Genomic DNA, 53,295 nt, shown 5'->3' with positions numbered 1-53,295 from the left:
TCGACCGGCGCAGACGCGAGGTCGACGGTGTCGAGGGCGGCGTGGGTGGTGCCGGAGGCGGGGAGTGCCTCGATCCGGTCCGGCTCCTCGACGTCGAACATGTGTTCGAGTCTACCACAACTGAGAGACGGTTGATAGGCCGGATTCCCTTACGCAGCAACGGTTTCCGTGAATCAACGGTCACCGCAGACAGACCGGGAAGCGAGGCAGCCACAGAGCTGCCTCACCCCGTAGACGCCGCGTACTTGGGTCGGGCGGTGGGTGTCAAGATCCCGCCAGACCACCGCACCCACCCAAGGCCAGACGCGGGTTCTTGACACCCACCGCCCGACCCCAACACTCAAAAGAGGGGTGAGGCAGCGTCCCACGAGACAAGGACAGCGGCCCAGAGACGAGCCAATGACCCAAAACCAGAACCTAGGCGTATCCTCAAAGGAGTTGCCCAGGACCCCGGTGACGCCGACCTCGTCGGCGGAGAGCCCGGAGGGTCCGCGATGGCACGTCACCACCGCCCCAGCCGAAGTCCGTCGAACGAGTCGGCGGTCTCCCAGGACCCCACCGGGGCCCTGGACACGGTCGTCCGCCGAGGTTCGAGGGACGCGCCGCTCCTCAGGGGTGAGCGGCGCAACCCTCGGCGTGACGTATCGGGGAACCGACAGGGCCGGTGGTGACGCGACCGGCCCTGTCGGCCCGCGACTACGCTGACCGCCATGTCACCCGGCAACCGCCCAGGGCCGCGGCCGACGACGTCGACCGAGGGACCGCACCGCCAACTCGACCAGCAGGCGCCACCGGAGCTGTGGGGTCGCCTCGTCGCCGCGTCGCTCGCGCTCCCGCACGTGGTCGAGGGGCGCAGCCAGGTCTCGCCCGTCTCCTCCCGCGCGCTGCTGTTCGACGACCTGACCGATGTCGTGGCGACCGAGACCTCGCTCGCGGTCGACCCACCGCTCGAGCCGGTCCACCTGCACGGGGTCACCGACACCAGCCTCCACCTGTGCCTGCCACGCGGGCGCGCGGCGCAGGTGTGCGAGCAGGGCTGGGGCGAGCCGCACGGGTACGCCGACCACGACACCGAGATCATGGTCTACGGGCCCCGCGACGACGCCGAGCTCGCGGTCGTCATCGGCCTGGTCAGGGAGAGCCTCGACTTCGCCCGCGCCGCGGCTCATGATTGACAACACCGACATGCGGTACCTGCGCCGCTGCGTGGATCTCGCCACCGAGGCTTTGGAGGCGGGCGACGAGCCGTTCGGCTCGGTGCTCGTGGGTGCCGACGGCGCCGTCCTCGCCGAGGATCACAACCGGGTCGCAGGCGGCGACCATACCCGGCATCCGGAGTTCGCCCTCGCCCGCTGGGCAGCGGAGCACCTCACGCCGGACGAACGCGCGGCCGCGACCGTGTACACCTCGGGCGAGCACTGCCCGATGTGCTCCGCGGCGCACGGCTGGGTCGGGCTCGGCCGGATCGTCTACGCCGCCTCGTCCGAGCAGCTCGCGTCATGGCTCGCCGAGCTCGGCGTCCCGCCGCCGCCGGTGCGTGCGCTCGCGATCCGCGACGTGGTCCCAGGCGCCGTCGTCGACGGTCCCGCGCCGGAGCTCACCGACGAGGTACGTGCCCTGCACGCCCGCCTGCACTCCGGCTAGGACTCGTAGCGCAGCAGGCGGACGGGGCCGAACAGGCCGGTACGTACCTGGCCGGCGACGATCGCGCGGGTCGGCGACGCGTCGTCGAGGTAGCCGGCGAGGGTGCCGCGGACGACGACCTCGATCTCGTTGTCGCCGTCGCGCAGCGCGTCGGTCACGTCGGCCGTCCAGGGCCCCCAGACGAGCCGGCCGCAGAGCGTGCCGTTGACGGAGACGTCGGCGCAGCCGCGTACCTCACCCAGGTCGAGCAGTGTCCGCCGCCCGTCCGGTGCGGGCAGCCGCACGGTGGTGCGGTACCGCACCTCGCCGCCGAGTGCACGCAGGCCCAGGTCGGCCCAGCTCGCCAGCGGCACCTCGGTCTCCGCGACGGTGACCTCGACGGCGCCGTCGAGCAGCGCACCGCCGCTGCGCCCGTCGGTCGCGCGCAGTCGCAGCAGCACCGGCGTTCCGGGCGCCAGCGGTCCGGCCGGCGTGACCTGCCCGCCGACCACCTCGTACGACCGCCCGCCCACCGTCGCCGTCACCTCGAGCGCGGTCGGCACGCGCAGCGCCGTCGTGCCCGCCGGCGCGGCCAGCCGAAGCCACTCGAACCGCTCCGCGACGTCGACGCCGGGAACGACGGGCACGACGACGTCGCCGGGCGCGGCCGCAGGCTCCAGCCACGCTGCGCCGGGCAGCGGATGCGGTCGTGGCCAGGCGCAGACGAACCGCGGGTCGTGCGGATGCCGTCGCCGCAGCCGCAGCGGTACGTCCGCACCGTCCGTCGTCGCCCGCCAGCCCGGTCCGCTCACCAGCCCGAGCCCGCCGCGCTCCCGCGGCAGCGAGTCGACGAGGGCGGCGGTGGGGTCGGCGGCGACCGTGGTGACCCGCACCGTCAGGACGTTGTCGCCCACCCGCAGCACCTCGCCGAGGTCGTACGGCTGGACGCGCACCTCGCGGAAGCCGGGATACGGGCTGAAGTCGCCCTGCCGCCCGACCTCGACGCCATTGACGAGCAGCGCGCACGGGCCGTCACTCGCCAACTGCACGCGCGGGTGGGCGGGGACCGCGTCGAGCGTCAGCACGTACGTCAGCTCGGCGACCCGGCCCACGGGTCCCGCGTCACCGGCGACGAGCCACTCTGGCCGCCGGTACGCAGCGGGGTCGGCGACGACGGCGAACGACGCGCGGACGGGCCCTGACTCCTCGGCGCGCAGCACGATCTCCAGCGCGGCGGTCGTGCCGGCCGCCTCGGCGGGCAGCGGACTGAACGACTGGTAGCCGTCGCCGTCGATCGCGAGCGGCACCCCGTCGAGCGACACCTCGCGCGCGGCGTTCGCGCCGACTGCGAGAGACAGGCCGGTGCGGTCGGGCAGCGGCAGGTGCGTGCGGACGGCGACCCGCGCGCCCGCCGGGACGTCGCGCCAGTCGAGGAACTCCTCGGGGACCCGGCCCTTGGGGCCGAGCGTCTCCTCGTGCACCGGGTCGTCGCGGATGCCCCGCGACAGTGACCAGACGGCCGGCTGCCAGGTAGCGGCGGGCTCCTCGGTCCCGTGCCAGGGACCGCGGACCTCGGCGAACGGTCCGTCGCCCGCGACGACGGGCTGCCAATCCTCCTCGACCGGTACGGCGTCGGCGGCACCGACCGCGTGCTCCATGCGCCACACCTCGATCGGGAGCACGCCGTCGCGCGCAACCGCGCCGAGGTCACCCCACCTGTTGTCGAGCGTCGAGGTCGCCAGCGCGCGCCACGGCCCGGGGACCTCGACGGCGCCGATCTCGGCGCCGAGCGGCACTCGCGTGGGGGCGGGCAGCTCCTCGGCGAGCACGACGAGCGCGACCGCGCCGTCGTCGAACGCGACCTCGAACGTCCAACCGCCGTCATCCGTTGCGGTCACGTGGATCTCGGTGCGGTGGCCCGTGCCGGGATCCCACCGCTGCGCGCGCGGCCGGCGCAGCCCGTCGACCCGCACCCGGGCGCACCGACCCGCGGGCGGGACGAAGCGGTACCCGATCGTCCGCAACCGCTCCCAGTACACGTCCCAGGGGAAGCCCGCGCTCGACCAGTCGCCCGGCTCGAGCGAGACGACGGGCGCCGCCGTCCCGGTGCGGTCGTCGTGGGCGGTGAGCGCGACGACGTGGGCGTCCGCGTACGACCGCAGCAGGTGCGGCGCGTCCGCGCTGACCCGCACCGGCCCGGCGACCACGGCGTCGACCACCGCGTCCGTGGAGTCGGCAACCGCGACACGTCCGCTCGCGACGGCCGCCGCGAACTGCTGCCCCTGGCTCGGATCGCCGCCGAGGAACACCTCGGGCGTGGTGCCGGCGCACACCACCCGCCCGCCGGCCTCCGCGAACCGCGCCAGGGTGCCGGCCGTCGCCGCGTGCAGGGCGTGGACGTCGGGCAGGACGACGGTCCGGTAGGTCTCCGCGCCGATCCGCAACCCGATTGGCTCGCCGGATCCGCCGACCACCTCGCCGGACGCGACCGTACGGTCGTCGAGCACGTCGTGGTCGACGCCGGCACGTTCGAGCACACCGCGCCGCTCGGCGTACCAGGCACTCACGCCGTTGAGCGCGTGGTACGACTCGGCCGCTGCCGTGGCGGGTGTGAGCGGACCGTCGAGCGTGAGGTACGCCTGCGCGGTCGTCGTCGGCGACAGCAGCACGGTGTCGCACACGTGCGTACCGGCGGTCAGCACCGAGCACAGCCGCGCCACCGCCCTGGCGAACACGTGGTACGACGGCCAGTACGGCTGCCGCCAGCAGGTGGACGGCGGCGCCCACTCCCACCAACCGCCCGACGTGCCGTAGTAGACGGCGTGCGGATCGTAGAGCGTGGCCCCGCGACGCAGGAACGGCGCGAGCCAGTCGTAGGTCTCCTCCAGCGTGCCGCCCCAGCCGGACGAGTGGAACGCCTCGATCCACGTACGCGGGCTGCCGTTCGCGTGGGCCAGCGAGCTGTGCACCTTCGGGTCGCCCCAGTGGTCGCTGCCCGGTGCGCCGTAGCCCGCGTGCGTGCCGAGGTAGTCGCCGTACACCTCGACGCCGCCGACCGGGTCGCCCTCGCGCGCCGGGGAGCGCTGGTCGAATCCGCACAGCAGGCCGCGTTCGGCAAACCAGGCGTCGTGCGGGTCGAAGAACGCGCGCCTGGCCAGCCGGGCACGATGCTCGTGGTAGTCGCGACGGACGGCCGCGGCCTTCGGGTCCGTGCCCTCCCAGAGGGCCCACAGCCACGGGACGAGGTCGTAGCCGTATGCGTCGGCGAACGTCTCGGCGAAGTCGCGGCCCCACGTCGGCATCGCGGGCAGCTCGTCCTGGAAGAAGCCGTGGATGCTGCGGCCGAACCACAGGCCGACGCGACGCTCCAGCTCGCCGTGCACCTGGTCGAGCAGCGCCGCGCACGCCTCGGCGCCGAAGTAGTCGAAGCCACTGACACCGGCGTGCACGAGCGTGACCCGCGCCGGTCCGCCCGTCCACCTGGCCGCACCGTCGACGACGGGCACCTCGACCGGCTCCGACGTCCCCACGGGGACGGCGTACGCAGCGAGCGGGACGTGTCCGGTCGGGGCGCGCACGACGGCGTCGCCGGGAGCGTCGATGCCGGTGCGGTAGAGCGCGAGCCCGGCGAAGTCCCGGCGGTCCGCGATCAACCGGCCCTGCAGGTTCGCCCCGGAGAAGCCGAGCTGGTCGTACATCCACAGCCGGAAGCCGAGCTCCTCGGCGTACGCGCACACGCCGTCCAGGAGCGCGAACCACGCGTCGCTCATGAACGGCGGGTCGTCGGCCATCGAGCCGTAGAGCGGTCCCGTCGGCGCGAGGCAGATCACGACGGCCTGCCTGACCTCCTGCGCGACGAGCTGCTCCAGCTGCCAGCGCAGCCGCTCCTCGGTGAGCGTGTCGCCGCTCCACCACCACAGGGGCAGCGGGCCGAACTCCGGTGCCGGATTGGTGAAGCGGGCAAGCAGCTCGTCGGTCACGGCGGTCAGACGGTCTCCGCGCTCGGACTCGCGACGCCGGAGCGCTCGCTCTCGATCTGCTCGAGGGACTTGCTCACCGTGTCCGGCATGAAGAAGAACCCGAGGAACCCGCTGACAACGAGGAACAGCGACAGCAGCGCCGCCACCGGATCGATGCCCGTGGTCGCGAGGACGGGCACGAAGAAGCTCCACATGCCGAGCACGAGCCGGGCGGCGCCGAACGTGAGGCCCTGCGCGGTACCCCTGAGCATCGTCGGGAACAGCTCCTGGCTGAACACCTTGTAGAACGCCTCGCCCGCCAGCGCGGCACCGACCGCGAACAGCACGATGTTCAGCACCACGGTGAGCACCGTGAACGGCAGCACGAGGAAGAGGGCGTACGCGACGATCTGCATGATCGCGCCGACACCCCACATCAGCTTGCGGGTGCCGAAGCTCCGGTCGGCGAACCGCATGAAGATCAGGACGGTGCACACCACGCCGATGAGGAACCCGGCGCACGACAGCGCGACGCTGCCCGCCTGGCCGGTGGCGCCGAGGGTCTTGATGATGTACGGGTTGAAGATCCCCGCGGTACCCGCGGCGAGCCCCCAGAACACGTAGATGCCGCCGGTCCACAGCAGGGCGCGGAGGTTCGAGCCGCTGAACAGCGCCTTGAGGCGCCTGCCGGCCTGGCTGGCCGAGTCCCTCGCGCTTCGCCAGCGCAGCGACTCGGACATGCCACGACGGAGCGCCCAGGTGATGACGGCCACCGCGGCGAGATGCAGGAACACGATGCGGATGCCGAGCAGGTTCAGGGGCGAGAGGACGAGCGCGAGCACCAGGACGACCACAGGACCCATGTTCCACGCCACCTGAGTGAATCCGACCAGTTTCCCCCGAGCGCCCGCGGGCGAGAGCTCACCTACCAGGGCCAGCGAGGTCGGGACGTCGGCGCCGACCGCGACGCCGACGACGAAGGTGCCGACGAACAGCATCTCCGGCTCGAAGGAGAAGGCGATGCACAGGATGCCGACCGCGTACACGAGCAGGTCCCACTTGTAGATCCGCTTGCGGCCGAGCTTGTCGCCGAGCCGGCCGCCGATGACCGAACCGATCGCCGCGCCGATGGCGTTGGGCCCGATGGCGGCGAGCACGCCGATGCCGCCGCTGGTCAGCTCGAACCTTTCCTGGAAGAGCGCCAGCCCCGCACCGAGCGCGACGATCGACCCGGCGTCGAGGTACGACGCCATGCCGGCGAGCACCGACCACTTCCACTGCTGCCGCGTGACCGTGCCGCCGTCGTCGCCCTGCACCGGAGTGCTCATGCCCGCCCGCCTCCTCGTCGAGGTTCGGTGGCACGGACGATAGTCATCCCCGCCGCGGATGGGGAAGATCGGAATGAAACGTTTCACGGATCGTGATCGCTTGACGCGGCGACCCGAACTCGGAGTAGCGTTCCGACCTTGATGACGGAGAGAACCTCACGGAGGCGGCGATGGGACGGGTCACCCGGCAGGCGCTGACCGGAGTTGCCGTCGGCGCACTCCTGCTCGGCACGGCATGCGGAGGTGGAGGCGGCGGCGAGGAGGACAAGTCGATCACCTTCTGGACCCCGCACAACACCCCGGCCCGCATGGCGATCCAGAAGGAGATCGCCGCCGACTTCAAGGAGAAGACCGGCATCACGGTCAAGGTCGTCGGCCTCGCCGGCAAGGACCAGAACCAGAGCATCGCGTCGGGCGCCGCGTCCGGCGACCTGCCCGACGTCGTCCTGCACGGCGTCGATCAGACGGTCGCGTGGCAGTCGCAGGGTCTCCTCGACGAGGACGCCGCCGCGGACGTCATGGAGTCCCTCGGCGAGGACACGTTCAACGAGCAGGGCCTGAAGTTCGCGAAGGTCGACGACGCGTACGTCGCGGTCCCGAGCGACAGCTGGGGGCAGATGCTCTTCTACCGCAAGGATCTCTTCGAGAAGGCGGGCATCCCGGTCCCCACGACGCTCGGCGAGGTCGTCGACGCGGCGAACGAGCTGAAGAAGGGTGACACGGCCGGCATCGTCCTCGGCACCAAGCCGGGCGACCCGTTCGTCACCCAGACGCTCGAGTGGGTCGCCCTGGCCAACGGCTGCCAGCTCGCCAAGGAGAACACCAACGAGCCGACCCTCACGTCGAAGAACTGCGTGAACGCGCTCAGGGCCTATCAGGACCTCACCAAAGCGTCGGTGAAGGGCGCCCAGGACGTCGAGTCGACCAGGGCGGCGTACCTCGCCGGCCGCGCGGCGATGATCTCCTGGAGCACCCACCTGCTCGACGAGATCGGCGGACTCGACGACAACTTCCCGCCGACCTGCAAGCAGTGCAAGAAGCAAAAGGACTTCATCGCCAAGAACACCGGCATCATCACCACGCTCGGCGGCCCCGACGTCCCGCAGGGCACGCAGTACGGCCTGCCGTTCAACCTCGGCATCATGCGCAACACCAACACCGACGGCGCCAAGCAGTTCGTCGAGTACCTGCTCGCCGAGGGGTACGCGAAGTCGCTGTCCACCGCCGCCGAGGGTCGCTTCCCGATGCGCAACGGCACCAAGGACGACCCGGAGGCGTACATCGAGCAGTGGAACGAGCTGAAGATCGGCAACACGAAGGTGCAGCGACCGATCGTCGACCTGTACGGGAAGCCCGGCCTCGAGTCGATCGAGAAGGGTGCGACCAACATCGACCGCTGGGGCTTCGGGCACGGCTACGGTGAGCTCGCCGCGTCACTCGCGACGCAGAACGTCCTCGCGCAGGATGCCGAGGAGCTCTTCACCGGCAAGGATCCCGCCGCCGTGGCGAAGACGATGCAGCAGTCGGCCGAGACCGCGGCGAAGGACCTGGAGTGAGCCGACGGCCCCTGACTCTCGCCCGTAGGGAGAGCCGGGACGGCCGCCTGCTCCTCTCGCCCACACTTCTCGTCGTCGCGCTGGTCGTGGTGGTGCCGTTCCTCGGCACGCTGTGGTTCGCGTTCCAGGACCTGCGGCTGATCGACATCCCGAGCCTGTCGGTGCTCGACTTCGAGCCGACGCTCGAGAACTTCGAGCGGATGCTGACCACGAGCGGCTTCTGGACCTCGCTGCGCACGACGGTCCTCTACGCGCTGCTGTGCACGATCACCTCGGTCGGCGCGGGTCTCGTCCTCGCGCTCGCCATGCGGCGACCCTTTCGCGGCAGGGGTCCCATCCGCGCCCTGGTGCTCGTCCCCTACGTCCTGCCCGTCGTCGCGGCGGTCACCACGTGGCAGGCGGTGCTGAACCCCCAGTACGGCCCGGTCAACGCCTTCGGCATGCGCTTCCTCGGTTGGGACGAGCCGATCAACTTCCTCACGACGGGCTCGTACGACGTCGCCGGCCTGCCGGTGCCGCTGGCGTTCCTCAGCATCGTGGCGTTCGAGACGTGGAAGTGCGCGCCGCTCGCGTTCCTGTTCATCACCGCGCGCCTGCAGACGGTCTCGAAGGACCTCGAGGAGGCCGCGCTCATCGACGGCGCGTCGCCGTTGCAGTCGTTCCGCCACGTCGTCCTGCCCGAGCTGCGCGGGGTGCTCGCCCTCCTCGCGGTGCTGCGGTTCATCTGGACGTTCCAGAACTTCAACGACCCCTACCTGCTGACGAGCGGCGCGGGCGGCACCGAGGTGCTCGCGATCCGCGTGTACAACGAGCTGATCAACCGCAGCAACGTCGGCACGGCGTCAGCACTCGGCTTGGTCCTCACGGTGCTCCTCGCCGGGCTCCTCGTCGCGTACGTACGGATGTCGCGGTCGAGGGAGGCTGCCTGATGAGTACGCCCGCAGCGTCACGCGACCTTCGGCACACGGTCGAGCGCAACGTGCTGCGCGTGCTGCGCTGGGTCGTCATCATCGGCGCGATCGTCTTCACCGCCGGTCCGCTGCTGTACACCGTCCTGCTGTCGATCCGACCGCTCAGCTCGATCGTCAACGAGCCGCTCCAGTTCATCCCCTCGCTCTCGGAGATCGACTTCGGCTCGTACGTGCGCGCACTCTCCGGTGAGGCGTCCAACGGCTTTGGGCTCGGCCGTTTCATGGGCAACTCGCTCTTCGTCGCACTCGGCACGACGGTGCTGTCGGTCGCGTTCAGCGCGCTGGGTGCCTACGCGGCCGTACGGCTGCGGTTCCTCGGCAGGGACACCGTCAACGGGTTCTTCCTCGCGATCTACGTGCTGCCGGGCATCGTGCTCGCGGTGCCGCTGTTCGTCATGTTCAGCTACATCGGCCTCAAGGGCACGCTGCCCGGCCTGGTCATCATCTACCTCGCGCAGACGATCCCGCTGTCGCTCTACATGCTGCGCAACTACTTCCAGGCCGTGCCGGTGAGCGTCGAGGAGGCCGCGATGATCGACGGGTGCGGCCGGCTCGGCATGATCCGCCGGGTCGTGCTGCCGATCGCCGTGCCGGGTCTCGCCGCCACCGGGCTGTACGTCTTCATGATCGCGTGGAACGAGTTCCTGTTCGCGTTGCTGTTCCTCGTCCAGGACAGGGACAGGTGGACGGTGTCGCTCGGGCTCGCGCAGTTCAGTGACGTCGGCGTACCCGTCACCGTGCTGATGGCCGGGTCGATCGCGATCACGCTGCCGATCGTCGTGCTGTTCTTCGCCGCCGAACGGATGCTGGTGTCCGGCCTCACCGCGGGTGCGGAGAAGGGATGAGCGGGCAGCGACCGAACATCCTGCTCGTCACCACCGACCAGCAGCGGTACGACACGCTCGCGCCGTACGCTCCGTCGTTCCTGCGCACCCCGCACCTCGATCTGCTGCGGCACCAGGGCGTGCGGTTCGACCGGGCGTACGCGGAGACGCCGATCTGCGTCCCGTCACGCGTCTCGCTGCTCACCGGGCAGAGCCCGTTCCGGCACGGCATGACGGCCAACGGGTCGAGCTCTGCCGTCGCCGGTCGCACCGGCACGCTGCCCGCCCGGCTGCGCGACCTCGGGTACGCGACGTGCGCGGTCGGCAAGATGCACTTCACGCCGGAACGCGCGCGGCACGGGTTCGACGAGGTGCTGCTGCCCGCCGACTACTACCGGGCGATGGCGGAGAGCGGCTCGCCGCTGCAGCCGATGCGCCATGGGCTCGGACAGAACGAGCTGCATCCCGGCGCCTCGACGGTCCCCGAGGCCATGACGCTCACGTCGTGGATCGCGGAGCAGTCGGTGCGCTACATCCGCGACCGGCGCGACCCGACGTGCCCGTTCTTCCTGTGGACGTCGTTCAGCAAGCCACACCCGCCGCTCGACCCGCCGGAGCCGTACGCCTCGATGTACCTGCACGACGAGATGCCGGCGCCGACCTCGGCTGCATGGAGCAGCGGTGACGGCTGCCCCGAGGCGTTCGTCAGGCAGCGGCAGCGCGGTGGCTACGACCTGCTGTCGCCCGAGGTCGTGGCCGCCGCCCGACGCGCGTACTACGGCCTGGTGACACACGTCGACTACGCGTTCGGCCGGGTGCTCGCGGCGCTGCAGGACGTCGACCTGCTGCGCGACACGACGATCCTGTTCACCTCCGACCACGGCGAGTTCCTCGGCGACCACCGGTGCGGTAACAAGGTGATGTTCCACGACGTCTCGGCGCGCGTGCCCCTGCTGTACCGTCCGGCGCGCGGCGACGACACGGTCGGGGCCGGCGGCGTCAGCGACGCGCTCGTCACGCACACCGACGTCGCCGCGACGATCCTCGCCGCCGCCGGCGGCACCGTGCCGGACGACTGGGACGGCACCGACCTCGACGCACTCGCCCGCGGGACGGCCGCGCCCCGCGAGCGGCTGCTCGGCATCGCACACGACCGTGCCCAGGACTCGGACGCTCCGGCCGAGCCGCCGGTCCACCTCGCGCTCGTCCGCGACCGGTGGAAGTATCTCTGGTACCCCGAGGGCCCGAGCGAGCAGCTCTTCGACCTGACCGCCGACCCCGCCGAGTGCGACGACCTGGCCCGGCGCGACCCGCGACGCGGGGCGGAGCTGCGTGCCGAGCTCGTCGAGGAGCTCGAGCGCCGCGGGTCACCGTGGACGGCGGACGGCACCCTCGTCCGCGTGCCGCCGCTCGGCGACACCGAGCGCGAGCGCCGCGCCGCCGGCTGGCCGGGTCTGCACACGGAGACGTACGGCGTGGACGTCCGCCACTGATCCGACGCGCGGCCACCACCACGTGAACGGCACCCTCACCGTGTCCAGGCACGGTGAGGGTGCCCCTCACGGGTGCGCTCGGTGGCTTCGACGCTCCAGCCACCAGGCTGCCACCGTCGCGGCCATCGCCACGGCCAGCCAGGAGCAGATGAGGCCGACGAAGGCGGGCCAGCCGGCGGTGCCGTAGGCGAGGCTGCCGGTCGTGCCGCCGATGCTGCTGCCGACGTAGTACGCGAGCAGGTACACCGCCGACGCCTGGCCGCGCGCCAGTGGCGTCGCGCGGACGCCGACCCAGCCGCTCGCCACTGAGTGGGCGCCGAAGAAGCCGCCGGTGAAGACCACGAGTCCGGCGATCACGAGCGCCAGGTTCTCCGGCAGGCTCAGCGTGATCCCGGCAACCGCCGCGGCGAGTCCGGCGAGCAGGACGACCGGGCGCCCGAGGCGGCCGGTCACCCACCCCGCCGTCGCCGAGGTGACGCTGCCGGCGAGGTACGCGAGGAACACCAGCGTCGCCAGCGCGGGCGCGAGATGGAACGGCGGCCCGACGAGCCGGAACGACAGGACGTTGTAGACCGCGACGAACGAACCCATGCCGAACGCCGCGACGACGTACGGGCCGTAGAGCACCGGGTCGCGGACCGCGTCGCGCATGCCGTGGACGAGCGGACGCCACTGGGCGCCGGTCCGCACCTCGCGCCGCGGCGCCGGCAGCAGCACGACGAACACCGCCGTCGCGAGCGCGGCGAACACGCCGACCGCGAACAGCCCGGCATGCCAGCCCGCGACGTCGCCGACGATCCCCGCGACCAGCCGCCCCACCAGGCCGCCGACCGACGTGCCCGCGACGTAGACGCCCATGCTCGGGCCGACCTCCGCCGGGTCGACCTCGTCGGCGACGTACGCCATCGCCACCGAGGGGACCCCCGCGATCGCCATGCCCTGCACCGCGCGCAGGACGACGAGGCCGGTCAGCGAAGACACCAGCGGCAGGACCAGCCCGATGGCCGTCGCGACGACCATCGACGTCACCATCAGCCGCCGCCTGCCGACCGCCTGGGCCACGGCGGCGAGCGGGATGCCGGCGAGGGCGAGCCCGGCCGTGGTCGCCGAGATGGTGAGGGACGCCTCCGCCGGCGTCAACCGGAAGTGGTCGGCGAGCTGCGGGAGCACTGGCTGCGGCGCGTACATCAGGGCCAGCGTGGCGAGGGCGGCGGCGAGCAGGGAGACACGGATCCGCCGCAGCCTGCCCCGCGAGCTCATCGACTCATGCTAGGAGCTGATCTTGGTGACGGCCGTGACCGGGATCGCACTCGGTTCACATCGCAAGAGGGCTATTGACAATCATTGTCACGATCTTGGACGATTGCGGTGTGTGATCATCATGTCACTGTTCGCGCATACTCGGAGGAACCTATGTCGCTGACCGTCCCTGCCAACCTGATCGACGACGCGCGCCGCGGACGCGTCCTCGACCACGACTTCGTCGACTGCGTGCGCACGTCCCTGCCGTACGCGTACGACATGGTCGACCGCCTCGTGAACGAGCTCGGGGCTGCCGACCGCCCGTTCGTGGACAACCAGGAGGAGCCACCGGACGAGACCGCCCGCGGTCAGGTGCTGCGCGCGATGTCGAGCAACGCCATCCGGGCGGCACTCGAACGGCACTTCAACATCGTGCTCGCGTTCCAGAACTGCCACCGGGTCGCCGTGTTCGCACCGAACGCGCGCAGCAGCCCGGAGTACCGGGAGTTCACGTCCATCGAGAGCCAGGTGCTGAACCAGCGGCCCGAGTTCGTCAACTGCTGATCCGAACCCGCCGGCCGGGGCGTCGTCACGAGCGACCGTCCCGGCCGGCGCTCTCGCGTGCCGGCCAGTCCCGCGTGCCGGGGTGACACGATGGACGCGTGCGAGTCGCGCTGCTCGGGCCGGTCGAGGTCCACGACGACGACGGACGCGCGTACGCCCTCGGCGGCCCGCGTCCCCGCGCGCTGCTCGCCCGCCTCGCCCTCACCCCCGGGGTCGTCGTCCTCTCCGGCACGCTCGCCGCGGACCTGTGGGGTGACGACGCTCCCGGCGCCAACGCCTTGCACACCCTGGTCTCCCGGCTCCGTCGCGCGCTCGCCGCGGTCGGCGACGACACCGCCGGCGCGCTCGAGTCCCACGCCGCCGGCTACGCCCTGCGGGTGGGCATCGACGACGTCGACCTGCTCTCGGTCGAGCACCTCGCCAGGGCCGCCCGCACCCACCTCGCCGACGGGGACGCGACGGCGGCAGGGCGGCTGGCCGGGGACGCACTCGCGCGGTGGCGCGGCGAGCCGCTCGCCGACGTGGGTGACGCACCGTTTGCCGCGAGCGTGGCCGTCCGTGCCGCCGAGCTGCGCCTCGACCTGCACGACACGGCGGTCGACGCCGCGTTCCGCACCGGCACCGCCGTCGACCTCACCGGCCTCGAGGCACGCGCACGGGCGCATCCGTTGCGCGAGCGCCTCCAGGTGCAGCTGATGCGTACGCTCTACGACGCGGGCCGCCAGAGCGACGCGCTCGACGTCTACGCCCGCACGCGCAGGGCGCTCGTCGACGAGCTCGGCGTCGAGCCGTCCGCCGAGCTCGGCGAGACCCATCTCGCGATCCTGCGCCAGGACGACGCCATCCGCCCGCGGGCCCGTGCCACGACGCCGCTCCGCTCCGCGCTGCCGGCCCAGCTCACCAGCTTCGTCGGGCGCGAGCACGAGCTCGACCGCCTCGTGGCCGCGCTCGACACCTCGCGCCTCGTGACGGTGGTCGGGCCGGGCGGCGCGGGGAAGACGAGGCTCGCCACCGAGGCCGCGGCACGCGTCGAGGCCGGACAGCGCGACGGCGTGCACCTCCTCGAGCTCGCTCCCGTCCACGAACCCGCACAGCTCCCCAGCGCGGTCCTCGCCATGCTCGGGATGCGCCAGCAGAACCTCTTCAAGCAGATGGACGCCGAGCGCCCGCAGGTCACGGACGCCATGGAGCGACTGCTTGGCAACCTCGCGACGGCGCACGTCCTGCTCGTCCTCGACAACTGCGAGCACCTGGTCGAGTCGGCCGCCACGTTCGCGGCCGAGGTGCTCGCCGCCTGCCCGGAGGTACGCATCCTCGCGACGAGCAGGGAACCGCTCTCGATCACCGGCGAGACACTGTGCCCGCTCCCACCTCTCGACGTCCCGCCGGACGACTCCTCTCCCGGCGACGCGGTCTCCCACGCCGCCGTGCGGCTGTTCGTCGACCGGGCGCGCGGCGTGCGTCCCGACTTCGTCGTGACCGACGACAACGTCGCGGCCGTCACTACGATCTGCCACCGGCTCGACGGCATGCCGCTCGCCATCGAGCTCGCCGCCGCGCGGATGCGCGCGATGTCGCCGCACCAGCTCGCCGACCGGCTCGGCGACAGGTTCCGGCTGCTGACCGGCGGCAGCCGCACGGCGATGGCGCGCCACCAGACGCTCGGTGCCGTCGTCGACTGGTCGTGGGACACCCTCGACAAGCCCGAACGCCTGCTGCTGCAGCGGCTGGCCGTGTTCGCGGGACCCGTCACCCTCGCCGACGTCGAGGAGGTGTGCGCCGACGAGGACCTGCCCCGCGACGACGTCTTCGACGTGCTCGCCGCCCTCGTCGACAAGTCCCTCGCCGACCCGGTGGGCGACGCCGACGTGCGGTACCGGCTGCTCGAGACCATCCGCGCGTACGCCATGGACCGGTTGACCGACTCCGGCTCCGCCGACCGGTTCAGGGACCGGCACGCGGCGCACGTCCTCGACGTCACCAGGCACGGCGAGCCGCTGCTGCGCGGGCCCGACCAACTCCGCACGGTGGTCCGCCTGGACGGCCTGCGCGAGGACATCGCCGCCGCCCTGCGGTGGAGCATCGAGTCCGACGACACCGCGACGGCGACCGGGCTCGTCGCCGCGGCCGGCTGGTACTGGATGCTGCGCGGCATACACGGCGACCTCAGGTACTGGGCGCCCAGGGCGGACGCGCTCACCGGCGACGCGGACCCCGAGGACCGTGCGATGACCGCACTCCTCGGCTCGACCGCCGCATCCGCCGACGACACCCAGGGCCTCAAGGAAGGCCTGCGCCGAGGGCTGGCAGCGCTCGCCGGATGCGAGAAGCCGTACCGGTTCCCTATGCTCGGCCTGCTCGAGCCGGGTGTCCACCTGCTCGAGAACGACTTCGAGGGCAGTCTGCCCCTGCTGGCCGACATCATCGAGGACGACCCCGACCCGTGGACCCGCACGACCGCCCGCGTGGTCAGGAGTCAGGTCGGCGCGTTCCTCGGCGACGGCGCGATGGTGACCGCAGACCAGGACATCGTCTACGACGAGTACCGCGCGCTCGGCGACCGGTGGGGGACGGCCGTCTCGCTCGCGATGCTCGCCGACCGGCACGCGCGCGCGGGTGAGTACGCGACGGCGCTCGACGCGTACCGTCGCGCGCTCGACGACATGCGCGCGCTCGGTTCGGGCGACGACGTGGCGCAGACGCTGGTCCGGATGGCCGAGCTGCACGCGGTGTCCGGCGACTTCGACGGCGCACGCGCGGCTCTGGCCGATGCCAGGGAGCTGCGCACCAACCTCTGGTGGCCGGCCCAGGACGCCTACGTCGACGCCGGGGAGGCCGACCTCGCGTTCCGCGAGGGCAGGCTCGACGACGCCGCGAGACGGTACGCCGAGGCGATCGCCCGGGTCGAGGCGACGCCCATGCCGTCGGCGTCGCAGATGCGCGTCACGATGCACCTCGGCCGCGCCAGGGTCGAGACGGCCGCCGGGCGGCTCGACGAGGCGGCGGCGGCGTTGCGCACGGCGTACGAGCTGGCCGAGCGGGCCCACGACATGCCGTTGGTCGGCCTCGTCGTGGAGGGCTTCGCGGCCCACGCGCTGGCGGCGGGCGACGCCGAGGGGGCGGCACGGCTTCTCGGCGCCACGCGCGCGGTGTTCGGCACCGTCCCCTCGGCCAACCTCGACCACGCCGCGCTCGTCGGACGCACCCGCGACGCGCTCGGCGACCCGGCGTACGACCGGCTGCACGCCGAGGGCGCGGACCGTGACCGTGCCGGTGCCCTCGAATGGCTGCGCGGCCGGATCACCCCCCGAACGTGATCCGACCGCGCTCGTGCCGGTGTCAGGCCCTGCGCCGGTAGAGCCACACCGCGAGCGGCGCGAAGACGACCACGATGCCGACCGCCCACGCGACGGCGGCGACGGTGGCGCCGGCCGCCGGGTCGCCGGCGAAGAGGCCGCGGGTCGCGGTAATCAGGTGGCTGACGGGGTTGACCTCGACCCAGGCCTGCAGCCAGCCCGGCATCGACGACGGGTCGGCGAACAGGTTGCTGCCGAAGGTGAGCGGCATCATCACGACGATCGCGAGGGCCTGGACGCCGGACGGCTTCCGCACCAGCAGCCCCACGGTCGCCGTCACCCAGCTCAGCGCGAACGTGAACGCGAGGACGAGCAGGCAGCCGGCGAGCACGCCGAGCGGGCCGCCGGTGAAGTCGAACCCCAGCACGAGTCCCGCGACCAGCACCACGAGCACGCTGACGACGTACGTCGCGAGGTCTGCCAGCACCGCGCCGAGCAGCGGCGCCCACCGCGCGATGGGCAGGCTGCGGAACCTGTCGAACACGCCCTTGGTGATGTCGTCGGCGAGCGAGGCGCCGGTGCCCATGCTGGCGAACACCACCGTCTGCACCAGGATGCCCGGGAGCACGAACTGCAGGTACGTGCGCCAGTCGCCGGAGATCGCGCCGCCGAACAGGAACACGAACAGCGCGATGAACAGGATCGGCTGCAGGACGAAGCCGATGAGCTGCTCCGGCGCGTTCTTGACCCGCACCAGGTTGCGCCACCCGATGGTGAGGCCGTGCCGCACTCCGGCGAGCGGCGACACCCGGTGCCGCGTGGGTGTCGGCAGGCTCGGTTCGAGCGTCGTGGCCGTCATGAGCAGTCCTCCAGAGTGAGCATCGCAGCGACAGGGCAGCCGGTCAGCGCTGAGCAAGCCGTCAGTGAGCGAGGAACGGAGCGGCGGAGGACTGCGGGGTACAGAGTCACGCGAGGCTCCCTTCGGGAACGGCCGGTGTCGTGGTGTCCGCGTCCTCGGCGCGATGGCCGGTGAGTGCGAGGAAGACGTCGTCGAGGCTGGGTCTGCCGAGCGTGAGCTCGTCGACGACCAGGCCGGCGGCGTCGAGCCGGCGCACGACGGCGAGCAGCATGCCGGGATCCTCGGTGGGTGCCGCGACGGTCATGCCGTCGGACTCACGCGTCGGCGCCGTCGCCGTCACCTCGGCGACGATCGCCGTGAGCGTCACCAGGTCGGACTCGTCCCTCGCGCGGACGCGGAGCGTCTGTCCGCCGACGCGGCGCTTGAGCTCGGGCGCACTGCCGCTCGCGACGACGACGCCCTTGTCGAAGACGGTGATCTCGTCGGCGAGGCGCTCCGCCTCGTCGAGGTACTGCGTGGTGAGCAGGACGGTGGCACCGCCGGAGACCAGCGCACGGATGACTTCCCACACCTCGCGCCTGGCGTACGGGTCGAGCCCCGTGGTCGGCTCGTCGAGGTAGAGCACCGACGGGTTGCCGACGAGGCTCGCGGCGAGGTCGAGCTTGCGCCGCATGCCACCGGAGTACGTCTTGGCCCGGCGACCCGCCGCGTCGGTGAGCTCGAACCGCTCCAGCAGCTCGCGGGCTCTCGCCTTCGCCGCCGACCGTGACATCTCCAGCAGCCGGCCGATCATCACGAGGTTCTGGGTGCCGGTGAGCTCCTCGTCAACGGACGCGTACTGGCCGGTGAGCCCGATGAGCCGCCGGACGTCGTGCGCCTGCCTGACCACGTCGTAGCCACCGACCGTCGCCCTGCCCTCGTCCGGACGCAGCAACGTGGAGAGGACACGCACCGCCGTCGTCTTGCCGGCGCCGTTCGGGCCGAGCAGGCCGAGCACCCGCCCCTCGGGCACCACGAGGTCGACACCCCCGAGCGCGACCGTCTTCCCGTACCGCTTCACGAGCCCCTCGGCCTCGATCATGTTCGCCATGTGTTCCCTCCGTGAAGGCCTGACAGGACCAGGCTCGCCGAGTGCACTGTCAAAACCCGCACAGGCGACTGACAGCGGAGGTGTCAACTTACATTGACGGCTTCCACTCGTCAACTCACGTTGACACGATGGCGATCATGAGGGAGACGACGAACGAGATCGCGGTCACCGGGTCGTTGTCCTCGCCTCTCGGACACGACCCGATGATCGACTGGCTCAGGCGTGGCGTGGCACGACGTTGAAGACGGTACTCGTGCTGAGGCTCTCACCGGCCGGTATGCAGTCGGCGGCAGGATCCGCCGCGAACCCGTCGCAGTGCCGTTTGGTCAGCGTCCAGTAGATCTCGACAGTGTGCTCGCCGACGCTCAACCGTCGTGCGCTGAAGGGTTCGAGGGTGGTCCACTCCGGCGCTTGGCTGTGGACAGTGACACCGGACGAGCTGTCCGGTGCGACGAAGAGATCCCCGTACGCGCCGAGCTTCGCGTGCGCGAGCAGCTCCCGCCGGTCGACGGTCCTGGCGATCTCTACCTGGCCGGCGCGGCTGACGACGTACCTGGCTTGCGAGACCTTCGAGAGAAAGTCGACCATCGGAGCCGGGTGGTTCGGCCGGTAGCCCTCGGGGTAGACGGTCTCGATGGTCTCCCCGTCGACCTGGGTTCCCGGTGGCAGCTGAGCGATCCAGCCGTGGGCCCGGTAGAAGGTGCGGCCCTGAACGACGGTCACACAGGGCGGATGGTGGCCTTGCAGGTTCAGCCAGATGACGTCCGCACGCCGGATTCCGAAGTAGGCCCGCACGTTCGAGCCGTTGTCACTGGTGCAGACCGCTCCTCTCGGAGATTCGGCGGCCGCGGCACTCGGGAACGCCAGCGACGTCGCGATCAAGGTCGTCACTACGATGAGCCGCATCAGTGACCGAAGCACTGGGCAGTCTCCTCTCCGCGGGGTCAGACACCGAGCCGATGCTAGGTCCTGCCCACGCCGGTGACGATTGATTCGGAATTGACGACATTGGCCACCATCCGCTTCCACCTCCCCGTGGACCCCGTCGAGAGCGTCTGTTTCAGCTACGGGCCGTTGCTCGAGGCGGTGTTCAGCCTCCATGTGCTCGTGGAGCCGCAGCGGCACCCGCTCCATCACCCGTGGATCCGGCAGATGCGACAACTGCCGCCGTCGCTCCGCCGCGAGATCGCGGCCCATGCCGCCGTCCTGGGCGCATCACCGCCGGGCGCGGGCACGGCGCTGCCTGATCCACTCGGTCGGTTTCCGGCTGATACCTCGGCGTCGTTCCACGACGGTCTCGCCGACCTGCGCGCGCTGCCGGCCGAGACGATCACCGCGGAGTTCGCGGAGGCACCGGCCTTCGCCGCCCGGCCGGAGCCCGAGCACACCGACTCCGCACGGCAGATGGCACGCGACGACCCACCTGCCTTCATCGAGCGCCTCTGCCGGCTCCTGGAGGACTACTGGGACGCGGCGTTCGAGAAGGAATGGCTGCGCGTGGAACCGCGGCTCGCGGACTCCGTCAGCGAGGCCGGCCGACTGTTGCTCACCGCCGGCCTCACCGGGTTCGTCGACACGCTCGGACCACGTGTGCGCGGCTACCCAGGCCGCCGGCAGTTCGACCTCGACGTCACCTGTGCGCCGCAGTGGGGATCGGCCGCCGACCTCCAGAACACCGAAGTGATGGTGACGGACACGTTCACCTTCGTGCCGAGCGCGTTCTCCTGGCCGCACATCTGGTACAGCGTCGACGCACCATGGTCGATCGGCATGACCTACGATCCCTCGTTCGTCACCAGGCAGGCGCGACCTCGCATCCCACCGACAGACCTGGTGTCCGTCCTGCGGGCATGCGGCGACGACGTTCGGCTCCGCACGTTGCGCTGGATCGCCGAGCGTCCACGGAGCACCCAGGAACTCGCACCGCTGGTCGGTATCACCGAGTCATCGCTGTCCAAACACCTGCACCAGCTCACCGAGAGCGGAGTGCTCGAGCCACACCGCGACGGCCAGTACGTCCTGTACCACCTGCGCCGCGAACGACTCAGGCCGCTGACGGAGAGTCTCCTCGCGTATCTCGATCCGGCCGACCCGGAGCAGCCTCCACGACCTGTTCGACCGTGATCGACCTCGTCACGGCACGGACTATTTCGCCCGTGCCGCTCGGCGTGCCAGGCTGGGCGGATGGACGCGATCCGGTGGGGAGGCACGTCGTGAGCGGGACCGACGCGGAAGGTGAGGTCGTCGACCTGTGCCGCGACCTGATCAGGATCGACACGACCAACACCGGTGACGGCTCGGGACCCGGCGAGCGCAAGGCCGCGGAGTACGTCGCGTCGCGCCTCGACGAGGTGGGCGTCGAGCACACCATGTTCGAGAGCGACCCGCGTCGCACCAGCATCGTGACCAGGCTCGAGGGCACCGACCCCTCCCTACCGGCGCTGCTCGTGCACGGCCACCTCGACGTCGTGCCCGCGAGAGCCGACGACTGGCAGGTCGACCCGTTCTCCGCCGAGGTGCGGGACGGCTGCGTCTGGGGCCGCGGCGCGGTGGACATGAAGGACATGGACGCGATGATGCTCGCGCTGCTGCGTGACTTCGTCAGGACCGGACGCCGACCCCGTCGCGACATCGTGTTCGCCTGGCTCGCCGACGAGGAGGCCGGGGGCAGGCTCGGCGCGAAGTACCTCGCCGCGCACCACGCCGACCTGCTCGACGGCTGCGACCACGCCATCAGCGAGGTGGGCGGCTACTCGTTCGAGGTCTCGCCCGAGCTGCGGCTCTACCTGATCGAGACGGCGCAGAAGGGTCTCGCCTGGATGCGCCTCACCGTCGACGGCACGGCGGGTCACGGCTCGATGACCAACGCCGACAACCCGGTGACCACGCTCGCCCAGGCGATCGGGCGGCTCGGCTCGCACGAGTGGCCGGTCACGCTGACACCGACCGTACGCACGTTCCTCGGCGAGGTCTGCGACGCGTTCGGCATCCCGTTCGACCCCGACGACCCGTCGCAGGCGCTCGAGCGGCTCGGCCCGCTCGCGAGGTTCGTGGGAGCGACGGTGCAGCACACCGCCAACCCCAGCGTGCTCGACGCCGGGTACAAGGTCAACGTGATCCCCGGTCGTGCCGTCGCCGAGGTCGACGGCAGGTTCCTGCCCGGCCGCGAGGACGAGTACTTCGCCACGGTCGACGAGCTGCTCGGCCCCCGGGTGCACCGGGAGATGATCCATCACGACATCGCGCTGGAGACGAGTTTCGACGGCGCACTCGTCGAGTCGATGATCGCCGCGCTGCGAGCCGAGGACCCGACGGCGCGCGCGGTCCCTTACTGCCTGTCCGCGGGCACCGACAACAAGTCGTTCGCGCCGCTCGGCATCCGCGGATTCGGCTTCGTGCCGCTGCGGCTGCCGCCCGAGCTCGACTTCGCCGGCATGTTCCACGGCGTCGACGAACGTGTACCCGTCGAGGCGCTGACGTTCGGCGTCCGGGTGCTCGACCGCCTGCTCACGACGTACTGACGTCCGCGCCCGGACACAGCGAAGGGCCGGCACCGCCTCGCGGTGCCGGCCCTCGCGGGTTACCGAACTATTACCGAACTACAACTGCTGGATCGTCAGGCGACGGTCGAGACGGGCAGCGTGGTGTGGCCGCCGCCGTTGGAGGAGCTCGCCGCCGTCGAGAGCGCCCACACGCCGTTGCTGAACGCGTCCGAGAAGGCGTAAGCGACGTTGTCGAACGGTCCGGTCATGTAGCCGTCAGACGAGGCGGAGCAGAGGCCGGCGTAGCAGTGCATGGCGCCGGTCTCGTTCTGCGTGACGCTCGAGTACGGGGTCAGCGCGAGCTGCGACTCGTTGCTGCCCTCGTTGTCGAACGCCTGCACAACGGCACCCAGCGGGTGCGCGTAGGTGCTGCCGTTGCCGTTCTGCATCAGGCCGCCCAGCGGGTGCGCGTACAGGTTCGACCCCGCCTGCCCGTCCTTCGGGAAGGCGGTCGAGACCGCGCCCAGCGGGTGCGCGTACAGGCTGCCCCACTGGTTCTGCATCACCGCGCCGACCGGGTGCGCGTACGTGCTCGACGGACCGTAGCCGTTCGCCGGGAAGGTCTGCGCCACCGCGCCGACCGGGTGCGCGAACATGTTGCCCCACTGGTTCTGCATCACCGAGCCGACGGGGTGCGCGTACACGCTCGACGGGCCGAAGCCGTTCTGCGGGTACGAGTTGGTCACCGCGCCGACCGGGTGGGCGTAGGTGCTGCCGAACTGGCTCTGCATCACCGCCCCGACCGGGTGGGCGTACGTGCTGGACGGCCCGAAGCTGTCGTTGGCGAACGTCTGTGCCACCGCCCCGACGGGGTGGGCGTACAGGTTGCCGCCACCGTGCTGCGCGACCGCGCCGATGGGGTTGGCGTAGATGCCCGACGGCGCCTGGGTCAGCGTGCCGAAGGTCTGCTGCACGGCACCCACCGGGTGCGCGTAGGTGCTGCCGCCGCCGTTCTGCTGCATGCCGCCGACGCTCAGCAGCGAGAAGACCTGCTGCCCGAGCGCGCCGGTGTCTCCGACGCCGCCCGAGATGCCGCCGAGGCCGCCGCTCGTGCCGCTGCCGCCACCGGTGACCCCACCGAGGCTGCCGCCGACGACGTTGCCGAGGCCGCCGGTGACCCCACCGAGGCTGCCGGTAGCGCCGCTGAGGCTGCCGAGGCCGCCGGTCGCGCCGCCGATGCTGCCGAGGCCGCCGCCGACACCGCTGACACCGCCGCCGCTGACGCCGTGGCTGACGATCTTCGGCCCGCGGACGATGCGGTTGGAGTGCTGCGTCGCCTTGCTCTTCTTCACGGCCTTGACGGCCTTGACCGAGTTGACCGCGTGTGTCTTGGTCGCGGTGGCCTTGACGCTCTTCGTGGCCTTGGCCGGCACCCGGTTGACGTCACCGGTGGCGCCCTGCACGCCCTGGCCGAGCGCGCCGTTCACGACACCGCCGACGTCGGGGAGCCCGATGCCGGGCAGTCCCTGCGACACCTGCTGCGGCGCCTCGGTCACGGGCTCGGCGGCGTTCGCCACACCGGCTCCGACGACGACGAATCCTGCTGCGAGAAGCGTGGCCTCGAGCGACCTACGCACCCATGTGTTCACGAATAGATCCCTTCTCAGTTCCAACTCTGTGGGGAAAGCTGCATCGCGCGACGGGGGCGCCCGCGATGCCCTCGGTACCGCTCAGCCGACGTCAGTCGGGGGATACCGAGGGACTTTCCTGCTCGTCGGAACAAGGGTCATCGTCTGTGGGCCGGATCACGGCCGAGGGACCCGACGCGGCGAGCACCGAGATGGGCTCTGCGTACGCGTGGTTCCCCGCCTGTCCGGCGCCCCCGCCCATCTGGGGCGAGGAGCTGGTACCCGGGGCGCTCTGGCCGACGGGCAGGACCGGGAGCTCGTCGGTGTCACCGGTGTCGTCGGGGACGCCGGCGGGTGAGTGCGCCGTCGTGGGGATTGCGCCGGCGTCGACGTCGGCTCCCTGCACGTCCCCCGCGAACCGCGGGCCGTCACCGGCCGGTGCGATCGGGGAGGTGACCGTGGGTGCAGCGGGTGTCGCGCCACGGACGGACGGCTCGCCCGCCGCGAGCGCGACGACCCCGCCGAGCGCCGGCGAGGCGATGACGGGACGGACCTTGCCCGCCACGTCCTGCAGCGCGCTCCCGACCGGGTGCGCCAGCGTCGCGGCGATCGGGCGGAGCCCGTCCGCCGTCGCCTTGGCACCCGACACGATCGGGCGGCCGACCTGGCCGACGGCCGACACCACAGGCTGGTTGATGTCGACCGCGGTGGCGCGGACCGGAGCGAGCAGGTGCAGTGCCTCGTCGGTGGTCAGTGGTGTGGCCGACTCCAGGTCGAGCGCGGTGTGACCTCGTGCCGCCGTGCGGTCCGCCACGGCGCCCGTCGTCGACGCCTCACGCGATCCGTCCACGGCGTGCCCGCCGACCCCGACGGTCGCCGTCGCGGTCTCACCGACGGCGCGTGTCGTGTCGTCGACGGTCCGCAGGGCGCCAGGGAGCAGGCCGGGCGACGCGCCGTCCTCCGCCGCCGCAGCGGTGCTCGAGGACACGAACGCCAGCGCGCACCAGGCGAAGAGGCAGAAGAGGCCGACGAGGAGCGTGCGGCCGAGGAAGGAACGGAGTGCCCGGCGCGACCCTGCGCGCCCCTCCGCGACGGCATCGCTGCCCGTCACAGTGCTGGCACTCTCCGTAGTCATTGCTACCGAACGTAGCTGACAAGATCACGGTCTGCAACTGTATCGGCGTGGCGAATCGCCGGCGCGTCGCTCAGCCGACGGTACGGCTCGTCACCAGCGAGGCGTAGACGACCACGTTGCGCTCGTCCGGTGCCGGGGTCGTGCCCGGAGCGGTGCAGGTGATGAGGCGCAGCGCGGCGTGGTCCGCGGCACCGTAGACCTCGCGTGCGGGGAAGTGCTCCGCCGGATAGCGCTCGACCCGGTCGACCCGGAAGACGGCGACGACCTCGTCGGCCCGCACGACTTCGACGAGGTCCCCGCGGCGCAGCGTCTCGAGCCGGCTGAAGACGGGCCGGTCGGTCTGTCCGGCGGGCCGGTGGACGTGGCCGAGGATCACGGCGGGTCCGACCTCACCCGGCGTGGGCGAGTACTCGTACCAGCCGGCGCGGGCGATCTGGTCGGCCGCGGGCACCGCGACCGTGCCGTCGGTGCGCAGTCCGAGGGCGAGCAGCCGGGAGCGCAAGCCGATCGTGCGGATCCGCAGCTCGACCGGTGCGGCCCTGCCGAGCACGGGTCCGCGCACCGCCGGCGACGAGGACCGGTGCTGCGGCGTGGCCTTCTCGGTGACGTTCGCGGACGCGCGCGGCCTGGCGCTGTCACCACCGCCCGTGCGCACGAGACCGACGGCAGTGGTCGCTCCAACCGCGGCACAGACGGCGACGATCAGGAGCACCCGGGGTGCCTTGCGGGAACCGCTCCTGCCGTGTGCGTGCGCACCGGCGTCGGGCCGCCGCACCCTTCTCGCTCTGCTCATCGGACCCCCAGTCCAGGGAGGACTGACTCCTAGCGTCGGCCCACCGTGATCAGGCGGGCGTAGACGACGACGTTGGCGGCGCGCTTCGCCTTCTTCAGCGAACCGCCGCAGGTGACGATCCGCAGGGCGGAATAGTCCGTCGCCCCGTAGACCTTCTTCACCGGCAGCTCGGCCGGCCGGTAGCTCTTGATCGCGTCGACGCGGTATGCGGCGACGAGACCGTCGGCGCGGGTCACGTAGATCGCGTTGCCCTCACGGAGGTCGTCGAGCCGGCGGAAGACGCCGGGACGGTCGGGTCCCGCCTCGATGTAGCCGATGACGACCGTGGGCCCGATCTCGCCCGGTGTCGCGGACTTCTCGTACCAGCCCGCCCGCTTGGGCTTGCGGGGAAGCTCCAGCGTCTGCCCGTCCTTGCTCAGTCCGAGCCTGCCGAGCTTCTTCTCCAGCTTCATCGCGGGGACGTCGATGCGGACGGGGGCGGACCGCCCGATGGGGGTCGGTGTGGGCGTGGAGCTGGCCGTGCTCGGCCGACTCGTCGTGGGCTCCGGGGCTGGAGCCCCCCGGCCCCCGGCCCCGGAACCCGGCGCTCCCAGGGAGCTGACCAGGCCGAACGCGACCACGGCAGCCATGCCCAGGAACGCGACGAGAGTGGCCACCGCGGTGAACCCGCGGCGACCACCTCGCCCCTGCATCAGAGCCATGGCCGCTCCCTCCGAACGGCCTTGCTCTGACCTTCGACACCCCGCGTGCCCGTGCCGCCAGGTTGGACACCGCGGGTGTCGCGACCGCCGTACCACCGGTTGCCGTGACGGGGATCAAACGGCAGACCGTCGAGCACGGCGGTCGGTGACCGCAAGGCGGACACCTCCTGAGCGTCCACCTGCGCGGTCGGCGCCACGGAACAGGAGGACAGAGGCCTGGGCCCTGCGGTCCCCCGGTGGGACGGCCGACGGCCGTCCCACCGAGTGGTCTCGAGCGCTTCCACCCTTGTGCTGATGGTGAACACTCTATTACTGAGGGTAGCCACTTACGAAGCGTCTCCCACGATGTCGAGAACGGAGTCGAGCGCACCGGAGACCTCGGTCGAGCCCTCGAGGTCCCCGAGGCCGTCGACGTACCCGTGCAGGTGACCGGTGCTGTCGAGCGCCGCGAACAGCGTCCCCACACCGGAGACGTCGCCCTCGGCGAGGTCGGCCACGACGACCACGGTGGCGTCGACGAGCGCCGACACCCACAGCGAGCCGGTCAGCGTGGCGAGGTCGCCGAGCTGCCCGTCGACCGTGGCGAGCGCGTCGAGCGTGCCCGCCAGCGCCGCGATGCCGGAGACGTCGCCCTCGGAGAGGTCGACGGCGGCCTCGACGATGCCGTCGGTCCAGGCGAACACGTCGAGCGTGCCCGTCAGGTAGCTGTCGTCGCCGAGCCATAGGTCGACCGTGTTGATGCTGTCGAGCGTGCTCGAGAGCGCACCGAAGCCGTACAGCTCGCCTTCGCCGAGGTCACCGTCGAGGGCGAGGAGCCCGTCGAGGGTGCCGGTGTTCAGCGAGCTGCCGCTGATGCCGCCCACGTGGGCGACCTCGCCGGTGAGCGACGTGGCGGTGTCGAGGACGCCGCTGATGCTCGTGATGCCGGACAGCCGGTCGCCGTCGGCCGAGAGCTCGGTGACGCCGTCGAGCGCGCCGAACAGGTCGGACGAGCCCGTCGCGTGCCCGAGGTCGCCGGCGTCGACCACGGCGTCGACCACGGCGTCGACGGTGGCCGTCAGGGTGCCGGTCACGTCACCGGCCAGGCCGTCGTCGCCGAGGCTCGGCGTGGTGGCCAGGGCGCCCGCGGCGTCCGCCGTCGGGTTGTCGTACGGCAGGATCTCCACCGTCGACAGGTCGACGGAACGCGAGGTGCCCTCGGGTGCGGGCAACGGACGCGGTCCTGCGGCGCCGCTCGCGTGCTTGCCGAGCAGCCCCCCGGTCGCCTCGGTCAGCTGACCGGTCAGGGCCCCCACCGTGTCGTGCGCCGGCAGGGTCTTCTTCACCACGATCTTCCTGGCCGGACGGGCGGGCTTCTTCGCGGCGTCCTGCCGCTCCCCGCCCGCCTCGGCCTTCGTCGGCGACCCGGTCGCCGCCGCCTTCTTCCCGGTGACCGCACCGACGGTGTCGTCGGCGGTCTTGGTCACGGTGCCGACGAGGTCGGCTGTCTTACCGGTGTCCGGCAGTGCGGTCGCGGGCTCGGACGCGTTGGCGATCCCGGCTCCGAGGACGACGAACCCACCGGCGAGGAGAGAGGCCTGAAGTGACCTCCGGACCCATGTATTCACGGGTGATGTTTCCTTTCTCTTCCACAACGTCGAATCTGCTGGCGCGTCGGGCATCGGACCCGGGCACCTTCGCGGTGTTGCGGGAGAGATCAGTCGGGCGAGACGTCGGGCTTGACCGCATCGCCGAGCGGAGCCAGGTCGTCGGAGGCGCGTGCGATGCCCAGCAGGGTGTGCTGGGCGGACACGCCGACCGGCCCGCCGTATGCGAGGGGGGTTCCGTTTCCGGAGCCCCCGGTGGTGGTGGAGGACGAGGTGGAGGTGGAGCCCGTCGGCCACTGGCCGTTGCCGGGCGCCGCCGGCGCGTCGGCCGGCAGGTCGTCGGCGCCGACACCCGCGGGCGGGCGCCGATCGTGTGCAGTCGAGTCTCCGCCGAGGGCGGGCGTGGGGGCGACGACCGGCGCCTGCGTGCCGTCGGCGGCACCGCTCCTGTCGCGGTCGCCGTCCTGGGTGCCCGCGGGGCGTGGGGTGGCCGGGGCGGGTGTTGCCCCGCCCGCCTGGTGTCCCGGCGCGAGCCCGTCACCGGGGATCAGGTCGAGGTCGTCGAAGCCGTCGAACGACGGCGGCTGCCACTCGGAGACGGCCTCGTTCCAGTCGGCACCGGCCTCGGACTCGGCGAGGGCCTCGACCGCGGGCCGCAACGGCTCGGTCACCGTGCCGACCGTGGCCGGCACCGGCGGAGCGGCGACCTCGGGAGCCGGCCGACCGTCCGCTGTCTCCGGGGCCGGGCGCGGGGCGTCGCCCGCGGCTCCGGAGATCTCGCCGACCGTCCCGCTCGTCGCTTCGAGCGCCGAGCCGACGACCGAGCCGAGACCGGTGCGTCCTGCCTCGGGGGCCGGCCGCGCGGGCGGCTGCGATCTGTCGCCTGTCGCGCGCCCGCGCGGGCCGGCCTGCTCCGTGGTGGTGGCGGAGTCGGCGGAACCGCTGCCCAGCACCGTCGTCACGACGCCACCGAGCCCCTGCTCGCCGGGCGAGTGCTCACTCGCCGACGCGGCGCTCGCGCCGAACACGGCCAACGCCACCCAGCCGATGAGACAGAACGCGCCGGCCACGAGGAGGCGGCGGATCGTCCTGCGAGCGTGCGCACAGGCGGAGGACGCAGCATGCTGACGCTGCCCTACGACACCTCGGCGGCCCATCGACACCCTTCATTGCTGTCCGGGCCGCCCGAGCGCCGACTCGCTGCGGTGACAGCGTGCGACGATCTCGCGACAGCCCGTTCTACGGGCACATCGGTTCGCAGGGGGCCGAGTGTTACGCCGCGTCACCGATCGATCGCGCATCCGTGACAACGTCCATCCGGGGCAGCCCACGGCGGGCTCCGGCGACGCAATCAGCAAATAGCAGCCCCAGACTTGCGTGATCAACTACGACGCGTATCCTCACGGTTACTCCTGGGTTCTCTTCCTCCTGAGTAGTCACGCAGAGGCCCGGGATGACGCCCCTCACGTCGAACACGCAGTAGGAAAGGTCCCGCCCATGGCCCCGTGGGTCAGACGATCCGTGCAAGCCGCCGCCCTCACCGCCGGACTCACGCTGTTCGGCCTGGGAGTCGCCCCGCTGGCGACCGCGGCCCAATCACCGTCCGCCTCGACCTCCGAGTCGAGCACCCAGACCGCGAACCCGAGCGAGCCGGCCGACGACTCGCCGACCTCGACCCAGTCGCAGACCACCGAGCCCCGGCCCAGCGACCCGCCGGACGACCCGTCACCCAGCGACCCCGGTGACGGTGACAACGGCGGGGACGGCGGCGGTGGCAACGGCGGCGGCGACAGCAGCCCGCGGCCGAGCGAGCCGTCGTCCGACGACCCGTCGACGAACCGGCCACCGGCCGACGGTCCGTCGTCCACGTCGCCGGGCACCCTGCCGAAGATGCCGCAGGACGCGTTCGGGCCCAACACCCCGCCTCCGGGCTGGGAGCCACCGGGCGACTCGCCGAGCGACGACGGCGGCAACCCCATCGTCAACACCCCGACGCAGGAGGTGTCACCCCGTCCGGTCGCGACCCCGTCTGGACCCGACGGCACCACCAACGCCGGCAGCCCGCGGGCGACGCCCACCGGTGGCGTCGCGGCCGGGAGCGGCAGCACCTCCCATGGGCCGAACCCCGCGGTGGTCCTGCTCGGCGCGGCGTTCGTCGTGGGCGGCACCGCCGTGTTGCTCCGCCTGCGCGGCACCCGCCCCGCCGGCCGCCGCAGGGCGGCATGAGGGGCGACGGCACCGGACCGCATACCCCGCGCGGCGGCGGGCGCCGCGTCGCCCATGTGGCGGCGAGCCTCGTCGTCGTCGCGGGGCTGGTCGTCCTCGGCGTCACCGGTTACCAGCTGCTGTGGCCGGCGCAGCCCCGCGTCACCTCGGCCGGCGAGCTGAGCGGTGCCGGGGAGACCAGCTGGCGGGGGCGCACCGACACCGAGTCGCTGCCCCGCTCGAGGCCGACCGCGGTCCGCGTCCCGGCGATCGACGTCGACGCCGATCTCGTCGGGCTCTCGATGGGCAAGGACGGCGTCCTCGACGCTCCCGACACCGGGTCCGAGGCCGGCTGGTACGACGCCCTGGCGACCCCCGGCCAGCGCGGCACCTCGGTGATCGCCGGGCACGTCGACTGGTCCGACGGACCCGCGGTCTTCTACGACCTGGGTGAGCTCGCCCCCGGCGACGCGATCGAGGTCGCGCGGGCAGACGGCCGTACGGCGGTGTTCACCGTGCACGCCACCCGGCAGTACTCCAAGAACGACTTCCCTTCCGACCTCGTCTACGGCCCCAGCCGCGCCGCCGAGCTGCGGCTGATCACCTGCGGCGGCGCGTTCGCGAACGGGCACTACGTCGACAACATCGTCGTCTTCGCCCACCTCTCCGCCATCCGCTGACCGCCGGACGGCGACACTGGTCGGGTGACGCTCTCCCGCACGGGCCACTTCGTCTTCGAGTCCGGTCACCATGGCGACACGTGGTTACTGCTCGACGAGCTCGTCTCGTATCCGGACCGGCTGGCCCGGGAGGCCGAGGCGCTCGCCGAGCGTCTCCGCCGCTTCCCGGCGGACATCGCCTGCGGCCCGCTGGACGGCGGCGCGTTCGTCGCGCAGTGGGTGGCGGCCACGCTCGGGATGCGGTTCACGTACGCCCGCAGGGAACCCGGCCCTCGCTATGCCATCCCGCGGGAGATCGCGGTGGACGGTCTGCGCGCGCTCGTGGTCGACGACGCCGTCAACCTCGGGTCGGCGACGATGTCCACCGCGGCGGCGCTCGCCGACCGGGGTGCGACGGTCGTGGCGGTCGGCAGCCTCGTCGCATGCGGGCCGTACGGCCCGCACGTCGGTGCGCGACTCGGAGTTCCGCAGGTGTACCTCACCGAGGTGCCGAGCAACGTCTACCCGGCGGACGCGTGCCCGCTGTGCGAGGCCGGCGTCCCGATCGACACCGGCGCTTCGCGTCAGCTCCCGGCATCCGCCGACCGTGACGCGACGCTGTCCGCGCTACTCGACCGCGGTCACGCGGGCGAGGACGATCCCGGCGACGATGAGCCCCACCGCGCCTAGGCGACCGGCGCTGATCTCGTCGCCGTGCACGAGGATCCCCAGCACGATCGCGCCCACGGCGCCGATGCCGGTGAAGACCGCGTACGCCGTGCCGACCGGTAGGTGTTGCATCGCCCTCGACAGCAGATAGACCGCGGCCGCACACAGGACCAGGCACAGCAGCGTCGGCAACGGCCGGGTGAAGCCGTTCGTCGGCCTGATGCTCTGCGACCAGGCGACCTCGACCAGGCCGGCGAGGATGAGAGTCAACCAGCTCATGCCGGCGACCGCACCGCGTGGCGCGCGCTCAGGTCGGCCACCACGGCATCGACCCGCATGCGGGCGGCGTCGTGGGAGGCGACCTGCGCGCCGCGCAGGTCGTCGAGCACCGGATCGACGAGGGCGTTGGTCAGCTCGGAGTCGACGAAGGTCACGTCCTCGACCGCGAAGTGGCCAGCGAGGAAGTCACGCAGGTAGCGCTCCTGGTAGTCATACCGGGCCTTCGGAGCGCCAGGCAGGTACGAACCGCCTCTGGCGTTCACGACGACGAAGGACCGACCCGCCAACGACATCCGCGGGAAGGTGACCTGGTCGAGCCAGGCCTTCAGCGCCGCCGGGATCGAGTAGTTGTACATCGGCGCACCGACCAGGACGACGTCCGCTCGGACGAGCTCGTCGAGCAGTGGCTCGACGACGTCCCAGGCCACCTTCTGCTCCTGCGTCCGTACCGCCTCGCCGAAGCGCTCGATCGCCGTGACGCGATGAGCGAGCAGGTAGTCGCAGATCTCCGTCCACGCCTGCCCGATGGGCGGCACGGGTTCGGCGGCGAGATCGCGGTATTCGTACGTGCCGCCCGGGTCAGCGGCCGCCCACCGGGCGGCGAACCGCTCGGTGAGCTGCCGCGAGAACGAGCGTCGTCGCGCACTGGAGTCGAGGTGGAGCAGGCGAGCCATCGAGCACCTCCCGATAATCGGACACGGTGTCCGGTTGAACCGCACCCTAGTTCGTAACTGGACGCGGCGTCCAGTTACGATTAGGGTGCGGGGATGCCGGGACGGATCGACCTGCTGTCGGGCGAGCCCCTGGAGGAACCGGGCGGTCACGTCCCCGAGCGTGCGGACGCGGCGCGCAACCGGGCACGGGTCCTGACCGCCGCGCAGCGGCTGTTCCGCGAACGAGGTCCGCGCGTCACCATGGGCGAGATCGCGCGCGCCGCCGGAGTCGGCAGGGGCACGCTCTACCGCCGCTACCCGGACGTCGCCTCGATCGCCAGGGCACTCCTCGACGAGCACGAACGCGAGGTGCAGGCGCAGCTGCTCGGCGGTGCCCCTCCGCTGGGACCCGGGGCTCCCCCGGCCGAGCGCCTCGCCGCCTTCTACGACGCGATGGTGACCCTCCTCGACCAGCATGTGCACCTGGTGCTCGGCGCGGAGGCCGGGACCGCAAGGTTCGCCACCGGCGCGTACGACTTCTGGCGCGCGCACGTGCACGCGCTGCTCACCGAGGCACGAGTCCCCGGAAGCGACGCGCTCGTCGACACCCTGCTCGCCCCCCTCGCCCCCGAGGTCTTCTCCCACCAGCGCCACGAGCTCGGCCTCTCGACCGGGTCGATCGGCGCCGGACTGCACCTTCTCGCGTACGGAGTTCTCGGCGAGCACCGTCATGAGCATCCCTCGCTCCGTTCGACGACGTAGGGACGGATACGTCGCCGGGACGATGTCATCCCTGATATGTCTCGGGCATGATGCGGATGTCATTCGAGGAGGAGGACACCGTGTCCGTTACCGCTCCCCCGGTCGATCCGGTCGCCACGAGGCGGCGGAGCCGCGCGCCCCGTAAGGCGCTCCTGGTGGTGCATATCGTCGCGTCGGTCGCGCTGCTCGGCGAGGTGTGGGGGCTGGTGGTACTCAACCTCACCGCGACGCTGGCCGACGACCCCGTGCTCGCGCAGTCCGCGTACCAGCTGATGAGCCGGCTGGTGTTCCTGGGCGGCATCCCGCTCAGCCTCGCCAGCCTGGCGACCGGCATCATCCTCGCGGTCAGGAGTCCCTGGGGCCTGGTGCGGTACTACTGGGTCTTCGTCAAGCTCGTGCTGAACATCGCGGTGATCTGCGTCGGGATGTTCCTGTTCACCCCCGAGTCGTCGGCGGTCGGCGTGGCGGACGGCACGCTGACGACCGCGCGGCAGTGGGAGCAGGTCGCCGTGCTGTCGACGCAGGTCGTCATGCTCCTCATCGCGACGACGCTGGCGGTCTTCAAGCCACGCAAGCAGACCGGCCTGCGCAGGTCGGCGCGGCCGGCCTGACCCGTACGCGACGAAAGGGCGCCGCCACCGCAAGGTGACGGCGCCCTTCGGCGCGCGGGAGGCGCGATACTAGCTGCAGCCGCTGGTGCTGCCGCAGCCCTCGCAGACGTAGCAGCTGCCGGCCGGACGCATCTTCGTGCCGCAGGTGAAGCACATCGGCGCGTCGGCAAGCTTGCCCTGGACGGCCTCCATCAGCTCCGCGGACGAGCCGACGTTGGCGGCCTTGGTCTCGCGCGGCGCGTCGGCCTCGCCGTCCGAGACCGCGGCGGACTGGGCCAGCGACTCGGTGTCGACGTCGTCCGACGTCGACGCCGGGGAGCCGGCTGCGTCGAGCGCCGCGTTGCGCTCGGCGACACTGAGGATGTTCATCGCCGCCCGCGTCTCGTACGGCAGGTGGTCGAGCGCGAGCCGCCGGAAGACGTAGTCCATGATCGACTGCGCCATGCGGACGTCGGGATCGTCGGTGAGACCCGCCGGCTCGAACCGCAGGTTGGTGAACTGCCGGACGAACGTCTCGAGCGGCACGCCGTACTGCAGGCCGATCGAGATCGCGATGGAGAACGCGTCCATCACGCCGGCGAGCGTCGAACCCTGCTTGCCGAGCTTGAGGAACACCTCACCGAGACCGTCGTCGGGGTACGAGCCCGCGGTCATGTACCCCTCCGCGCCGGCGACCGAGAACTTGGTCGTCGTCGCGGGCCGCTGCTTCGGCAGCTTCTTCCTGGTCGGCCGGGTCGCGACCTCCTCGACCTTGTCAGCCTTCGCGGCCGAGGTCTTGCCCGTCGACAGCGGCTGGCCGACCTTGCAGTTGTCGCGGTAGATCGCCAGTGCCTTGAGCCCGAGCCGCCAGCCCTGCTCGTAGATGTCGCGGACGTCCTCGACCGTCGACTGCTCCGGCATGTTCACGGTCTTGGAGATCGCGCCGGAGACGAACGGCTGCACCGCGGCCATCATCCGCACGTGGCCCATCGGCTTGATCGCCCGCTCGCCCATCGCGCAGTCGAAGATCTCGTAGTGCTCGGTGCGCAGGCCGGGCGCGTCGATGACGTGTCCGTGCTCGGAGATGTACTCGACGATCGCCTCGACCTGCTCCTGCTGGTAGCCGAGCTTGTGCAGTGCCCGCGGCACGGTCTGGTTGACGATCTGCATCGACCCACCGCCGACGAGCTTCTTGAACTTGAGCAGCGAGAAGTCCGGCTCGATGCCGGTCGTGTCGCAGTCCATCATGAAGCCGATCGTGCCGGTCGGCGCGATGACGGACGCCTGCGCGTTGCGGTAGCCCGTCTGCTCGCCGAGGCTGACCGACTCTGCCCACACCTCCGCGGCCGCACGGAGCAGCCTGCGGTCCTCGTCGCCGACGTAGCGGACCGCGTCGTTGGCGGCGGCGTGCTTGCGGATCACCCGCTTGTGCGCGGCGGCGTTGCGCGCGTAGCCGGCGTACGGGCCGACGGCGGCCGCCAGCTCCGCGGAGCGCTTGTACGCGGTGCCGGTCATCAGTGACGAGATGCCGGCCGCGAGCGCGCGGCCGCCCTCGGAGTCGTAGCCGTACCCGGTCGCCATGAGCAGCGCGCCGAGGTTGGCGTAGCCGATGCCGAGCTGGCGGTATGCCCGCGTCGTCTCGCCGATCTTCTCGGTGGGGAAGTCGGCGAAGCAGATCGAGATGTCCATCGCGGTGATGACCAGCTCGACCGCCTTGCGGAACCTGTCGACGTCGAACGTGTCGTCCTCGCGGAGGAACGACATGAGGTTCATGCTCGCGAGGTTGCAGCTGGAGTTATCGAGGTGCATGTACTCGCTGCACGGGTTCGACGCGGTGATGCGCCCGGTCTCCGGGCAGGTGTGCCAATCGTTGATCGTGTCGTCGTACTGGATGCCGGGGTCGGCGCACTCCCACGCCGCCTGGGTCATCTTGTGGAAGATGCCGCGCGCGGGAACCTTCTCGATCACGTCGCCGGTGAGGCGGGACCGCAGACCGAACTCCTCGTCGCGCTCGACGGCACGCATGAACTCGTCGGTGACACGGACCGAGTTGTTGGCGTTCTGGTACTGGACCGAGCTGGAGTCCTTGCCCGCCATCTCCATGTCGAACCCGGCGTCGCGAAGGGCCCGGATCTTCTTCTCCTCGTGCGCCTTCGTGTCGATGAACTCCTCGACATCGGGGTGGTCGACGTCGAGGATCACCATCTTCGCCGCGCGGCGGGTCGCGCCACCGGACTTGATGGTGCCGGCGGACGCGTCCGCACCGCGCATGAACGACACGGGTCCGCTCGCGGTGCCGCCGGAGGAGAGCAGCTCCTTGCTGGACCTGATGCGCGAGAGGTTGAGGCCGGCTCCGGAGCCGCCCTTGAAGATGAAGCCCTCTTCCTTGTACCAGTCGAGGATCGACTCCATGGTGTCGTCGACCGACAGAATGAAGCACGCGCTCACCTGCTGCGGCGCGGCGGTGCCGACGTTGAACCACACCGGGCTGTTGAAGCTGAAGACCTGGTTGACGAGCATCCACTTGAGCTCGTGCTCGAAGAGCTGCGCGTCGTCGTCGCCGGCGAAGTAGGCGTGCTCCCGACCCGCCTTCACGTACGTGTCGACCACGCGGTCGACGATCTGCCGCAGGCTCGTCTCCCGCGCCGGCGTACCGACCGCGCCGCGGAAGTACTTGCTCGTCACGATGTTGACGGCGTTCTGACTCCAGGATGCGGGGAACTCGACCCCACGCTGCTCGAAGGTGATCGAGCCGTCTTTCCAGTTCGCCATGACGACGTCACGCCGCACCCACTCGACCTCGTCGTACGGGTGCTTGCCGGCCGTGGTGAAGACGCGCTGCACGCGCAGTCCCCGCGACTTCGACGCCGGCCGGGACTTCCCCTCGGAGTCCTGCGTCGGGCCGCTCACCGTCTCCGTCATGCGATCTTCCTCCTCCGTCACTGGTCCCCCCGGACAGCTCCCCGCCGCCAGTGCCTGGCGAGGCCGGTGGTGCTGATGTGGCGCGTGATGCGCGTTGGACGTGATGCGTGTTCCTGCTGTGTGCTGGGTCGTGCGCGGTCAGCTCCCCTGGCCGACCAGAAGGCGCTCGGCGCGGTCTACCGCCACCTGCCGCAGCGCCGCGATCTCCGCCTCGAAGTCGGCGAGCGACTCGAATCCCCGATAGACGGACGCGAACCTGAGATAGGCGACCTCGTCGAGCTCCCGCAACGGCTCGAGGACGGCGAGACCGACCTCGTGACTCGGGATCTCGGCGGCACCTCTCCCCCGGATGTCCTCCTCCACCTGCTGCGCCAGACGCGCGAGCGCGTCGACGCCCACCGGCCGCCCCTTGCAGGCCTTGCGCACGCCCGAGATCACCTTGTCGCGGGTGAACGGCTCGGCGGCGCCCGACCGCTTGACGATGTTCAGCGTCACGGTCTCCGTCGTGGTGAGGCGGCGACCGCACTCGGGACACTGCCGGCGGCGCCTGATCAGCGTGCCGTCGTCGTTGACCCGACTGTCGATGACGCGGGTGTCAGGGTGATGGCAGAACGGGCAGTGCACGAGCCCGACACCCCCTCCATGTGGACGATCCTGGGGACCACCGTGCTCTTCCTGTGGAAGAGCTGTGGAGGAACTGTGGACCGATGAACACAACCTGTGGAGAACTTACATCCGTGTAACTACAACATATGGGGGTACGGTAGGCATTCCCCTGCAGGGATGCAAGTCGGGGGACTCGTCGATTCACCCGGCACCCGGATGTGCCGTCGTTTGCCCAGGTCAGCCGGGTCTTGCTCCGACCGATCGGCGACCTACGGCGTGTCGACCGGCACCACGAGCCGCTGGCCGGGCTCGATGCGCGAGCCGTCGAGCCCGTTGACCTCGACGATCCGGTCGACCGTGGCCCTGCGGTCGGCCTGCGGTGCGGCCGCGGCCGCGATGGACCAGAGCGTGTCGCCCTCGCCGACGGTCACCGTGACCCGCTCCGCGCCCGGCGTGGGTGCGGCGTTGCCGTATCGCGCGGCACCCAGGCCGACGACCGCCGCGGTGAGCAGCGCGACGAGCACGCCGAGCACCACCGCCCGGCCCCGCCGGGTGAGCCGCCATCTGCGGCCGGACGCCCGCCCGGCGGGCAGATCGGGTACCGCGCGCAGCCGTGCCTGCCGGTCACCACGACCACCGTCGACCACCGGGGAGACATCGAGGGCGACGCTCATGCTGGTTTCCTCCCGCACGTGCCTGTCCGTTTTATTGGTGTTCGATGGCGAACACGCGTTCGATCGAACGTACGTACGATGTTGTATCAGGTGCCGCCGACAATTGCGACACACCATCGAACAAATGTTTGAAGCGTCGCCTGCCGAGGGCTACTGTTTCGATCACCGAGAGCGAGGAGGAGCCGTGACCAAGGGCAAGGCGACCGGAGCGGGCAAGACGGCATCTGGCAGAGCAGTGTCCGGCACAGCGGGGTCCGGCGGCGAGGTGCGCGAGCTGCCCGACGGCCCGCCCGACTCCTCCGGGCTCACCCCGCGCCAGCACCGCGTGCTCGAGGTGATCAGGGCCTCGGTGCAGGAGCGGGGATACCCGCCGTCGATGCGTGAGATCGGCGAGGCCGTCGGCCTCACGTCGGTGTCGAGCGTGTCGCACCAGCTGCGCCAGCTGCAGACCAAGGGATACCTGCGCCGCGACGCCAACCGGCCGCGGGCGGTCGAGATGCGGCTGCCGGGCGGTGGCCGGGCACCCGCGGCGTCACCGTACGACGAGACCGAGAGCGGGGAGAGCCGTCCCGAGGCGGCCTACGTGCCCGTGGTCGGCCGGATCGCGGCCGGCGGGCCCATCCTCGCCGAGCAGTCGGTCGAGGAGGTCTTCCCACTACCGCGCCAGGTCGTCGGCGACGGCACGCTGTTCCTCCTCAAGGTCCGCGGTGACTCGATGATCGAGGCTGCCATCTGCGAGGACGACTGGGTCGTCGTCCGGCAGCAGGAAGACGCCGAGAACGGCGACGTCGTCGCCGCGATGATCGACGGCGAGGCGACCGTGAAGACCCTCAAGCGGCGCGACGGTCACGTGTGGCTGATGCCGCACAACCCCGCGTACGAGCCCATCCCCGGCGACCAGGCCACCGTGCTCGGCAAGGTGGTGGCCGTCTTGCGGAGCGTCTGACCCGCGGTACCGTCAGGCCCCCTCATGCGGCGTTCTCCCGCCCTACGCCACGTGAGGATGACGCACGGATCGCCACACTTCGGTAGGAACCGCGCGTCACCGACACCCTCCGTTGATCTACGCTCGCCTGGTGGCCAGTCAAGGGGAGGACCCCGCGAACGAGCCCGCCGCACAGTCGAGCGGCTGGCCTGGCGTCGACCTCGCCGAGGTGGTGGAGCTCACCCGCCGCCTGGTCCGGGTGCCGAGCGTGCACGACCCCGCCCGCAAGCGCTCCGAGGCACCCGCGGCCGCGGTCGTCGCCGAGACGATGCGGCAGTTCGGCTGGCAACCGGTCATCGAGGAGATCGAGCCCGGCCGGCCCAACGTCCACGCGGTGATCGACGGCGGCTCGCCGGGACCCACCCTGCTGTTCGAGGGGCACACCGACGTCGTCAGCGAGGCACCCGAGGACGCGTGGTCCGTCCCGCCGTTCTCCGCCGAGGTGCGTGACGGCCGCCTCTACGGTCGCGGCAGCGCGGACATGAAGTCCGGACTCGCCGCGATGCTGCACGCCGCTCGCGCCATCGAGCGCGGCGGACCGTTCCCCGGCCGGCTCAAGGTGGCCGCGCTGTGCGACGAAGAGGGCATGATGCTGGGCGTCAAGCACTTCGTCGCCCAGGGACACGCGGCCGACTGCGACGCCGCGATCGTCGGCGAGCCCGAGGCAGAGGAGCTGTGCACCACCTCCAGGGGCAGCATCAGGCTGCGGATCGACATCCGCGGCCGGATGGCCCACGGCGCGATGCCCGACCAGGGCGCCAACCCGATCCCCGTCCTCGGCCGGCTGCTCGTCTGGGCGGCCGCGCACGAGGCCGAGCTGCGACGCAGGCACGGTCGCCACCCGACCCTCGGCACGGTCACCGTCACCCCCACGGTCATCGGCGGTGGCGACCTCGCCCAGATGAACGTCTCGCCGACCGACGGCGTGCTGGCGCTCGACGTGCGCACCATCCCCGGTGTCGACCACGCCACGCTCATCGGCGAGATCGCGTCCGCGGTCGAGGAGTACGCGTTCGTCGGCTGGGTCGGCGGCGGTGTCACGGTGCTCGACGACCGGCCGGCCACCGAGACTCCCGAGGACTCCCCGGTCGTGCGGGCCGTGTTCGCCGGCCACCGCGACGTCACCGGCATCAATCCGCAGATCGGCGGCGTGCCCGGCGCCACCGACGGCACCATCCTGTGGCGCGACGCGGGTCTCCCCGTCGTCGTCTACGGCCCCGGCGACAAGTGGATCGCCCACCAGGCCGACGAGCACGTCGAGGTCGACGACATCATGCGCAAGACCGAGGTGTACGTCCGCGCGGCCCACCACTTCCTTGGCGACCCGCACGCGATCCGGGAGCGACCCGACCAGACGCCGCCGGAGCAGCCCGCACCGGAACAGCCCGCGCCGCAGCAGGGCTCGAAGCGCAAGCAGCGCAGGGCCGACGGCGGTCGCGCGACCTGATGAACGGACGGTTCGCCGTCGGCCACCACCATCGGATCGGCGACGGCTGGCTCACCGGCACCACGGTGGTCCTGTGCCCGCCGGGCACGGTCGGCGGCGTCGACCAGCGCGGTGGCGCTCCCGGCACGCGCGAGACCGACCTGCTCGAACCCCGCAACCTCGTCGACCGCGTCGACGCCGTGGTGCTCAGCGGCGGCAGCGCGTACGGCCTCGACGCTGCATCGGGGGCGATGCACTGGCTCGCCGAGCGCGGCCGGGGCTGGCCGGTGGGTTCCGATCCGTCGCTCGTCGTGCCCATCGTGCCCGGCGCGGTGATCTTCGACCTCGACCTCGGGAAGCACGGCCACCGGCCCGACGCCGAGTTCGGCCGCCTGGCCTGCGAGGCCGCGGAACCGGTGACGGCCGACCGGCCGCCGGCACGGGGCGTGGTCGGCGCCGGAGCCGGCGCGACCGTCGGTGGCCTGAAGGGCGGCGTCGGGTGGGCCGTCCTGCGCACCGAGGGCGCCACCGTCGCGGCGCTGGCCGTGGTCAACGCGGTCGGCTCCGCCGTCGACCCCGTGACCGGGCGCCTCTACGCCGACCTCGACCACACCCTGGCGACGCCGCTCCCGGCGGAGCGCGACCGGCTACCGAAGCCGAAGGACCGTCCGCTCAACACCACGCTCGGCGTCGTCCTCACCGACGCGACGCTCGACAAGGCGCAGTGCCAGAAGGTCGCGGCCATCGCCCAGGACGGGCTGGCCAGGGCGATCCGTCCCGCACACACGATGTTCGACGGCGACACGGTCTTCGCGCTGTCGTCCTGTGACGTCGGGATCGACGACGTGCGAGCGTACGACCGGCTGCTCCGCGTCGCCGCCGACGCGTTCAGCTTCGCGGTGCGCGACGCGGTAGTCTCCGCTTCGTCGGTGGGCGGGCTGCGGTCCTATCGCGAGATCTGCCCGTCGGCCTTCTGACGGCCCGCAGGGAGGTCCAGTGCAGGTGCGACGCGGCCGGACTCGGCGGGACCCGGGTACCCACGGCCTCCTGCGGCGCAGAGTGGCACTCGCCCTCACCGGCGTGACCCTCGCCGCGACGGCGGCCTGTGGCGGGTCGGGCGACGACACCGCCGCCGACTCGACGGTGACGATCGGCGCCACCGCGGAGCCCTCGACACTCGACCTCACCACCACGTCGGTGGCGGCGATCCCGCAGGTGCTGCTCTACAACGTCTACGAGACGCTCGTGAAGGTCGACGAGACCGGCAAGGTCGTCCCGTTGCTGGCGGAGAGGTACGACCTCTCGAAGGACCGGAAGACCTACACGTTCACGCTGCACTCGGGCGTGACGTTCGGCAACGGCAAGGAGCTGACGCCCGACGACGTCGTGTTCAGCCTCGACCGGGTACGCGCGAAGGACTCCAAGCACCCGTTCAAGGCCCAGATGGCGCCGGTCGAGTCGGTCGAGGCGAAGGGTGACGACCAGGTCGTGGTCACGCTGAGTCGGCCGAGCAACGCGTGGCTCTACGACATGACGAGCTCGACCGGCGCGATCCTCGACGAGGACGCGGTCGGCGACCTCGCCACGAAGCCGGTCGGCACCGGTCCGTACACCATGCAGCGCTGGAGCCGGGGCACGAGCATTACGTTGCAGCGCAACGAGAAGTACTGGGGCGACAAGCCATCCGTCGCCACCGTGGTCTTCCGCTACTTCGACGACCCGAACGCGATGAACAACGCGATGCTCGCCGACGACCTCGACATCATCAGCAACGTGCAGGCGCCCCAGACGCTGAAGCAGTTCGACGACACGTCGCGGTTCACCGTCACCGAGGGCACGACCAACGGCGAGGTCGTCCTCGGCATGAACGACTCGCGAGGTCCGCTGAAGGACGAGCGCGTGCGCCGCGCCATCACCCACGCGATCGACCGTGAGGCGCTGGTGAAGACCGTGTGGGCGGGCCACGGCAAGCTGCTCGGCAGCATGGTGCCGCCCACCGACCCGTGGTACGAGGACCTCGCGGACACCCACCCGTACGACCCGGCGAAGGCCAGGCGGCTGCTGAAGGAGGCCGGGCAGGAGAACCTGAAGCTGACGATGAAGCTGCCGACCCTGCCCTACGCGACCGCGTCCGGGCAGTTCATCGCTGCGCAGCTGAAGAAGGTCGGCATCGAGTGCGACGTCAGCGAGCTGGAGTTCCCCGCCCGCTGGATCGACGTCGTGTTCACCCAGGCCGACTACGACCTCTCGATCGTCTCCCACGTCGAGCCGCGCGACATCGTGCAGTACGGCAATGCCGACTACTACTGGCGTTACGACGACGCCCGGGTGCGCTCCTGGCTCGCCGCTGCCGACCGTGGCACGCCCGAGCAGCAGGTGACGTACATGCGCCGGGTGGCGGAGCGGATCTCTACCGACGCCGCGAGCGGGTGGCTGTTCCTGCTGCCCAACCTCATCGTCGCCAAGAAGGGCGTCACGGGTTACCCGCGCAACGCCGTGTCGTTGTCCTTCGAGGTCGCGAAGCTGAAGAAGGTATGACCGGTCTGCTCCAGGCCGTCCGGCGGCTGATCGTCTTCGTCGCGAGCCTGTGGGTCGCCTCCGTCGCGACGTTCACCCTGTGCGCGGTGCTGCCGGGAGATCCCGCGCGCATCCTGCTCGGGCTGCGCGCCACGCCGGAGGCGGTGGAGCAGCTGCGCAGCCAGCTCGGCACGGATCGGCCGTTCCTCGTGCAGTACCTCGACTGGGTCACCGGCCTGCCGTTCGGCGACTTCGGCACGTCGTACGTCTCCCGCACCGACGTCGGCGGCCAGCTCGCCGAACGGCTCGGCGTCACGCTGTCGCTCGTCGTCCTCGGCATGCTGTTGGCGCTCGTCCTGGCCGTGCCGCTCGGCACCCTCGCCGCGCTCGGTCACCGCAGGATCAGCGGCACGCTCCTCTCCGCGCTGAGCCAGGCGGGCATGGCCGTGCCGGCGTTCTGGGCGGGCATCCTGCTCGTGTTCGTGTTCGCCGTGAAGCTGCGGTGGTTCCCGGCCAACGGGTACGTGCAGTTCACCACCGACCCGCTCGACTGGCTGCACCACCTGGTGCTGCCGGCGCTCGCGCTCGCCCTCGTGCAGGGCGCCGTGCTCAGCAGGTACGTGCGCTCGTCGGTGCTCGAGATCATGCGCGAGGACTTCATCCGCACCGCGCGGGCCGTCGGTCGCACGACGGGAGGCGCGCTGCTGCGACACGGGCTGCGCAACGCGGCGATCCCGGTGCTCACCGTCCTCGGCCTGCAGCTCACCACGCTGCTGGTCGGCGCGATCGTGGTGGAGAACGTGTTCGCCCTGCCCGGCCTCGGCCGGCTCCTGCTGCAGGCAGTCTCGGCGCGCGACATGCTCGTCGTGCAGGGCGCGGTGATGCTCCTCGTCTGCTTCGTCCTCGTCGTCAACCTCGTCGTCGACCTGCTCTATACCGTCGTCGACCCGCGGCTGCGAGGTGCGCGATGAGCACAGGAGCTGACGAGCGAGCCGCAGGTAGGGGTCGCGATGCGCGGGTGACCGGGCAGGGCACTGTCGCGGCACCTGCCGGAGGCGAGCGAGGAAGCGGGTGCGTGGGCCTATGACCACAGGGGGCCCCGACCTCGCGCTGACCGACCTCGCCGGCACCGCTCCCGATGCCGAGCGCTCGCGGCGGGGGTCCCTGATCGTCGGCGCTGTCCTCGTCGGGCTCACGGTGGTGAGCGCGCTGGCGTCGTTCGCCCTGCCGATCGACCCGAACGACGTCGACCCGGCCCGCGTGCTCGCCTCACCCGGACCCGAGCACCTGCTCGGCTCCGACCAGCTCGGCCGCGACGTGCTCACCCGCCTCATGTACGGCTCGCGCATCACGCTGCTCATCGGCATCATCGCGGTCACGGTGGCCGGCGTCGTCGGCATCCCGCTGGGGATCGTCGCCGGCATGCTGCCGCCCTGGGCGACAGAGCTGGTCATGCGCGGCAACGACATCCTCTACGCGTTCCCCGCCCTGCTGCTCGCGGTCGTGTTCGCCGCGGCGTTCCGGCCGTCGATCGTCACGGCCATGGTCGCGGTGGGCATCGCGACGATCCCGGTGTTCGCCCGGCTCACCTGTGCGGCCACCCTGCAGGTGATGTCGCGCGACTACGTCGTCGCGGCGCGTGCGAGCGGGTGCGGCCCGCCGTCGATCGCGTTCCGCCACGTCCTGCCCAACGTCATGCCGGTCGTGCTCGTGCAGACCTCGGTGGCGTTCGGCATCGCGATCCTCGCCGAGGCCGCGCTCTCGTACCTCGGCCTGTCGACGACGCCGACGGCGCCCACCTGGGGACGCATGCTTCAGGAGGCGCAGACGTACCTCTTCACCGCACCGCAGCTCGCGCTGTGGCCCGGCCTTGCGATCGCCTTCGCGGTGCTCGGGTTCAACCTGCTCGGCGACGGCCTGCGCGACGTCCTCGACCCGCGGCTCGAGGACGTCCGCCCGTGAGTGCCCTCCTCGAGATCACCGGCCTGTCGCTCCGCATCGGCGGCACGCCGGTACTGGAGGACGTGAGCCTCACGGTCGGCGCGGGCGAGCGCGTCGGGCTCATCGGGGCGTCGGGCTCCGGCAAGTCCATGACCGCGCTCGCCGTCATGGGACTGCTGCCCGAGCGCAGCCGCACGACCGGGTCGGTCATGCTCGGCGGGCGCGAGCTGCTCGGCCGCGACGAGAGGCGGATCGCGTCGCTGCGCGGCGCGGAGATGGCCATGGTCTTCCAGGAGCCGATGACCGCGCTCGACCCGCTGATGCCCGTCGGCCGGCAGGTGGCGGAGGTCGTGCGCCTGCACCGCCGGGTGACCGCCGCCGCGGCGAGGTCCGCCGCCCTGCGACTGCTCGAGGCCGTCCAGCTGCCGCGCGCCGCCACCCTGTTCCGGGTCTATCCCCACCAGCTCTCCGGCGGCCAGCGGCAACGCGTCGTGCTCGCGATGGCCATGGTCAACAACCCCGGGCTGCTCATCTGCGACGAGCCGACGACCGCGCTCGACGTGACCGTGCAGGCCGCCGTGCTCGACCTGCTGCGCGGACTCGTCACCGAGCACCAGACCTCGCTGCTGTTCATCACCCACGACCTCGCGGTCGTGTCGCAGATGTGCGAGCGCGTGGTCGTGATGCGCGCCGGACGGGTCGTCGAGACCGGCGACGCCGCGCAGGTCTTCGCCCGTCCCGCGCACCCGTACACCGCGGGCCTGCTCGCGGTCTCCGACCTCACGACGGTGCCGCCGCGCAGCCGTCTCACCGCGCCGGCCGAGGGCGGTGGCCCATGAACCAGCCGCTCATCGAGGTACGCGACGTCGCCCGCGTGTTCCGTTCCCCGCTGTTCAGCGCCCAGCCGCCGGTCCACGCGCTCCGCGGCGTCAGCCTCGACGTCGCGGCCGGCGAGACGTTCGGCATCGTCGGCGAGTCGGGGTCGGGCAAGAGCACGCTCGGCCGGCTGCTGATGGGCCTCGACCGGCCGACCAGGGGCACGATCACCTTCGCGGGCAGGCGCATCGACACCGGCGCCAACCTGCCGTTCCTGCGGCGCCAGATGCAGCTCGTCTTCCAGGACCCGATGGGCTCGTTCGACCCGCGCATGCGCGTGCACGACATCGTGCGCGAGCCGCTGCACGGCCTCGGCGTGCCCGGCGACCACCGGCACCGGGTGCACGAGGTGCTCGACGCCGTCGGCCTCCCGCCCGACGCGGCACGCCGCTACCCGCACCAGTTCTCCGGCGGCCAACGCCAGCGCATCGCCATCGCCCGCGCGCTCGCGCCCCGTCCGCACGCGCTCATCGCCGACGAACCGGTCTCCGCGCTCGACGTGTCCGTCCGCGCGCAGATACTCGACCTCCTGGTCGACCTGACCCGCGTGTACGGGCTCACCCTCCTGCTCGTCTCGCACGACCTCGCCGTCGTCCGCTACCTCACCGACCGCGTCGCGGTCATGCGCGACGGCGAGATCGTCGAGACCGGGCCGACCCAGCAGGTGTACGCGAGCCCGCGCGACCCGTACACCGCGCAGCTGATCGCGGCGATACCCAGGCTGCGGCGCTGAGGCGCTGTCCTGCGACGATGAGAGCCGCCGTCGACCCCCGGAGGTCTCCGCACCTATGCGCCGCGCGTTCGTCGCCGTCCTCGTGACCGCCGCTCTGGTGGCCGGCAGTGCCTGCTCGGCCGGTGCCGACGAACCGGAGCCACCGGACACGACCCTCGCGACCAACCCGTCGCCCGCTCCGTCGACGCCGACGCCGACCGCCACGGCGACGGACGCCGTGCCCGGTGGGTGGGGCCCGTCCGCCGACGAGCTGGCCGACGCGCAGCGCCGGGTCGCCGGGATGTCGCGCAAGGAGAAGGTCGGCAGCCTGCTGATGCCGCAGTTCGCCGGACGGTCGGCCACCGACGTCACCTCCGACGAGGCGAGCACCAACAGCCAGACGCTCGGTGTGCGGAGCATGGCGCGGGCGGTCACCAGGTACCACCTCGCGGGAGCCATCGTGATGAGCCCCAACATCACCGACGCCCGGCAGGTCAAGCGACTCAACGACGGGCTCGCCGCGGCCGCGAGGAAGAGCTCCGCCAACACCGACCTGCCGATGATCATCGGCATCGACCAGGAGGGCGGCATCGTCCAGCGCGTGAAGGACGGCGCGACGACGTTCCCGCCCGCACGCACGATCGGGAAGACGGGCAGGCCGGGCAACGCCAGGCAGTTGGCCTTCGACAACGGCACCGAGCTGCGCGCGATGGGCTTCACCCTCGACTTCGCACCCGTCGCCGACGTCGGCTTCGACAGCCCCGCGATCGGCAGCCGCGCGTACGCCGCCGGGCCGAAGGCTGCGGCCGCCATGACGACCGCGGCGGTCGACGGCTACCGCGAGGCGGGCATCGTCCCGGTGGTCAAGCACTTCCCCGGCCACGGCAGCGCCGGCGGCGACAGCCACGAGGAGCTGCCCGCGGTGACCAGGTCCACGGCGCAGCTGAAGAGGATCGACCTCGTCCCGTTCCGGGCCGCGATCGCCGACCGGGTGCCCGCGGTGCTCAGCGGCCATCTCGACGTCCGCGCCGTCGACCCGGGCACCGCGTCGTCGGTGAGCAGGAAGGTCGTCACCGGCATGCTGCGCGACGACCTCGGCTTCCGCGGCGTGACGTTCACCGACTCGCAGCTGATGGAGCCCATCGTCGGGAAGTTCGGCGCGGGCGAGGCGGCCGTGCGCTCCGTCCTCGCCGGCGAGGACGTCGTCCTGATGCCCGCCGACCTCGGCGCCGCGTACGACGCGCTCCTCGACGCCGCGGCGTCCGGCCGGATCACCGAGAAGCGCCTCGACGACGCGGTGACGCGCGTCACCGCCCTGCGCCTCTATGCCAAGCGGATCGGCGCCGACCGACCCTCGTGGTCCGAGGTGCCCTGGGCGAAGCACCGTGCCCACGTCCGCGCCGTCATCGCTGAGGCAGGCTGACGCCACTCCTACGCGCCCGCCTTCTCCCTCACCTACGGCAGGAACCGTGGACGGGCCACAGCGTGGTGCGGTCGCGTCACGGTCCCTACCTCCGATGAGCTCGTCGAGCTCCTGCGCTGTGACCCGACGCTGGTAGCGTTCCGGGCTGTGGTGAACTACCCGAACCAGCAGCCGGCGTACCCCCAGCCCGGTCCCCCCGGTCGTCAGGCGCCAGGAGCCGACTCGCTCCTCGTCCTCGTCGACGGCAACACGACGGAGTACCGGCCCGACCAGGCGGTCCTCATCGGACGCAGCCCCGACTGCACGGTCGTGCTCGACGACCCGCGGATCTCGCGCCACCACGCACAGGTGCAGTACGAGGAGGGCGGCTGGACGCTGCGCGACCTGGGCAGCAGGAACGGCAGCTTCGTCGGCCCGACCCGGGTCGTCCGGCTCAGCGTCGCCGAGCCGAGCGCGGTGCGGTTCGGCAACCCCTCGAACGGCGCGCTGGTCGTCCTCCAGCCGATGACCGAGGGCACGACCGCGTACGGACCCGGCCCCGTGGCCGCACAGGCCGAGGCCCCGCAGTTCGGCACGCGCGAACCGTCGTCGACGCACCGGGTGGCCACCCGCGCGCGCCTCGGCCGGGCACCGGACAACGAGGTGGTGCTCTCCGACCTGCTCGTGTCGCGCCATCACACGGAGGTGCGCAGGACCCCGCAGGGCCTCGAGGTCATCGACCTCGGCAGCCGCAACGGCACGTATCTCAACGGCCAGCGGGTCTCGCACGCACCGTTCGGGCCCGGCGACCTGCTCTCCGTCGGCCACCACCAGTTCGTCGTACGCGGCGACGAGCTCGTCGAGTACGTCGACGAGGGCCGGGTGTCGCTCAGCGCCGAGAACCTCTCGGTCGTCGTCGACAACGGCAAGGTCATCCTCGACCACGTCGGCTTCACCCTCGACGAGTGCAGCCTGCTCGCGGTCGTCGGCCCGTCGGGTGCCGGCAAGTCGACGATGCTCAACGCCCTCACCGGTGCGAGGCCGGCGCAGACCGGACGCGTGGTCTACGAGGGTCGCGACCTCTACGACAACTACGAGGACCTGCGCCACCGCATCGGACTCGTCCCGCAGGACGACATCCTGCACCGCAAGCTCACCGTGCAGCGCGCGCTCGACTACGCCGCCGCGCTCCGGTTCCCCGACGACGTGAGCGCACAGGAGCGCAACCACCGGGTCGCCGAGACCTGCGCCTCCCTCGGCCTCACCGAGCACATGGCGAAGCGGATCGACAAGCTGTCCGGCGGGCAGCGCAAGCGCGTCTCGCTCGCGCTCGAGCTGCTCACCCGCCCGTCGCTGCTGTTCCTCGACGAGCCGACGTCGGGCCTCGACCCCGGTCTCGACAAGCAGGTCATGACCGAGCTGCGCAGCCTGTCCGACGGCGGTCACACGATCATCGTGGTCACGCACAGCGTGCTCAACCTCGACCTGTGCGACCGCGTGCTGCTGCTCGCCCCCGGAGGGAAGACCGCGTACTTCGGCCCGCCCGGTCAACCGCTGCTCGACCACTTCGGGGTGAACGACTACCCGTCGGTGTTCCTGATGGTGACCGAAGAGCCCGAGCGCTGGCAGCACACGTACCGCGCCTCCCCGCTCTACCGGCAGTACGGCGGCGGGTCCGAGTCGCGGAACGCCTTCGAGCGCGGCTCGATGGCGAAGGCGATGGCCGCGCCACCACGGCAGCAGAACATCTTCAAACAATTCTGGATCCTGTGCCGGCGCATGCTCTCCGTCGCCTTCTCGGACAAGCCGTACGCCGCCTTCATCCTCGGCCTGCCCGTCGTGCTCTCCCTGCTCGCCCATGCCGTACCCGGCGACAGCGGCCTCGCGGTGCCCGAGGGGTTGATCAAGCGGAGCATCGAGCCCGGGCAGCTGCTGGTCGTCCTGGTCATCGGCGCCGCGTTCACCGGCACGGCGGTGGCGATCAGGGAGCTCGTCGGCGAGGCCGCGATCTACCGGCGAGAACGCTCGGTCGGGCTGTCGCCGTCGGCATATCTCGGCAGCAAGCTGTTCGTCTTCGGTGTGATCAACGTGGTGCAGACGGTGATCCTGCTGCTCCTCGGGCTCGCCGGCCGCGACTTCCCGAAGGATCCCCTCATCCTGCCGTTCGGCTGGTGGGAGCTGACGGTCGCGATCGCCCTGCTCACGATCACGTCGACGGTGCTCGGCCTGTTCGCGTCGTCGCTGGTGACGAGCAGCGAGCAGACGATGCCGGTGCTGGTCATCATCGTGATGACGCAGCTCGGCCTCTGCGGCGGCCTGTTCGAGGTCGTCGGCCGCAACGGGCTGGAGCAGTTCACCTGGCTCATCCCGTCCCGCTGGGGCTACGCCGCCGCCGCGGCCACGGTCGACCTGCGCACGATCACACTGATCGATCCGAAGGACGCGTTGTGGAACCACAACACCAGCCAGTGGCTGTTCGCCATCTGTGTCCTGCTGCTCCAGGCCGTCGTGCTCGTCGTGGCCACGCGGATCGCGCTCGAGCTCCGCGAGCCGTCGCGCCGCAACCGCGCCAAGGCCGTGGCACCGGCCGGCCCGCCCGCCGGCCACGCGCCCGCACCTGACTGGGGCCCGCCGACCGGGCAGATCTCGATGCCTCCGCAGGGGCCGCCGCCACCGGGACCGCCGCCGGGACCGCCGCCACGGATGCCCGCCCCCCAGGGGCCGCCGCCCGGCTGGGGCGATCCACCGCAGGGACCGCCGCCACAGGGACCGCCGCCGGGCTGGGGACCCGGCGGACCGCAGGGCCCGCCACCACAAGGTCCGCCGCCGGGTCCGCCGCCCTGGCGCTGACGGTCAGACGCGGGTCTCGACGTCGTCCACCGGCCAGCCGTACGACCGCAGAGCCGTGAGCACCTCGTCGCGCTTGGGGCGCAACGGCACCCAGACCAGCTGCTTGCCGTGGTGGTCGCGCAGCCGCACCCACCGCCTGCCGGCCTGCCCGGACGCGATCGACGACCGCTGGACGGTGCTCGCCGACAGCGAGCCGTACTTGACGGCGAGCCGGTCACGGTCGACGGTGACCGTCGCACGGGACAGCCGCACCATCAGGAACGAGCCGCCGACGAGGGCGCCGACGAGCAGGAGGATGGCCACGACGACGGCGGTGGCCGATACCCAGCCGGGCGTGCCGAACGTGACCGCGGCGCCGACGAGCGTGAACACCGCCACCAACGCCAGCAGGACCACCGTCGTGAGCACGGGCTTCGACGGCACCGTCCTGGTCCGCCCGTCGCGCACCATGATCTCGTGACCGGCCGGCGCCGGTGCCGTGGCCAACGAGGGCTCGGCGGCGGTGGGCGGCTGGATCACGGCGCTGCTGCCCGGCGGCTGCCACGGCCAGCCGTGTGCCAGCGCCGCCTCGCCCACCTTCTCGACGTCGAACCGGCCGAGGGCGATCGAGCCGTTGTCGCCACCCGGGCCGACCACGTAGAGGTGCGGCTCTCCGTTGAGGTCGCGTACAGCGAGCAGATGGCCGTCCACCCTGGTGAGCTCGCTGCCGTCGCCGCGCTGTCCGACGACGGCGGAGATCCTGTCGGCCCGCACCTCGAGCCGGTCGGGTAGCCGGGCGGCGCGCTTCGCGACCACACGCTTGAGGAACGGCAACTGCACGAGCGTGAGTGCGACGAGGATCGCGCCCATCCACCACTCGAGCGCGACCCCGATCATGACGTCGAAGGACAGCACGAGGATCATGCCCACCACGAGACGTGCGATGGGTATCGTGACCGGCTTGGCGGCAACGACTGTTATATTCCCGATCGGAGCGGGCGGGTATGGTTCCTGCTGGCTCATACGTTCCTTCGCTGTCGTAGGGTGGCAGCGCTTCGACGGTACCGTCTGCAGGTACGGTGCCAAGGCGACGTGGCCGGATCCGGACGAACCACCGCCGACCACCGTCCACCCACTCGACATCCATCCACGAGAGGCCACGACCCGGTCATGAAGATCCGGTTCCTCATGCTCAGCGCCTACAACGTCGGCGGCGCGATCAGGTCGATGCTCAACCAGGCCAACGCCCTCGCCGAGGCCGGCCACGACGTCGAGGTCGTCAGCCTGTTCCGGCGGAACAAGCGCCCCGCCTTCCACGTGGACCGTCGCATCACGATGCGCACCCTCATCAACGAGCGGCGCGGGCCCCGCCATCGGTTCATCTACGGGCTCCTCGCCCGCTACGGGAGCCGCGCGATCCCGAAGGACGAGCCTCGCTACACCAGGTTCAGCCTCGCGAGCGATCTCGTGCTGCGGCGCTACCTCGGCAGCCTTCGCGACGGCGTCGTGATCGCCGGGCGGCCCGCACTGAACATCGTCGTGGCACGCTACGCCCCGTCGGGGGTCGTGCGGATCGGTGAGGACCACCTCAACTTCCGCACCTACCGGCCGGGACTCGTCGCCGCCATGCGTAAGTGGTACCCGAAGCTCGACGCCGTCACGGTGCTCACCAAGGAGACCGCCGCGGCGTACGAGCGGGAGCTCGGCCCCGGCGTCAGGACCGAGCTACTGCCGAACATGGTGCCGACCGCGGGCGCCGCCCGCGCGCCGCTGGACAACCGCGTCATCGTCGCCGCGGGCAGGCTGACGAAGCAGAAGGGCTTCGACCTGCTCATCGACGCCTACGCGCGGGTCGCCCGCAGGCATCCCGACTGGGAGCTGCGCATCTTCGGCAGCGGCATCCTCAAGGACGACCTCGCGAAGCGGATCGCCGACAAGGACCTGACTGGCCACGTCCGGCTGATGGGCCAGACCAAGAAGCTCCACGACGAGCTGGCGGCGGCCTCGATCTACGTGCTCAGCTCTCGTTTCGAGGGCTTCCCGATGGTGCTGCTCGAGGCGATGACGCACGGACTCCCCGTCGTCGCGTACGACTGCTACACCGGTCCCGCCGACATCCTCACCGACGGGTACGACGGCGTCCTCGTGAAGCCGCGCGACCGGCGCGCGCTCGCCAGGGCACTCTCGGACCTGATCGCCGATCCGGACCGCAGGCGCGCACTCGGCGCCCACGCGCTGGAGACCGTGGCGGAGTACGACACCTCGCGCATCACGCCGAAGCTGGCGAAGCTCTTCGCCGACCTCGGCGCGCGCTGACCCCCTAGTGTCGCCCGCCGGAAATTCGTGTGATATATCGTGCGAGGGAGTCGAGGATTTCCTCCGCGGTCTTCTTCCACACGAACGGTTTCGGGTCCTCGTTCCACATCTTGATCCATTCGCGGACGTCTTTCTCCAGTGC

Annotated in this window: 45 protein-coding genes and 1 pseudogene; 27 read left to right on the top strand and 19 right to left on the bottom strand. The window is 71.5% G+C overall.

Translation table 11 applies throughout. The features are described 5' to 3' along the window. Nucleotides 1-839: 839 nt before the first annotated feature. Nucleotides 840-1,175 (top strand): hypothetical protein, encoded by a 336-nt coding sequence (locus GEV10_12750; GenBank protein MQA79325.1) that lies wholly within the window; start codon nt 840-842, stop codon nt 1,173-1,175. After that, nucleotides 1,168-1,644 (top strand): nucleoside deaminase, encoded by a 477-nt coding sequence (locus tag GEV10_12745; GenBank protein ID MQA79324.1) that lies wholly within the window; start codon nt 1,168-1,170, stop codon nt 1,642-1,644. Before GEV10_12750 ends, GEV10_12745 begins: the two co-directional genes overlap by 8 nt. Here the strand turns inward: GEV10_12745 and GEV10_12740 are convergent. Together GEV10_12740 and GEV10_12735 are read right to left on the bottom strand one after the other, a co-directional pair. Further along, the gene (locus GEV10_12740; protein ID MQA79323.1) at nt 1,641-5,603 is read right to left on the bottom strand and encodes a hypothetical protein; all 3,963 of its coding nucleotides are present in this window, start codon (nt 5,601-5,603) and stop codon (nt 1,641-1,643) included. The two genes, GEV10_12745 and GEV10_12740, sit on opposite strands and share 4 nt — an antisense overlap. A gap of 5 nt (nt 5,604-5,608) precedes the next feature. Further along, the gene (locus tag GEV10_12735) at nt 5,609-6,835 is read right to left on the bottom strand and encodes an MFS transporter (GenBank protein MQA79322.1); all 1,227 of its coding nucleotides are present in this window, start codon (nt 6,833-6,835) and stop codon (nt 5,609-5,611) included. Between the two features lie 245 nt (nt 6,836-7,080). On the opposite strand from GEV10_12735, the gene GEV10_12730 reads away from it, so the two are divergent. Genes GEV10_12730 through GEV10_12715 form a run of 4 tightly spaced genes read left to right on the top strand, consistent with a single transcriptional unit; the run spans nt 7,081 to nt 11,754 of the window. Beyond that, nucleotides 7,081-8,466 carry an extracellular solute-binding protein gene (locus tag GEV10_12730; GenBank protein ID MQA79321.1) on the top strand — a complete coding sequence of 462 codons (1,386 nt, stop codon included), beginning with the start codon at nt 7,081-7,083 and terminating at the stop codon, nt 8,464-8,466. Further along, on the top strand, nt 8,463-9,395 hold the full coding sequence (locus GEV10_12725) for an ABC transporter permease subunit (protein MQA79320.1): 933 nt from the start codon (nt 8,463-8,465) through the stop codon (nt 9,393-9,395). Before GEV10_12730 ends, GEV10_12725 begins: the two co-directional genes overlap by 4 nt. After that, nucleotides 9,395-10,282 (top strand): ABC transporter permease subunit, encoded by an 888-nt coding sequence (locus tag GEV10_12720; GenBank protein MQA79319.1) that lies wholly within the window; start codon nt 9,395-9,397, stop codon nt 10,280-10,282. The genes GEV10_12725 and GEV10_12720 overlap by 1 nt, the downstream gene beginning before the upstream one ends. After that, the gene (locus GEV10_12715) at nt 10,279-11,754 is read left to right on the top strand and encodes a sulfatase-like hydrolase/transferase (GenBank protein ID MQA79318.1); all 1,476 of its coding nucleotides are present in this window, start codon (nt 10,279-10,281) and stop codon (nt 11,752-11,754) included. The genes GEV10_12720 and GEV10_12715 overlap by 4 nt, the downstream gene beginning before the upstream one ends. Nucleotides 11,755-11,820: 66 nt before the next feature. Here GEV10_12715 and GEV10_12710 read toward each other — a convergent pair whose 3' ends face one another. Then, complete coding sequence (locus tag GEV10_12710) at nt 11,821-13,014, bottom strand: MFS transporter (protein MQA79317.1); 1,194 nt, start codon at nt 13,012-13,014, stop codon at nt 11,821-11,823. A 153-nt stretch (nt 13,015-13,167) separates the two neighbouring features. On the opposite strand from GEV10_12710, the gene GEV10_12705 reads away from it, so the two are divergent. Next, nucleotides 13,168-13,560, top strand: a complete 393-nt coding sequence (locus GEV10_12705) for a hypothetical protein (GenBank protein ID MQA79316.1) — start codon at nt 13,168-13,170, stop codon at nt 13,558-13,560. Between the two features lie 98 nt (nt 13,561-13,658). Continuing rightward, nucleotides 13,659-16,877, top strand: a complete 3,219-nt coding sequence (locus GEV10_12700; GenBank protein MQA79315.1) for an AAA family ATPase — start codon at nt 13,659-13,661, stop codon at nt 16,875-16,877. Nucleotides 16,878-16,899: 22 nt separating this feature from the next. On the opposite strand, the gene GEV10_12695 is transcribed toward GEV10_12700, so the two are convergent. The 3 genes from GEV10_12695 to GEV10_12685 form a co-directional block, all read right to left on the bottom strand. Further along, the gene (locus GEV10_12695; GenBank protein ID MQA79314.1) at nt 16,900-17,715 is read right to left on the bottom strand and encodes an ABC transporter permease; all 816 of its coding nucleotides are present in this window, start codon (nt 17,713-17,715) and stop codon (nt 16,900-16,902) included. Nucleotides 17,716-17,821: 106 nt separating this feature from the next. Continuing rightward, entirely contained in the window at nt 17,822-18,805 is a 984-nt protein-coding gene (locus GEV10_12690) for an ATP-binding cassette domain-containing protein (GenBank protein ID MQA79313.1), read from the bottom strand. Nucleotides 18,806-19,021: 216 nt separating this feature from the next. Beyond that, nucleotides 19,022-19,528 carry a hypothetical protein gene (locus GEV10_12685; GenBank protein ID MQA79312.1) on the bottom strand — a complete coding sequence of 169 codons (507 nt, stop codon included), beginning with the start codon at nt 19,526-19,528 and terminating at the stop codon, nt 19,022-19,024. A gap of 312 nt (nt 19,529-19,840) precedes the next feature. Here GEV10_12685 and GEV10_12680 point away from each other — a divergent pair, with 312 nt between their 5' ends. Then, a complete protein-coding gene (locus tag GEV10_12680) occupies nt 19,841-20,929 on the top strand; it encodes a helix-turn-helix domain-containing protein (GenBank protein MQA79311.1) in 1,089 nt (362 codons plus the stop codon). A 74-nt stretch (nt 20,930-21,003) separates the two neighbouring features. Continuing rightward, complete coding sequence (locus tag GEV10_12675; GenBank protein ID MQA79310.1) at nt 21,004-22,326, top strand: M20/M25/M40 family metallo-hydrolase; 1,323 nt, start codon at nt 21,004-21,006, stop codon at nt 22,324-22,326. A 95-nt stretch (nt 22,327-22,421) separates the two neighbouring features. Here the strand turns inward: GEV10_12675 and GEV10_12670 are convergent, their stop codons facing one another. The 6 genes from GEV10_12670 to GEV10_12645 form a co-directional block, all read right to left on the bottom strand. Next, nucleotides 22,422-23,936 (bottom strand): hypothetical protein, encoded by a 1,515-nt coding sequence (locus GEV10_12670; GenBank protein MQA79309.1) that lies wholly within the window; start codon nt 23,934-23,936, stop codon nt 22,422-22,424. A 91-nt stretch (nt 23,937-24,027) separates the two neighbouring features. Further along, nucleotides 24,028-25,050 (bottom strand): hypothetical protein, encoded by a 1,023-nt coding sequence (locus tag GEV10_12665; GenBank protein ID MQA79308.1) that lies wholly within the window; start codon nt 25,048-25,050, stop codon nt 24,028-24,030. A gap of 70 nt (nt 25,051-25,120) precedes the next feature. Continuing rightward, nucleotides 25,121-25,843, bottom strand: coding sequence for a sortase (locus GEV10_12660; GenBank protein MQA79307.1), 723 nt, complete (start codon nt 25,841-25,843; stop codon nt 25,121-25,123). Between the two features lie 29 nt (nt 25,844-25,872). Next, nucleotides 25,873-26,544 (bottom strand): sortase, encoded by a 672-nt coding sequence (locus GEV10_12655; GenBank protein ID MQA79306.1) that lies wholly within the window; start codon nt 26,542-26,544, stop codon nt 25,873-25,875. Nucleotides 26,545-26,870: 326 nt separating this feature from the next. Next, nucleotides 26,871-28,151, bottom strand: a complete 1,281-nt coding sequence (locus GEV10_12650; protein MQA79305.1) for a hypothetical protein — start codon at nt 28,149-28,151, stop codon at nt 26,871-26,873. 89 nt (nt 28,152-28,240) lie between these two features. Beyond that, a complete protein-coding gene (locus GEV10_12645) occupies nt 28,241-29,200 on the bottom strand; it encodes a hypothetical protein (protein ID MQA79304.1) in 960 nt (319 codons plus the stop codon). A gap of 427 nt (nt 29,201-29,627) precedes the next feature. Here GEV10_12645 and GEV10_12640 point away from each other — a divergent pair, with 427 nt between their 5' ends. Genes GEV10_12640 through GEV10_12630 form a run of 3 tightly spaced genes read left to right on the top strand, consistent with a single transcriptional unit; the run spans nt 29,628 to nt 31,684 of the window. Further along, nucleotides 29,628-30,356: a hypothetical protein gene (locus GEV10_12640; GenBank protein ID MQA79303.1), complete on the top strand. Its 729-nt coding sequence runs from the start codon at nt 29,628-29,630 to the stop codon at nt 30,354-30,356. After that, nucleotides 30,353-31,015 carry a class F sortase gene (locus GEV10_12635; GenBank protein ID MQA79302.1) on the top strand — a complete coding sequence of 221 codons (663 nt, stop codon included), beginning with the start codon at nt 30,353-30,355 and terminating at the stop codon, nt 31,013-31,015. The genes GEV10_12640 and GEV10_12635 overlap by 4 nt, the downstream gene beginning before the upstream one ends. A gap of 24 nt (nt 31,016-31,039) precedes the next feature. Then, complete coding sequence (locus tag GEV10_12630) at nt 31,040-31,684, top strand: orotate phosphoribosyltransferase (protein ID MQA79301.1); 645 nt, start codon at nt 31,040-31,042, stop codon at nt 31,682-31,684. Here GEV10_12630 and GEV10_12625 read toward each other — a convergent pair. Continuing rightward, nucleotides 31,622-31,942, bottom strand: a complete 321-nt coding sequence (locus GEV10_12625; protein MQA79300.1) for a hypothetical protein — start codon at nt 31,940-31,942, stop codon at nt 31,622-31,624. The two genes, GEV10_12630 and GEV10_12625, sit on opposite strands and share 63 nt — an antisense overlap. Beyond that, the gene (locus GEV10_12620) at nt 31,939-32,616 is read right to left on the bottom strand and encodes an FMN-dependent NADH-azoreductase (protein ID MQA79299.1); all 678 of its coding nucleotides are present in this window, start codon (nt 32,614-32,616) and stop codon (nt 31,939-31,941) included. The genes GEV10_12625 and GEV10_12620 overlap by 4 nt, the downstream gene beginning before the upstream one ends. Nucleotides 32,617-32,709: 93 nt before the next feature. Here GEV10_12620 and GEV10_12615 point away from each other — a divergent pair, with 93 nt between their 5' ends. Then, on the top strand, nt 32,710-33,357 hold the full coding sequence (locus tag GEV10_12615) for a TetR family transcriptional regulator (GenBank protein MQA79298.1): 648 nt from the start codon (nt 32,710-32,712) through the stop codon (nt 33,355-33,357). 47 nt (nt 33,358-33,404) lie between these two features. Continuing rightward, nucleotides 33,405-33,968 (top strand): DUF2269 family protein, encoded by a 564-nt coding sequence (locus GEV10_12610; protein ID MQA79297.1) that lies wholly within the window; start codon nt 33,405-33,407, stop codon nt 33,966-33,968. Between the two features lie 69 nt (nt 33,969-34,037). Here the strand turns inward: GEV10_12610 and GEV10_12605 are convergent, their stop codons facing one another. From GEV10_12605 to GEV10_12595, 3 genes are all read right to left on the bottom strand, one after another. Beyond that, entirely contained in the window at nt 34,038-36,869 is a 2,832-nt protein-coding gene (locus tag GEV10_12605) for a vitamin B12-dependent ribonucleotide reductase (GenBank protein MQA79296.1), read from the bottom strand. 138 nt (nt 36,870-37,007) lie between these two features. Further along, entirely contained in the window at nt 37,008-37,493 is a 486-nt protein-coding gene (nrdR, locus tag GEV10_12600; GenBank protein ID MQA79295.1) for a transcriptional repressor NrdR, read from the bottom strand. Nucleotides 37,494-37,744: 251 nt separating this feature from the next. Continuing rightward, nucleotides 37,745-38,149 carry a LysM peptidoglycan-binding domain-containing protein gene (locus GEV10_12595; GenBank protein ID MQA79294.1) on the bottom strand — a complete coding sequence of 135 codons (405 nt, stop codon included), beginning with the start codon at nt 38,147-38,149 and terminating at the stop codon, nt 37,745-37,747. A gap of 124 nt (nt 38,150-38,273) precedes the next feature. Here GEV10_12595 and lexA point away from each other — a divergent pair, with 124 nt between their 5' ends. The 11 genes and pseudogenes from lexA to GEV10_12540 all read left to right on the top strand — a co-directional run bounded on the left by lexA (nt 38,274) and on the right by GEV10_12540 (nt 50,528). Further along, nucleotides 38,274-39,095, top strand: a complete 822-nt coding sequence (gene lexA, locus GEV10_12590; GenBank protein ID MQA79293.1) for a transcriptional repressor LexA — start codon at nt 38,274-38,276, stop codon at nt 39,093-39,095. A 130-nt stretch (nt 39,096-39,225) separates the two neighbouring features. Continuing rightward, the gene (locus tag GEV10_12585; protein MQA79292.1) at nt 39,226-40,581 is read left to right on the top strand and encodes an ArgE/DapE family deacylase; all 1,356 of its coding nucleotides are present in this window, start codon (nt 39,226-39,228) and stop codon (nt 40,579-40,581) included. Beyond that, complete coding sequence (locus tag GEV10_12580; GenBank protein MQA79291.1) at nt 40,581-41,537, top strand: hypothetical protein; 957 nt, start codon at nt 40,581-40,583, stop codon at nt 41,535-41,537. The genes GEV10_12585 and GEV10_12580 overlap by 1 nt, the downstream gene beginning before the upstream one ends. A 103-nt stretch (nt 41,538-41,640) precedes the next feature. Next, nucleotides 41,641-43,098 carry an ABC transporter substrate-binding protein gene (locus tag GEV10_12575; protein MQA79290.1) on the top strand — a complete coding sequence of 486 codons (1,458 nt, stop codon included), beginning with the start codon at nt 41,641-41,643 and terminating at the stop codon, nt 43,096-43,098. Further along, nucleotides 43,095-44,048, top strand: a complete 954-nt coding sequence (locus GEV10_12570) for an ABC transporter permease subunit (protein ID MQA79289.1) — start codon at nt 43,095-43,097, stop codon at nt 44,046-44,048. The genes GEV10_12575 and GEV10_12570 overlap by 4 nt, the downstream gene beginning before the upstream one ends. A 112-nt stretch (nt 44,049-44,160) precedes the next feature. Next, on the top strand, nt 44,161-45,039 hold the full coding sequence (locus tag GEV10_12565; protein MQA79288.1) for an ABC transporter permease subunit: 879 nt from the start codon (nt 44,161-44,163) through the stop codon (nt 45,037-45,039). Further along, nucleotides 45,036-45,857 carry an ATP-binding cassette domain-containing protein gene (locus tag GEV10_12560; protein MQA79287.1) on the top strand — a complete coding sequence of 274 codons (822 nt, stop codon included), beginning with the start codon at nt 45,036-45,038 and terminating at the stop codon, nt 45,855-45,857. The genes GEV10_12565 and GEV10_12560 overlap by 4 nt, the downstream gene beginning before the upstream one ends. After that, on the top strand, nt 45,854-46,627 hold the full coding sequence (locus tag GEV10_12555; protein ID MQA79286.1) for an ATP-binding cassette domain-containing protein: 774 nt from the start codon (nt 45,854-45,856) through the stop codon (nt 46,625-46,627). Before GEV10_12560 ends, GEV10_12555 begins: the two co-directional genes overlap by 4 nt. Before the next feature lie 122 nt (nt 46,628-46,749). Further along, nucleotides 46,750-46,941 carry a hypothetical protein gene (locus GEV10_12550; protein MQA79285.1) on the top strand — a complete coding sequence of 64 codons (192 nt, stop codon included), beginning with the start codon at nt 46,750-46,752 and terminating at the stop codon, nt 46,939-46,941. Then, nucleotides 46,908-48,029 carry a beta-hexosaminidase gene (locus tag GEV10_12545; GenBank protein ID MQA79284.1) on the top strand — a complete coding sequence of 374 codons (1,122 nt, stop codon included), beginning with the start codon at nt 46,908-46,910 and terminating at the stop codon, nt 48,027-48,029. The genes GEV10_12550 and GEV10_12545 overlap by 34 nt, the downstream gene beginning before the upstream one ends. 150 nt (nt 48,030-48,179) lie before the next feature. Then, nucleotides 48,180-50,528: pseudogene (locus tag GEV10_12540) on the top strand (FHA domain-containing protein). 333 nt (nt 50,529-50,861) lie between these two features. Here GEV10_12540 and GEV10_12535 read toward each other — a convergent pair. Then, nucleotides 50,862-51,860 carry a hypothetical protein gene (locus GEV10_12535; protein ID MQA79283.1) on the bottom strand — a complete coding sequence of 333 codons (999 nt, stop codon included), beginning with the start codon at nt 51,858-51,860 and terminating at the stop codon, nt 50,862-50,864. 147 nt (nt 51,861-52,007) lie between these two features. Between GEV10_12535 and GEV10_12530 the strand changes: the two genes are divergently transcribed. Then, a complete protein-coding gene (locus tag GEV10_12530) occupies nt 52,008-53,153 on the top strand; it encodes a glycosyltransferase (protein MQA79282.1) in 1,146 nt (381 codons plus the stop codon). A gap of 4 nt (nt 53,154-53,157) precedes the next feature. On the opposite strand, the gene GEV10_12525 is transcribed toward GEV10_12530, so the two are convergent. Then, on the bottom strand, nt 53,158-53,295 hold a 138-nt coding region (locus tag GEV10_12525; GenBank protein ID MQA79281.1), incomplete at its 5' end, for an IS630 family transposase.

The organism is Streptosporangiales bacterium (genome assembly GCA_009379955.1).
Lineage (GTDB): Bacteria > Actinomycetota > Actinomycetes > Streptosporangiales > WHST01 > WHST01.
Note: the sequence above shows the minus strand (reverse complement) of the source record. Positions and strands in the feature narration are given on the sequence as shown.

Excerpts from the sequence above, each read along its gene's own strand:
- GEV10_12615 (MQA79298.1), top strand. The coding sequence starts at position 32,710 with ATGCCGGGACGGATCGACCTGCTGTCGGGCGAGCCCCTGGAGGAACCG.
- GEV10_12660 (MQA79307.1), bottom strand. The coding sequence starts at position 25,843 with ATGAGCAGAGCGAGAAGGGTGCGGCGGCCCGACGCCGGTGCGCACGCA.
- GEV10_12570 (MQA79289.1), top strand. The coding sequence starts at position 43,095 with ATGACCGGTCTGCTCCAGGCCGTCCGGCGGCTGATCGTCTTCGTCGCG.
- GEV10_12635 (MQA79302.1), top strand. The coding sequence starts at position 30,353 with ATGAGGGGCGACGGCACCGGACCGCATACCCCGCGCGGCGGCGGGCGC.
- GEV10_12665 (MQA79308.1), bottom strand. The coding sequence starts at position 25,050 with ATGACTACGGAGAGTGCCAGCACTGTGACGGGCAGCGATGCCGTCGCG.
- GEV10_12730 (MQA79321.1), top strand. The coding sequence starts at position 7,081 with ATGGGACGGGTCACCCGGCAGGCGCTGACCGGAGTTGCCGTCGGCGCA.
- GEV10_12690 (MQA79313.1), bottom strand. The coding sequence starts at position 18,805 with ATGGCGAACATGATCGAGGCCGAGGGGCTCGTGAAGCGGTACGGGAAG.
- GEV10_12705 (MQA79316.1), top strand. The coding sequence starts at position 13,168 with ATGTCGCTGACCGTCCCTGCCAACCTGATCGACGACGCGCGCCGCGGA.
- GEV10_12530 (MQA79282.1), top strand. The coding sequence starts at position 52,008 with ATGAAGATCCGGTTCCTCATGCTCAGCGCCTACAACGTCGGCGGCGCG.
- GEV10_12555 (MQA79286.1), top strand. The coding sequence starts at position 45,854 with ATGAACCAGCCGCTCATCGAGGTACGCGACGTCGCCCGCGTGTTCCGT.
- GEV10_12655 (MQA79306.1), bottom strand. The coding sequence starts at position 26,544 with ATGGCTCTGATGCAGGGGCGAGGTGGTCGCCGCGGGTTCACCGCGGTG.
- GEV10_12595 (MQA79294.1), bottom strand. The coding sequence starts at position 38,149 with ATGAGCGTCGCCCTCGATGTCTCCCCGGTGGTCGACGGTGGTCGTGGT.
- GEV10_12565 (MQA79288.1), top strand. The coding sequence starts at position 44,161 with ATGACCACAGGGGGCCCCGACCTCGCGCTGACCGACCTCGCCGGCACC.
- GEV10_12710 (MQA79317.1), bottom strand. The coding sequence starts at position 13,014 with ATGAGCTCGCGGGGCAGGCTGCGGCGGATCCGTGTCTCCCTGCTCGCC.
- GEV10_12745 (MQA79324.1), top strand. The coding sequence starts at position 1,168 with ATGATTGACAACACCGACATGCGGTACCTGCGCCGCTGCGTGGATCTC.
- GEV10_12720 (MQA79319.1), top strand. The coding sequence starts at position 9,395 with ATGAGTACGCCCGCAGCGTCACGCGACCTTCGGCACACGGTCGAGCGC.
- GEV10_12535 (MQA79283.1), bottom strand. The coding sequence starts at position 51,860 with ATGAGCCAGCAGGAACCATACCCGCCCGCTCCGATCGGGAATATAACA.
- GEV10_12715 (MQA79318.1), top strand. The coding sequence starts at position 10,279 with ATGAGCGGGCAGCGACCGAACATCCTGCTCGTCACCACCGACCAGCAG.
- GEV10_12620 (MQA79299.1), bottom strand. The coding sequence starts at position 32,616 with ATGGCTCGCCTGCTCCACCTCGACTCCAGTGCGCGACGACGCTCGTTC.
- GEV10_12695 (MQA79314.1), bottom strand. The coding sequence starts at position 17,715 with ATGACGGCCACGACGCTCGAACCGAGCCTGCCGACACCCACGCGGCAC.
- GEV10_12580 (MQA79291.1), top strand. The coding sequence starts at position 40,581 with ATGAACGGACGGTTCGCCGTCGGCCACCACCATCGGATCGGCGACGGC.
- GEV10_12735 (MQA79322.1), bottom strand. The coding sequence starts at position 6,835 with ATGGCGTCGTACCTCGACGCCGGGTCGATCGTCGCGCTCGGTGCGGGG.
- GEV10_12640 (MQA79303.1), top strand. The coding sequence starts at position 29,628 with ATGGCCCCGTGGGTCAGACGATCCGTGCAAGCCGCCGCCCTCACCGCC.
- GEV10_12545 (MQA79284.1), top strand. The coding sequence starts at position 46,908 with ATGTCGCGCAAGGAGAAGGTCGGCAGCCTGCTGATGCCGCAGTTCGCC.
- GEV10_12610 (MQA79297.1), top strand. The coding sequence starts at position 33,405 with ATGATGCGGATGTCATTCGAGGAGGAGGACACCGTGTCCGTTACCGCT.
- GEV10_12605 (MQA79296.1), bottom strand. The coding sequence starts at position 36,869 with ATGACGGAGACGGTGAGCGGCCCGACGCAGGACTCCGAGGGGAAGTCC.
- GEV10_12625 (MQA79300.1), bottom strand. The coding sequence starts at position 31,942 with ATGAGCTGGTTGACTCTCATCCTCGCCGGCCTGGTCGAGGTCGCCTGG.
- lexA (MQA79293.1), top strand. The coding sequence starts at position 38,274 with ATGTTTGAAGCGTCGCCTGCCGAGGGCTACTGTTTCGATCACCGAGAG.